This window comes from Mesorhizobium sp. WSM4842 (assembly GCF_055901575.1).
This window is the reverse complement of record NZ_CM148372.1, coordinates 796,028-853,698: the sequence shown is the minus strand read 5'-3', so window position 1 is coordinate 853,698 and position 57,671 is coordinate 796,028. Positions and strand designations below refer to the sequence as shown.

The following is a 57,671-nucleotide window of genomic DNA, read 5'->3' as shown; positions in this document are numbered from 1 at the left end:
CGCATCGTCACGTCAGACGAAGATGCGGACGGTCCTCCCGAGCGGCAGCGTCGCGGTGCTGCCGGCGCCACCTTCATGGATGGCCAGTTCGGCACCGAGAACGGTGGCGGACCGGGCACGATCTGGAAGATCGACGGCATCTCCGGCCAAGTGAGCAAATTCGCCGACATCGACACCAACAGCGGTCCCAGCATCGGCGACGTCACCTTCGACACCATCAACCGCCAGCTCTTCGCCAGCGACCTCGACACCGGTCTCATCCATCGCATCGATGCCAACGGCGCCCTGGTCGACATGTTCGACCACGGCATTGCCGGGCGTCCGGCGCACCAGTTGGCCCCGCTTGCCGACGATGGGACGGGGATGGACATCGAAGACGCTGCCTTCGACAGCGAAGACCCCGACAGCTGGGGCTACACGCAGGATGAGCGCCGCGTCTGGTCCGTCGCCTATCATGGCGGCCGACTCTATTATTCGGTTGGTGAAAAGGCCGAGATCTGGTCGGTGGGCGTTGCCCGCGACGGCAGATTTGCCGGCGACCCGCGCTGGGAGCTGACGGTCAAGGCCGACAAGGACCACGCCGTCACCGACATCGCTTTCGATATCAGCGGCTTCATGTACCTGGCCCAGCGCGGCCCGGTGGAAAGCCGCTACGACTACAGCCAGTTCGTCGATTCCGGCAAGGGAGAGGTCATCCGCTATTGGCGCGAAAACCCGGACGATCCGGCGACGGAATCAATCTGGGTGGAAATGCCGCAGGACTATCCGGTCGGTTTCCCGCAAGGCAACCGGCAGTCGGCCGGCGGCCTCGACCTGCAATATGGCTATGGCGCCGACGGCAATCTCGACGCGAGCGTCTGCACCGAAACGCTGGTCAAGACCGGCGACAAATTGCGCAACAATCCGGCGCTTGCCGAACAGCTCGCCGGCGGCGGGCCGCTCGCCTTGCACGGCGTGCAAATCACGCCGGCGGCATTGGTCAAGCCGGCCAACGTGCCCCCCTTCGGCTCGTGGTTCGTCGACTTCGACGGTTATTTCGAGGACCCCGAGGTTGAAGGTCATGTCGGCGACGTCGAGGTCTGGCACCCCTGCGAAGGCCGTGCCGGCTACTACGAGCAGATACCGGGCGGCGGTTACCTGCCACCTTTCTATCCGCCTGATTTTCCGCCGCCCGGCGGCGTGCCTCCTTGCCTCGACCTTGAGGATGTCAGGTATTTCTGCACGCCCTCCGGTCTCGAGGCCGAACTCTATCTCCGCGACCCTGCCGGCTTTGGCGGCGATTCGATCAAGGCTCTGTCCAGGACATCAGGCGTCGGCGTGACTTCACCCCTCTCGCATGCTCCCGGCGCGCGCCACACGATCGGCATCACCGGCCATTATCCTGGCGACACGATCGATGTCGGGCTCTGCTTCTACAGGCAGTCCGACCGCGAGAAGGGCGGCTACTTCCCTTGCTGCAAGATGACCGTGTCGCTCAGAACCCCAGCCGTCAGCTGCGAACGTTGAGGAGGGGAAGGTGAGCATTTCAGCATTTTCCCCGCTTGCGACGAGCATGAAACCGCTGTCACTCGCCAGGCGCAGCGCGCGCTGGCTGATGGCGGCCGGGATCGCGGTTGCCATGCTGGCCCCGGCGCAAGGCTTCGCCCAGGACCTTGTTCCGGCCCAGACCAGCCAGGTCGACCTCGACAAGCCCGCCGATCCCGGTCCGCTCGTAACCGCCAGTCCGGATTTCGGACTCGACCTGGACAATCCGCGCATCGTCAATCCGCGGCCCGGCCGGGTTGTGCCTTTCTTCACCAAGAAAGGCAGGCAACGAGGCTGCGACTTTGTCGTATATTCGCTGAGCTTTGGCCTGCGCGGCAACCCGCAAGCTTTTGCCAGCCCGAGCCTCGCGGCCGCGCTGGAAAAGGTCAAGATCGACTTCAAGGACCAGCTTCCGAATGGCCTGCGGATCGTCGGCGTGCATGTGTCCGGCGACGGCACGGATGCGTCCGGCGGACCGCTGCCCGGGGCCTCGATCAGCACGGCGGCAAATCCCAACGACACGGCTGATGTTTCCGATTTCCGGCTCTCCGCCTCCGATCTTGATGGCGTCGGCGCTCCGAACGAGCGCGTCATTACCTTGCAGATCACCGCCAGGATCGACCATGCGGCGTTTGCCTCGCCGGCGATCGTCGACAATCAGGGCATGATCAAGCTGACGGTCGGACCCGGCACCGGGACCATCATCCCGTCGCAGGATCCGGCCAAGCCGGACGACGGCAATTTCCTCACCGGCGAAAAAACCTCGATCAAGATCGACTTGACCAAATGCAACCCGCCGCCTCCACCTCCCGGCGACCGGGAATGCTTCAAGGTGGAACGCGGCACGGTCGATTGCGTACCCGGCGGCGGCGCCTTCATCTACCACATGCCGGTCGGCGCCGAGATGGGCGGCAAATGGGTGCAACTTTCGACGACGACACCCGGCATCACCGTCATCCCCGACACGCAATTGGTGCCGGCGGGCGGCGGTGTGCTCGACTGGAAGATCGTCGGTGCCTCACCTGGCGAGGTCATCCACCTCATCGTCACCGGAATCGAAACCTATGCCGGCCCGGAAGAGGGCTGGGGCCTGTGCTGCACGCAGACGATCGAAATCGTCATTCCGCGCGACCAGAGGTGTCCGCCCAAGGACAGGGAGCCGGATCTGAAAGTCGAAAAACGCGCCGACGTTCCGCGTTGCACGATGGGTGGCGACTGCGACTTCACCATCAGGGTCACCAATGTCGGCGACGGGCCGTATCACGGCAAGATCGTTATCGACGAAGTAACGCTGCCGGCCGGCTCCACTCTCGATTCAGGACCGAATGCGCCCTGGGCCTGTGCGCCGGCGGCCACCCCGATGATGTGCACCCATCCAGTGACCACGCTCAACCCGGGTGCCTCCGTCGACCTCAAGCTCGGCTTCAAGCCGGCCGGAGGTTGGAAGGGCCGCATCTTGCGCAACTGCGCCGCCTATAATTATGGGGCCAGCGGCAAGCCGCTGTTCGGCAGCCAGCAAAACGACCGCGGCTGCGCCTCGATCCCGATCTGCCGGCGTGGCGACCGTGACCGCGACTGCCGGCCGCCGGTGGAAAAGAATGTCGATCTGATACTGAAGAAGCGTGCCCGCACCCCGGTCTGCACGGCCGATGGCGTCTGCACCTTCGTGATCGACATCATCAACAACGGCATTGTCCTCTATGACGGGCCGCTGACGGTCACCGACACCTATCCGGGCGGCGCGCCGGCATCGTCGAGCTTCGGCCCAACCCCGCCCTGGACATGCGGACCGAACGGCCCCAGCCAGTTCCGTTGCGACAATACCGGCATCGTGCTCTCGCCGGGCGCCTCGACGCCGATTTTCGTCAAGGCGGTGATGCCGGCCGGCTATCGCCCGGACACCGTCGAGAACTGCGCCGAGGTGAAGGCCATCCCCGGCGAGAGCGACTTCAGCAACAACCGCGCCTGCGCGAAGCAACGCATCGGTGATGGCGGCAAGCCGGCCATGCGCATTACCAAGATGTGCAGCGGCTCGCTGGCCGGCGCTGCGGCCGTCACCTGCCGCATCACCGTCATCAGCACCGGCACCACTGCTCCCACCGGTCCGGTGCGGGTCAGCGATGCCGCCACGCTGGTGGTCGGAGGCGCCCCCGTCCCGATCCAGACTATCACCCCTGACGGCGTGGAATGGGCGTGCGGACCGGTTCCAGCCAATGCGCTGTCGTGCCAGATTCCCGGCGCCATTATGACGCCCGGAACCAGCCGCCATTTCGATGTGACGGTTGCCGGCAATGGCGTGTTCGAGAACTGCGCGCGCGGCTTCTACGGCCCGGCGCCAGGAGACGACATCGTCTATCCGATCGGCAGGGCCTGCGCCAAGGGTGGCGGCGCCTCGACCATCCGTGTCGAGAAGACCGGCGATGCCGAGTGCCGGATCGGCCAGCCCTGCTCTTTCGAGATCACCATCGCGAACGATGGCCAAAACGTCTTCTCCGGTCCGGTTCGCATCGGTGATGCGCTCGGCGTCGAAGGCCTCGGCCGGCTGGAAGGTGTTGCGATCACCTCGATCGACCCGCCCTTCGGCTGCGCGCCGGAACCGGCGACCTTGCCTGCGTCCTGCATCGCCAACCTGACGCTCGGCGCCGGGGAAAGCCACGTTCACCGTGTGACTGTGATCATTCCCGACGACGGCCGCCTGGCCGATGTGCAGGGCACCGTCAGCGGCCAGAACTGCGTCGGCGCGCTGTCGCCCGAAACGCCGGTGCGAGGTGCGGGCGAAGGGCTCTCCCGCGACCCGGCCAATGTGCAGGGCGATCGCGGCAAGGCCTATGCCTGCCATCCCTTCACCATCATGCGTGACGTGAAGAAGGAGAAGGAGTGCTCCGAGGGTTTCGTGATGAACGACGCCGGCCGGTGCGTCTGCCCGGAAGGCAGCACTTTCCGCAACGGCCAGTGCTCGTCGGGTGGCGGCTCGGTCATCATACCGAAGCCGAAGGAGCGCTGCGTGCTGCTCAAGGGCCAGACCCGGACCTCCGACGGGCGTTGTGTCTGCCCGCGCGGAACCGAGCTGGAGAACCGCAGGTGCGTGTCGACCGACGAGCCGCCGGCACGCCTGTGCAAGCTGTTGCTTGGCCAGATCCGTACCCAGGATGGTGATTGCATCTGCCCGAGAGGGACGGAACCAAGGGGCGACGCCTGCCGGCCGATCCGGAAAAAGCCGCCCCTAGTGGAACAGTGCAAGCTGCTGCGCGGCCAGATCCGCACCAAGAACGGCGCCTGTGTCTGCCCGCGCGGGACCGAGGTGATCAGAGGGGCATGCCGCAGGCCGCAGGTGGAGTGTGCGCCTGGCTCACGGCTGATCAACGGCCGGTGCCAGCCGATCGTCAAGCGGCGCTGTCCGGTCGGGACAGTCGGACAGTATCCGGACTGCGCTCGGATTCGCAGGGCGCCGACGCTGCAGATCAATCCGAACCTGTTGCTGAACCCGAACATCCTACAGCAGCCGAGGCGCAGGCCGCGGGCTCTCCAGTAGGGACCCGGCGCGCAACAGTCCGTCACATTGGACCGCAATACCAAGACCTCGCGGGAGCAATCCGGCGGGGTTTTTCGTTGGTCGGACGTGTTTCAGCCGCTGCGTGAACCTAATCGCTGCAGTCGGCGACAAACTCCCTGAAGGAACATTTCAGGGAGAGAGAAGATGTCTTCAACCAAGCATATTTTTCGCAACACGGCGGCGACCGTCGCCCTGATCGCAGCCGCGCTCGCCACCACACCGGCCTTCGCCAAGCAGGCGAACATCAAGTCAATGTCGTTCAACACCGAAAGCGCCAACACGACGATCCATGTCGGCTCCAGCGACAAGCAAAAATGGGACACGCTTAAGAGCGGCAACGTCCAGTTCTGGGGCCACATGAAGCTCAACACATGGTGGCCAGGTTATGTGCAGGATGTCGGCGTGGCGCTCGGCGTTTGTGGACCGGGCCAGTGCGGCGCGTTTCCGCCGATCTGGAGCACGTCACCTGTCAACCGCGACTACGATCATCAGGAAAATTTCTACTTCGATCCCTCCATAATACCGCTGTCGTCGGACACCGGTATCGCCGTCGTGCCTTACGGCGACCAGATCATTGCCAGGTGCAACCAGCACCTCCAGCCCGATGGGCCGACAAAGTCTTACTCGTTCACGCACAGCTTCCATGCGAGCTTCTCGGCACTGACCGACACGGCGCTCGATATGGACAATGCGGTCAGCGAGGCCCAGGGCGGCAGCTGGCCCCATCCGCTGTACGACTCGCACTATGCCGAGCACGGATCGTTCGACGTCCAGGTTGTCTGCGACCCCGTCATCAAGCCGCCGGTTCAGGACGTCGCCAATGATTTCGGCGAATTCGACGTGGGCAACGTCAAGCTGTTCCTGACCACCTACCAGTCGAACCAGGCCGGCTCGACGCTCGGTACGGTCTGCCCGTCGTTGAAGGTCACGAGCCGGGCGCAGGCTAACCAGGCCGGGCCTGTGTCGATGCGCATCTGGCGCCAGAAGAACGACGGGCCGATCACCTCCGAGGTGCAGCAGGCGTGGGCGTCATACGACGCTACCAAGAATGGCTATTTCGGCACCTACGAGAAATGGGAGGATGTCGGCGCCACCGCCTACTTCCAATACAAGACCGAGATCATCGGCATCGGTCCGTTCGAACCATTTGACGGCTGGAAGGACATCACCGTCCATTGCACCGGCGCGGGCGGGGGCGGCTTCACCGACGCACCTCAGGACAACCCCGAAAACCCGCCGGCGCATTCGGACTGGCAGGGAGAGGTCACTGTCTCGGACAGCGCTGGCTTCAAAAAACTCTGCCCACGCAAGGGTCAGGTGGCGTTCCAAGTTGAGCGCGATGCGCCGGGTGCGTTTCACTACCGCATCAGCTGCTCGAACGGCGCATTCTTCACCGGCACGACGGCCGCCTTCAACGATGGCGGTGTGTTCAAGGCGAGTGCCGCACACGAGCTCAGCATCGTCAGAACCCGCTCGATCCAGTGCACCCTGCAGGAGATCAAGCAGAACGGTTCGATCGCCACCGTCGACAACAGCAGCGAGGATTTTACCTGTATCAAGCGCAATTTTGATCCGAATGGCGATGGTCTGGCGGTCGATACGCGACCCAATCCCGGCAAACCGCAACTTCCGCCGGTCGTCATCGATGCCGGCCGCACATGCCTGCCGAGCCAGAGGCTGATCCGTGGCAAATGCGTCGACAGGCCGCTCGTGGCTGCCTGCCGCAGCACCGAAAAGCGTGTCAACGGCAAGTGCGTTGGGGTCAGCATCCACTGCCTGCCCGGTTACCATCAGGTCGGCCTGAAATGCGTGCGCAATGCAGTGATCGCCGACAGGTGCAAGCGCAACGAACAACGCATCGACGGGAGATGCGTGCGCAATACCCCCATCATTATCGACTGCAAGCGCGGCTATCATCTGGTCGGCAAGGCATGCGTTAACAACCCGCTGATCATCACCGCCTGCCGGGCAACCGAAAAACTGGTGCGTGGACACTGCGTGCCCAAGCAACCTGTGAAAAAGCCCAATCTGCAAAAAGTGAAGCAAGGCAGCGGCAGGGTCTTACTGCCACGACTGGCCAGGCCGCGGCATCCGGTGAACTGAAATCGCGACGCTTGAACAGGGAGAGAGGTGGCCGACGCTGCCTCTCTCCTTTGTGCAACAACCCATCTTTGTGCAACAGCCACCGGCGCCGGATTCCTGTCGACAAGCGGCGCTGAGACGATTAGAGCGACGTCAAAGTACGCGTCTCAAGGCTTTGAATCTTCGCTTCGTGCTTTCCGCAAATTGGATTCCGATTATCGGGCCGATGCGGTAGGCGAAGGCGGGCTCAAGAACGGGAAGCGAACATGGCTCACAAGATCCTGATCGCGCCATCTTTGCTGGCGTCGGATTTTTCGAAGCTCGGCGACGAGGTCGAGGCGGTAGCGGCGGCCGGCGCCGACTGGATCCATCTCGACGTCATGGACGGGCACTTCGTGCCCAACATCACCTTCGGTCCGCCGGTGATCAAGGCGATCCGCAACCGCACCAAGGCCTTCTTCGACTGCCATCTGATGATCGCGCCGGCCGATCCCTATCTGGAGGCCTTCGCCGAAGCCGGCTGCGACGGCATGACGGTGCATGCCGAGGCCGGGCCGCATCTCGACCGTTCGCTGCAGACGATCAGGGACCTCGGCAAGAAGGCCGGCGTGTCGCTCAACCCGGCGACGCCGGAAACGGCGATCGAATATGTGCTCGACCGGCTCGATCTGATCCTTATCATGACCGTCAATCCGGGTTTTGGCGGCCAGGCCTTCATTCCGGGGGTCGTCGACAAGGTGAAGCGGGTGAAAGCGCTGATCGGCAATCGGCCGATCCGGATCGAGATCGACGGCGGCATCTCGCCGCAAACAGCACCTTTGGTCACCGCCGCCGGCGCCAGCGTGCTGGTCGCCGGTGCATCCATCTTCAAGGGCGGCAGCGTCGAAGCCTATCGGGCGAACATCGAGGCGATCAGGACAGCGGCCGACCAGGCGGCCGGTTGACGCTGCCGGCGTCGTTACCAGAACGCGCCGTCTCTTCAGCCGGTCAGGAATTCGTTGGCCGACGCCGGTGCGCTTGTGCTCGTGACATGCGGCCCCATATGCTCTGTCTCACCCTCATGCCTCTCCGGACCCTCCCGCAGGCTCCTCTTCGACGGTCGGATTGATGAACCGCAGCCCTTTCTTCGCTGATTTGCTGAACACCATCGCCGATCGCGGCCGGATGATGCTGAACCTCGTGCGCGGTGACGAGCCGGTCTCGGCCGACAGCCTGGGGCGTCTGTGCGCCCGTCTGCTTTCCAGCCAGGGCGAGGCATCGGGTGTCGCCTATGCAAGGGAAATCCTGGAGCGCTGGCGCATCCTCGGCGCCGACGGAAGGCTGGCTTTCCTGCATGTGCTGCGCGATCGTTTCGGCACTGATCACGCCAGGCTTGCCGCCGCGGTGGATGCCTATCGCGCCGAGCCCGACGATCGCTCGGCACTTGCCCTGCACGACGCCGCCGAGCCGGCCAGGCAGGAGCTCCTGCGCCGCCTGAACCTGGCGCCCGGCGGCATCGAGACGCTGGTGCGCATGCGCGAGGATCTGCTTGCCCGGCTGCCCACATCGCCCGATCTCGCCATCGTCGATGCCGATTTCACGCACCTCCTGTCGTCGTGGTTCAACCGCGGCTTCCTGGTGCTGCGGCGGATCGACTGGTCGACACCGGCCAACATATTGGAAAAAATCATCCGCTATGAGGCGGTGCACGCCATCCACACCTGGGACGATCTGCGCCGCCGGATCGAACCCGACGACCGGCTCTGCTATGCGTTCTTTCATCCGCAGCTCGGCGACGAGCCGCTGATCTTCGTCGAGGTCGCGCTCACCCGGGCGATGCCGATGACGATCGCCGAGCTGCTTGCCGACGAGCGGCCGCTGGTGCAGCCACGGCAGGCCACGACAGCGGTGTTCTATTCCATCTCCAACTGCCAGGAGGGCTTACGCGGCATTTCCTTCGGCAATTTTCTGATCAAGCAGGTGGTCGAGGATCTGCGCCGCGACCTTCCCGGCTTGACCGATTTCGTCACGCTGTCCCCGGTGCCGGGCTTTGCCCGTTGGCTGGCTGAGCAGACTGAAACCATACCCTCCGCCGCCGAAGTGTTAGACCTCGTCGCCGACGAGGGCTGGCATGCGGACGCTGCCGCGCGCGACCGCGTAGGCCAGGCCCTGCTTCCTCTTGCGGCGCAGTATTTCCTCGAAGCCCGCACCGCCTCCGGCAAGGTGATCGACCCGGTCGCCCGGTTCCATCTCGGCAATGGCGCGCGGCTGGAGCGCATCGATCTTTTCGGCGACCTGTCGCTCCGCGCCTTGCGTCAGGCGCATGGCCTGATGGTCAATTATCGCTACAAGCTTGACGATATAGAGAAGAACCACGAGCTGTTCGCCGCCAGGAACGATGTGGCGGCCGCGCCCGCCGTGCGCCGCCTGCTGCCGAACCGGCGAGACCGGGCCGCGCCGCGGCTTCCGGCGCAAGCTCAGGGGATTGAGGACAAGAGGGACATATGAGCAACCCACCCGCTTCAGGCTGCGGGCCGAACAGCTGATACCTTAGGCGCTCCTTGCGACACCGGCCTCGAAAACCCTGTCGCCTTCTATCCAGACGCCCTTGACGTCCAATTCGTCCGACAGCGCAACGATATCGGCGGAGGTGCCGTTGGCGAACCGCCCGAGCCGGTGCGACTGGCCGATCGCCTGCGCCGGATAGAGCGAAGCCATGCGCAGCGCCTCCGAAAGCTCCAGTCCGACAACTCGGTGGACGAAGCGCACGGCGGAGATCATGTCGAGATCGGCGCCCGCCAGCGTCCCGTCGGCAAGCCGCAGGCTGCCGTCCTTGCGATAGATGGTGCGGCCGTTCAGCGTGAACGAGGTCATATCGGTGCCGATCGTCGCCATGGCGTCGGTGACCAGGAAAATTTTTGCCGGGCCCTGCTTGGCGCGCAGCGCGATGGCCATGGTGGCGGGATCGACATGGATGCCGTCAGCGATGATGCCGGCAAACAATGTGGCTGTATCGATGGCGGCACCCGCCAGACCCGGCTCACGATTGCCGATCTGGCTCATTGCGTTGAACAGATGGGTGACCATTGTTGCGCCGGCATCGGCGAACGCGCGCGCCTTGGCATAGCCGGTGTCGGAATGGCCGAGGCTGACCACGATGCCGGCCTCGACGAGCGCCGAAACGCGCACGGTGTCGACGGATTCCGGCGCGATCGTGGTCAGCAGCACTGGCAGGTTTTTCCGCGCCGCAATCAGCATCGCCTGGTCGGCATCTGACATTGGCCGGATCAGCGCCGGGTCATGCGCACCCTTCCGGGCGACCGATAGATGCGGGCCTTCGAGATGCAGACCCAAAAAGCCCGGCACCTTCTGCTGCGCGGCCTCCGCTCCGGCGGCGACCGCGGCGGCGGTGATCTCAGGCGTGTCGGTGATCAGCGTCGGCAACAGTGCCGTCGTGCCGAAAGGCGCATGCGCCCGGCAGATGGCTTCGATCGAGGCGACGTCGGGATGATCGTTGAGCATGACGCCACCGCCGCCATTGACCTGCAGGTCGATGAAGCCCGGCGCAAGCATGCCGCCGTCGATCTCGATACGCGCAACGCCGGATGGAACGGCGCCGGCGGCAACGATGGCCTCGACCAAACCGTCGCGGACGACTAGGGCGGCGTTATCGTGCCAGTCGTCGCCGTCGAAAATCCGGGCGCCAGTCAGGGCAAAACGGTCGCTCATATGGTTTCCGTCACCTTGCGAAGATGGGGCGGCGTGTCCGGATCGAGACCGCGATGACGGGCAAAGGCCTCGACGAAGCCATAGAAGGACACGATCAGCGCCAGTGGGTCGGTCAACGGATGGCCGGTGGCGACATGCGTCAGGTGCTGAGCGCTTTTCGCCTGGTCCGAAGTCACGAAGATGGCCGCACCCTTGGCCGCCAGGCTGTCGGCGGCCTCTGCGATCGATGGCTCGGAAGCATCGCGGGCGGCGAGCGCCAGCACCGGAAAATCGGGCCCGACCAGTGCCAGCGGGCCATGCATCACTTCGGCAGCACTATAGGCCTCGGCATGCATGGCGCAGGTTTCCTTGAACTTCAGCGCCGCTTCATTGGCGATCGCAGCGGACGGACCGCGACCGAGGATGAACAGCGATTTCGGCGTCTCCAACGCACCGGCCAGCGCCATCCAGTCGCAGGCGATCGCCTTGCGAAAATGCTCCGGCAAGCGGGCAAGTGCTGCCAGAAGCTTATCGTCGCCGGTGCTATGCGCCATCAAGGCGAGGCCGGCGACAGCCGAATTGACGAAGGTCTTGGTCGCCGCAACGCTGCGTTCCGGGCCGGCCAGGATGTCGATCGCATAATCGGAGGCGCGCGCCAGCGGCGAATCGGCAGTGTTGGTGATGGCGACGGTCAGGGCACCGCCGGCTCTCGCGGTTTGCGCCATGGCGACAATGTCCGGGCTCTTGCCCGATTGCGAGATCGCCAGGCAGGCTGAGCCGGCCAGCTTGAGCTTGGCGCCGTAGATCGAAGCGATCGACGGGCCGACCGACGCAACAGCAAGGCCGGCGGTCAGCTCGACGGCATATTTCATGAAGGTGGCGGCATGGTCGGACGAGCCGCGCGCCACGGTGACGACGAACTGCGGATCGCGCTCGCGGATGCCGCGCCCGGCCTCGGTCAGCACCGCTGCCGAGCCGTCGAGCAGGCGTGCGGTCGCCTCCGGGATCTCCTCGATCTCGCGCCGCATATGGGTAATTGTCGCGCTCATGGCCGGCCCTCTTCGCCCGGCCCGCTCAGCCGGAGTTCGGCGACGAAATCATAGGCGTCGCCCCTGTAGATCGAGCGGGTGAATTCGATCACCTTGCCGCTCGCCAGATAGGAAATACGCTCGATGTGCAGGGCGGCAATGCCAGGCGGCACTTCGAGCAGGCGCGCGTCGTCGTCGCCGAGATTGGCGGCGGAAATGCGCTGCACCGCCCGCACCGGCCGCAGCCCCGTCGTTTCCAGCGCCGCGTAGAGCGACGAACCGATCGCCGCCGGGTCGGGCAGCACGCTGGCCGAGAGGGCGGCGCGCTCGATCGCCAGCGGCGTGTCGTTGGCAATGCGCAGGCGCGCCACCCGCGCCACCAGTTCGTTCGACGACAGGCCGAGCACCATCATCTCGTCCGGCGAGGGCGCGTAGAGGCCGCGGTCGAGCCAGGCCGAACGCACAGCCATGCCGCGCCGCGCCATATCCTCAGTGAAGGATGTCAGCCGCGACAGCGACTGCTCGACGCGTTCCATCCGCGGCGCGACGAAGGTGCCGGAGCCGTGGCGTTGGACGAGGATGCCGCCCTTGACCAGATCCTGCACCGCCTTGCGCACGGTGACGCGCGAAATGTCGGCCTTGCTGGCAATATCGCGCTCGGAAGGCAGCGCATCGCCCGGCCCGATCAGGCCGCGATTGACCGCGTCCTCGATGCTCTTCCTAAGCTGCAGATAGAGCGGCGCGCCGCTCTGCGACGACTGTTTCAGCATGGCGAAGATCTGGTCGGCGGCTTCGCTCATCGCGTTGCCTCCGCCGCTTTGGCGAAGACACGAACTGCCATCTGCACCGCGCCGCCGAGCGCATCGTCGAGCGGCGGCTTCAGCAGCGCCCGGTAGCGCGCCGACAGGCGTGGTGCATAGAGCGGCGCCAGCCCGCCAAGCAGGCAGAGCGGATCGTCGTCGCCGAGATCGAGCACGCCAAGTGCTGCCTCGACGTCGGCGACCGCCTTGTCGAGGATCCAGTTGGCGACGGCGTCGCCCTTTTCGGCATGGTCGAACACCTTTGGCGCGAAGCCGCCGAAATCGCCGGGTTTTGCGTTGGTGGTGAACTCGACCAAATCCTCGGGATTGTCGCGGAAGATGGCGAGCATGGCCTGCGTCAGCGGCGACCCCTGGCGGATGCCGTCATAGGCAAGCAGCGTCTGTTCGAGCAGGTCGCGGCCGATGCGGGCGCCGCTGCCCTGGTCGCCGACCTGAAAACCCCATCCGCCGATGGCGCGCGACTTACCGTTTTTACGCGCCATGTAGGCGGTGCCGGTGCCGAGGATGGCCATGGCGCCGTCACCGAAGCCGATCGCGCCTTCCAGCGCGATTTCGGCGTCGGTCTCGACGCGGCTGATGCTGAACGGCAGGATCGCTTCGAGCTGCTGCCTGTAGGTGCCGACATTGGCGCCGGCGAGGCCGAGGATGGCCGGGGTCTGCGGGATCAGTTCGGGGTCTTGTCCGGCGGCGACAAAGGCCTGCCGCGCCGCGTCGACGATGTTGGCCCTGGCGCCGGTTAGATCGGTGCGGATGTTGGCGGCGCCGCTCTTGGCGCGGCCAATGACGGTGCCGTCCGCTGTTGCAAGGGCCGCCCTGCAGCTGGTGCCGCCGCCATCGATGCCAAGCACGAATTTCACACGATTTCTCCTCCGGGCGGATAATACCAATAAAATACCAATAGCCAAGGATTAATTTCCGTTTCAAAAAGATTAAGGCGTAGTTGATTGAAAAACCACCATATTTTGCCTGAACGGCGATTTCAGGGCAGGGAAGTCGCTAATGCGTGTGGACAAGTGGTATTTTTTTGGTATTGTTTTCTGGATTGGAGGGAAAGCGGATGGCCGAAACGCGCACCGAAGCGCTTCACCAGAATGCCGAGGGGCTGGACATCCAGGCTCCGGACGCAATCCTTTCCTCTTTGGCCAGCGCGCAGATCGAGGCCGCCAAGGCGGTGCGCGGCGCCATTCCCGCCATCGCCAAAGCAGCCGAAATCATCGCCAGCCGGCTGAACAGCGGCGGCAAGCTCGCTTACGCGGCAGCCGGCAGCTCGGGCCTGATGGCGCTGGCCGATGCGCTGGAACTGCCGGGTACCTTCGGCATTCAGCGCGACCGTATCGCCATCCTGATCGCCGGCGGCGACGATGCCTTCAAGACACTGGCCGGCGGGCCGGAGGACGACACCGAGGAAGCCTCAGCAGCGGTTGCCGCTGCCGGCGTCGGCGAGGGCGACTGCCTGATCGCGGTCTCGGCCAGCGGCTCGACGCCCTATGCCGTCACGGCGATCGAGGACGCCAGGCGCCGGGGTGCGGCGACCATCGCCATCGCCAACAACAAGGATGCGCCGCTGCTTCGGCTGGCCGATATCGCCATATTGCTCGAAACGCCGCCGGAGCTGATCGCCGGCTCGACGCGCATGGGCGCCGGGACCGCCCAGAAGATCGCGCTCAACATGCTGTCGACGCTGGCCGCCATCCATCTTGGCCATGTCCATGACGGCTATATGGTCAACCTCATGGCTGACAACATCAAGCTGCGCGACCGCGCAACACGCATCGTCGCCGTCATCAGCGGACGCGACAAGGAGGATGCGGCGCGCCTGCTCGAAAAGAGCGGCGGCGCCGTCAAGACCGCCATTCTCCTCGCCGCCGGCGCCGCCAATGCCGATGCGGCCGAGAAGATACTGGAAGGGACCGGCCAGAAGCTGCGCCCGGCCCTTTCCGCGATTGAGGGGAGCATGAGGCAGAAAGCCTCTGTTCTCAAAACCGAACCTGAAAAAGGTCAACAGGGAGACTGAGCATGACAACGAAACTACTGACGGCACTGCTTCTCGGCACCAGCATTCTCGGCTCCGCCGGAATGGCCTATGCCCAGGACGTAACGCTCAACATCGAAAGCTGGCGCGGCGACGACCTTGCCATCTGGAAGGACAAGCTGATCCCGGCTTTTGAAGCCAAGAACCCCGGCATCAAGGTGGTGTTCGCGCCGTCGGCACCGACCGAATATGACGCCGCACTCGGCGCCAAGCTCGCCGCCGGCTCCGCGGGCGACCTGATCACCTGCCGCCCGTTCGACAAGTCGCTGGAACTTTTCAAGAAGGGCAACCTCGCCGATCTGTCGGCGCTGCCGGGCATGGAGAATTTTTCCGACGTCGCCAAGGCCGCCTGGCAGACCGACGACGGCAAGGCGACCTTCTGCGTGCCGATGGCTTCGGTCATCCACGGCTTCATCTACAACAAGGACGCCTTCGACCAGCTCGGCATCAAGGTGCCGACCACCAATGAGGAGTTCTACGCCGCGCTCGACAAGATCAAGGCCGACGGCACCTACATCCCGATGGCGATGGGCACCAAGGACCTCTGGGAAGCCGCGACCATGGGCTACCAGAACATCGGCCCGAACTATTGGAAGGGCGAGGAAGGCCGCACCGCGCTGATCAAGGGCGAGCAAAAACTGACCGACCCGCAGTGGGTCGCGCCCTTTGCCGAACTCGCCAAATGGAAGCCCTATCTCGGCGACGGCTTTGAGGCACAGACCTATCCGGACAGCCAGAACCTGTTCACGCTTGGCCGCGCCGCCATCTACCCTGCCGGCTCGTGGGAGATCGCGCTGTTCAACACCCAAGCCCAGTTCAAGATGGGCGCCTTCCCGCCGCCGGTGCAGAAGGCCGGCGACACCTGCTACATCTCCGACCACACCGATATCGGCATGGGTCTGAATGCGGCGTCGAAGAATGCCGATGCAGCCAAGACCTTCCTGTCCTGGGTCGCCTCGCCGGACTTCGCCACTATCTACGCCAACGCGCTGCCGGGCTTCTTCAGCCTGAACAACACGCCGGTGAAGATGGAAGACCCGCTGGCCCAGGAATTCGTCTCCTGGCGCGACAAGTGCAAGTCGACGATCCGCTCGACCTACCAGATCCTGGGGCGCGGCACGCCGAACCTCGAGAACGAGACCTGGGTTGAATCGGCCAATGTCATCAACGGCACCGTCACGCCGGAAGCTGCCGCAAAGAAGCTGCAGGACGGCCTCGACAGCTGGTATAAGCCGGCGAAGTAAGAGCGCGGCGAACAGCTATCTCCCCCCTCGAGGGGGAGATGTCGCCGGAGGCGACAGAGGGGGTCGGTTGAGGGAGGCCGCGGCTTCGTCGTTGCCGGAAGGCGCGATCGAAAACACGATGGCGCACTGCTCGGCCGACCCCACCCGCCTCGCTTCGCGAGGCACCCTCCCCTCGAGGGGGAAGGGAGGCGCCGCGCCCTTTGGCGGCAATTGCAAGAACCTGATCGGCGGGGACCGAACGCATGGCCGCAGCACCGAAACGACCGTTCCGCTGGCACATCGGCGTCTTTCTGGCGCCGGCAGTGCTGGTCTATACGGCGATCATGATCCTGCCGCTGGCCGGCACGCTGCAGCTCTCCTTGTTCCGCAACATAGACCAGTCCCAAGTCTTCGTGGGACTGGCAAACTTCCGCACGCTGTTCGGCGATCCTAACTGGTCCGTGGGTTTCTGGAATGCGCTGAGGAACAATGTCTGGTTCTTCATCATTCATATGCTGGTGCAGAACCCGATCGGCGTCCTTTTGGCGGCGCTTCTCTCAAGCCCGCGGTTGAGATTCTCCGCCTTCTACCGCACAGCCATCTTCGTGCCGACGATCCTGTCCTTCGTCATCGTCGGCTTCGCCTGGAAGCTGATCCTGTCGCCGCTATGGGGCGTGGCGCCAAACCTTATGGATCTTGTCGGCCTGAAAAGTCTGTTCACACCGTGGCTGGGCAAGGAGCAATATGCGCTGACCACACTCAGCCTGATCTCGGTGTGGCAGTTCATCGGCATTCCGATGATGCTGATCTATGCGGCGCTGCTGTCGATCCCCGACGAGGTGATCGAAGCGGCCGAATGCGACGGCATCACCGGCATGTCGCAGTTCTGGAAGATCAAGCTGCCGCTGATCCTGCCGTCGATCGGCATCATCTCGATCCTGACCTTCGTCGGCAATTTCAACGCCTTCGACCTGATCTACACCGCGCAAGGCGCGCTGGCCGGGCCGAATTATTCGACCGATATCCTCGGCACCTTCCTTTACCGCGCCTTCTTCGGTTTCCAGCTGCAAATCGGCGATCCCAACATGGGCGCGGCGATCGCCACGATGATGTTCCTGATCATCCTTGGCGGCGTCTGCGTCTATCTCTTCCTCGTCCAGACGCGCCTGCGTCGCTACCAGTTCTGAGGCCCGAGATGAGCACGGCTACCCGCTCCCTGCCCCGCACCATCGGCGCCCATGCGGTGCTGTTGACCTACACGGTGATCGCGCTGTTTCCGGTGATCATCGTCATCATGAATTCGTTTAAATCCCGCGCGGGCATCTTCGGCGCGCCGCTGACGCCGCCAACCCCGAAAACCTTCGACCTGATCGGCTACACCACCGTCATCGGCCAGGGCGACTTCATCCACTATTTCCAGAACAGCCTTGTCGTCACCGTCGCCTCGCTGTTCTTCGTGCTGCTGTTCGGTGCGATGGCCGCCTTCGCGCTGTCGGAATACCGCTTTCGCGGCAATTCGCTGATGGGGCTTTATCTGGCGCTCGGCATCATGATCCCGATCCGCCTCGGCACCGTCGCCATCCTGCAGCTGATGGTGGCGAGCGGACTGGTCAACACGCTGACGGCGCTGATCCTGGTCTACACGGCGCAGGGCCTGCCGCTCGCCGTCTTCATCCTGTCGGAATTCATGAAACAGGTGTCGGACGATCTGAAGAATGCCGGGCGCATCGACGGTCTTTCCGAATACACGATCTTCTTCCGGCTGGTGCTGCCGCTGGTGCGGCCATCGATGGCGACGGTTGCCGTCTTCACCATGATCCCGATCTGGAACGATCTGTGGTTTCCGCTGATCCTGGCGCCGTCGGAGGAAACCAAGACGGTGACGCTCGGCGCCCAGTTGTTCCTCGGCCAGTTCGTCACCAACTGGAACGCGATTCTGGCCGCGCTGTCGCTGGCGATCATGCCAGTGCTGATCCTCTACGTCATCTTTTCGCGGCAACTGATCCGCGGCATCACCTCGGGAGCGGTCAAGTGAGCGCCGAAAAACCCCTTCGCGTCGTCGTCGCCGGTTTGGGCAATATGGGCCGCAGCCATGCGCTGGCCTATCACACCAACCCAGGCTTCCAGATCGCGGCGCTGGTCAACCGCTCGGATGTGCCGCTGCCGGCCGGGCTTTCCGGCTATGGCATCAGGCGCTCCTTCGACGATGCGCTGCGCGACGAAAAACCAGATATCGCCTGTATCGCCACCTATTCCGACAGCCATGCAGACTATGCGGTGAAGGCGTTCGAGGCCGGCTGCCATGTCTTCGTCGAAAAGCCGCTGGCGACGACGGTGGCGGATGCCAAACGCGTCGTCGCGGCAGCCAAGGCCAACGGCAAAAAACTGGTGGTCGGCTACATCCTGCGCCATCACCCGTCCTGGATCAGGCTGATCGCCGAGGCGCGAAAACTGGGCGGTCCGTACGTGTTCCGCATGAATCTCAATCAGCAATCCTCCGGCCATAGCTGGGAGACGCATAAGCAGTTGATGCAGACGACGTCGCCGATCGTCGATTGCGGTGTGCATTATCTCGACGTGATGCTGCAGATCACCGATGCCAGGCCGGTCGAGGTGCGCGGCATGGGGCTGAGGCTGACCGACGAGATTGCGCCCGCGATGTACAATTACGGTCATCTGCAGGTGCTGTTCGACGACGGTTCGGTCGGCTGGTATGAGGCCGGCTGGGGGCCGATGATCTCGGAGACGGCCTTCTTCGTGAAGGACGTGATTTCGCCCAATGGCTGCGTGTCGATCGTCATGAAAGAGGGTGTCAGATCAGACGACATCGACACCCACACCAAGACCTCGACCATCCGCCTGCACAGTGCGGCGACCGGCGCTGACGGCAAGTTCACCAAAGCGGATGAGATGCTGTCGATGGAAGGCGAACCCGGCCATCAGGATCTCTGCGATCTCGAACAGGCTTTTCTGCTCAAGGCGGTCCGCGAGGATATTGATCTCTCCCGCCACATGGACGACGCGGTGAAGTCGCTCGCCGTCTGCCTTGCCGCCGACGAGAGCGTGCGCAGCGGAAAGGCGGTGCGACTGTGACAAGGGAATTTTCGCCAGGGATTGCGCTCTACGGCGCCCCCCTCTGGCCTGCCGGCCATCTCCCCCTCGAGGGGGGAGATCAGATGTCGGTACTGCCCTCGCTAGTTATCAGCGCCGTAGAATGGCGCGAGGCCTCGAAACTGCCAATCTCCCCCCTTGCGGGGGAGATGCCAAGTGGTGGCAAAGAGGGCAGGCCAGAGGGGGGTGCATGTGCGCCCACATTCCAATCCGGAGGATCGAAGTGGGCGCACTGAACATCGAGAATGTGAAAAAAGCTTTTGGGCCGGTCGAGGTGCTGAAGGGCATCAACCTCGAAGTGACCGATGGCGAATTCGTCGTCTTTGTCGGCCCCTCCGGCTGCGGAAAATCGACGCTGCTCAGGGTCATCGCCGGGCTGGAGGATTCGACGTCGGGGCGCGTGGTGATCGACGGCGCGGACGTCTCCGCAACGCCGCCGGCCAAACGCGGCATCGCCATGGTGTTCCAGACCTATGCGCTCTACCCGCATCTGACGGTGAAGAACAATATGGGCCTCGGCCTCAAGCAGGCGGGCACGCCGGCGGCCGAGATCGACCGCCGCATCGGCATCGCCTCCTCGATGCTGTCGCTGGAGCCCTATCTCGCAAGGCGCCCGGCCGAGCTTTCCGGCGGCCAGCGCCAGCGCGTCGCCATCGGCCGCGCCGTGGTGCGTGAACCCAAGCTTTTTCTGTTCGACGAGCCGCTGTCCAATCTCGATGCCGCGCTGCGCGTCAACACCAGGCTGGAGATCGCCCAATTGCATCGCCGGCTGAAGGCGACGATGATCTACGTCACCCACGACCAGGTCGAGGCGATGACGCTGGCCGACAAGATCGTCGTGCTCAACGCGGGAAAGATCGAACAGATCGGTGGGCCGATGGAACTCTACAATTCGCCGGCGAATGAATTCGTCGCCGGCTTCATCGGCTCGCCGAAGATGAATTTCGTCGATGGCGCCAGGCTTGGCGAGACGGCCAAGACCGTCGGCGTCCGTCCCGAGCACCTGACCGTCGATGCGAAATCCGGCGCCTGGAAAGGCACGGTCGTCCATGCCGAGCATCTCGGCGCCGACACCAACCTCCATCTCGACTGCGAGAAGGCCGGGCTGATCACCGTGCGCATCTTCGGCGTCTACAATGCCGAACCCGGTGCCACGCTCTACGCGACGCCGGATCCGGCAAGGACTTATCGGTTTGGAGCGGATGGGAAGGTGCTGAAGTAGCTTCGCGGCAAAGCTTGGCGCTGCCCCTCATTGCCCTGCCGGGCATTTCTCCCCGTAAACGGGGAGAAAGAGCTGGCCCGGCCCGGCCTCGGCGCTCTTCCTGGCTAAACCGTTGGCGATTGGCGAAATCATTGGTGACGGCGTCCTTCTCCCCGTTCACGGGGAGAAGATGGCGGCAGCCAGATGAGGGGCGGCGCGACCCGTCCAGGATGACCTCTTATACGTCCGCCTTGAACGTCTGCTTCTGCATGCCCAGCCCTTCGATGCCGAGTTCGACGACGTCGCCGGGCTTCAGGAACACCGGCGGCTTCATGCCGAGCCCGACGCCGGGCGGTGTGCCGGTCGAAATGATGTCGCCAGGATGCAGCGACATGAACTGGCTGAGATAGGAAACCAAGTAGGCGACGCCATAGACCATGGTCTTGGTCGAGCCGTTCTGCATCGTCTTGCCGTTGACCTTCAGCCACATCGGGATGTTCTGCGGGTCCTTGACCTCGTCCTTGGTCACCAGCCACGGGCCGATCGGCCCGAAGGTGTCGCAGGACTTGCCCTTGGTCCACTGGCCCTGGCGCTCTGCCTGGAAGGCGCGCTCGGAAACGTCGTGCGCGACGCAATAGCCGGCGACATAGTCCAGCGCCTCGGCCTCGGTGACGTATTTGGCTTTTCTGCCGATGACCACGCCGAGCTCGACTTCCCAGTCGGTCTTGACCGAGCCGCGCGGGATCAGCACATCGTCATCAGGCCCGACGATGGCCGAACTCGCCTTCATGAAGATGATCGGCTCCGGCGGCACGACGGCGCCGGTCTCGGCGGCATGGTCGGAATAGTTCAGGCCGATGCAGATGAATTTGCCGGTGCCGGCGACGCAGGCGCCGATGCGCGGCTTGCCGGAAACCGCCGGCAACGATTGCGGATCGAGCTTCGACAATGTCTCAAGCGATGCCGGGTCGAGCGCCTTGCCGGCAATGTCGGTGACATGGGCGGAGAGGTCTCGGATTGTCCCATCCGCATCGAGCAGGCCGGGGCGTTCGCTCCCCGCCTCGCCATAGCGCAGCAGTTTCATAGAATTTTTCTCCCAGTTGCGACCAGAGGCCGTTTGCAAATTCGCTCCGCTGGGGCGAATGGCGTGGGTTTCGAGAACCGGAGCGGAGCGTACTTAAAGTGCCTAGGCAAGCGCAGACGCCGCGCCAGGCGCCCGGCGGAATAGGATTTTGACTCCTAGATCGACCAGCCGCCGTCGATATTATAAGCCTGTCCCGACGTATAGGTGGCGCCGGCCAGATAGACGGCGAGATCGGCGATTTCATCGGGCGTGCCGAGGCGGCCCATCGGCTGGCGGGCGATGAAGGCGGCGCGGGCAGCCTCGTAGTCGCCCTGCGCATGCATGCGGTCCTCCAGCGACGGGCTTTCGACCGTGCCCGGGCAGATGGCATTGCAGCGTATGCCCTTGCCGACATAGTCGGCGGCAACCGATTTGGTCAGGCCGATGACGGCCGCCTTGGTCAGTCCATAGACGAAGCGGTTCGGCACGCCCTTGGTCGAACCGGCCAGCGACGCCATGTTGATGATCGAGCCATCGCCGCGCTCCAGCATGCCGGGCAGCACGGCGCGGATGGTGCGGATCATCGAGCGGACGTTGAGATCATAGGCAAAATCGAGATCGGCATCCTTCATCTCGAGGATCGAGCCTGAATGGACAAAGCCGGCGCAGTTGAACAGCACATCGACGGCGCCGATCTCGGCGAAGGCGGTTTCAACCGCCTCGTCGTTCAGCACGTCGAGCTTGCGGGTCTTGATGCCAGCCGTCTTGCCGAGTTCGGCGAGCATCACCTCGTTGATGTCGGTGGCGTGGACGACAGCGCCCGCCCTGGCGAAAGCCAGCGCGCTCGCCCGGCCGATGCCCTGTGCCGCCGCCGTGACGACAACGATCTTGCCTGCCAGATCAGCCATGGTTTTCTCCTCTGTGGCCGCCCGGCTTTTACCGGCCCGCGGCCAAGGCGCAATGTGCCAGATAGGCACTATCATGCCGCCTGTATCGCTGTTCCGCTTAGGGGCAAATGTTTTTTCTCGGTAAAGAACATCTTTTCAGCCGTCAAGCCCGGAGATCTCTTGGGTATCCCTCACCCGGGCCTTGGCGCTGCCCCTCCAACATTGCAGTATGTGCGCCGAGGCTGCGGCCAGCGTGTTTCTCCCCGTCACTATACGGGGAGAAATGCCCGGCAGGGCAATGAGGGGCGGCGCCGACGTCGACAATCGACACACGCTCAGTCGCCGTACGGCACCCAGACGTTCTTGACCTCGACGGCACGGCGCAGGAAGGCATCGCCGGCGGCCTCGGTCGACGCCCAGTCGAGGCTGCGGCCGTTGCCGGTCCAGACGCGCTTGAGATTGCCGACGGAGTCGGCTTCTGCCTTGGCGCAGGTCTCGGCATCGGCGAACACCCAGAGCCCGTCGACATCGTCATGCTTGGCCAGCACGCCGGCGAGCTCGGCGGTGCGGCCGGTGACGATGTTGATGGCGCCGGCCGGAACGTCGGAATATTCGATGACCTGGTAGAGATCGGTGGCAAGCAGCGGATATTTTTCCGAAGGCACCGCGACCACGGTGTTGCCCATGGCCAGCGCCGGCGCCACCAGCGAGATCAGGCCAAGCAGGGGCGCATTGTCGGGCGCCACGATGCCGACGACGCCGACCGGCTCGTGCAGCGCCAGCGTGACGGCGCGGGCCGGCGGCTGGTGGACGCGGCCCTCGAACTTGTCGGCCAGGCCGGCATAGAGGAATAGCCGCTCGATCGACTGCTCGACCTCTTCGCGCGCCGCCTTGGCGGTGACGCCAGTAAGCTGGGTTAGACGCACGGCAAATTCGTCGGCACGGCCGGACAGGTTCTCGGCCAGATAGTAGAGCACCTGGCTGCGATTATAGGCGGTGGCCTCCGGCCAGCCTTTGCAGGCACGTGCGGCCGCAACGGCGTCGCGGATATCCTTGCGGCTGCCGAGACCGACCTCGCCGGCAAGCTTGCCCTTGGCGGTGGCGACGGCAAGCGAATAATTGCCGTCCGGCCGCACCTGCTTGCCGCCGATGAACAGTTTTGCCGTGCGATCGATGGCGTCGCCTTCGGCCTGCTCGACGGGTTGTGTCGAAGCCGGTGCCGGCTTGACGACCGGGCCGAGCGGCAGTTTCGCCGAGAGATATTCGAACATGCCCTCGCGCCCGCCTTCGCGGCCAAAACCGCTCTCGCGGTAGCCGCCGAAGCCGCAGGCGGCGTCGAACATGTTGGTGCCGTTGACCCAGACGACGCCGGCCTTCAATTGCGGCGCCACGTGCAGGGCGAGGTTGACGTTCTCGCTCCACACCGAAGCGGCCAGGCCGTAGCGCGTGTTGTTGGCGAGCTCGATCGCTTCTTCGGTGTTGCGGAAGGTCATGGTCGCCAGCACCGGCCCGAACACCTCCTCCTGCGCCAGGATGTTGGCCGGCGAAACGCCTGTCGCCAGCGTCGGCAGGTGATAATAGCCGGAAGCCGGCAGCGCCACATCAGGCTGCCAGCAGATGGCGCCCTGTTTGGCGCCTGCGGCGACCAGACCCCTGACGCGATCGAGCTGGGTCAGGTCGACCAGCGGGCCGATATCGGTGTTCTTGTCGAGCGGGCTGCCGACGCGCAGCCGGCTCATCCGTGTCTTGACCTTGGCGATAAAGGCTTCGGCGACGCCTTCCTGCACCAGCAGCCGCGAGCCGGCACAGCAGACCTGGCCCTGGTTGAACCAGATGCCGTCGACCAGACCCTCGACGGCGCTGTCGAGATCGGCGTCCTCGAAGACGACGAAGGCCGATTTGCCGCCAAGTTCCAGCGACAGTTTCTTGCCCGAGCCGGCGGTGGCTTTGCGGATGATCTTGCCGACCTCGGACGAACCGGTGAAGGCGATCTTCTGGACGCCGGAATGATTGACGATTGCCGCGCCCGCCTCCGGCCCGCCCTGGACGATGTTGACGACACCCTTCGGCACGCCTGATCGTTCGCAGATCTCGGCGAACAGGATGGCGGTGAGCGGCGTGAACTCGGCCGGCTTGAGCACTATCGCGCAGCCGGCGGCGAGCGCCGGCGCGATCTTCCAGGCCAGCATCAAAAGCGGGAAGTTCCACGGGATGATCTGGCCGACGACGCCGACGCCCTTCTGATCCGGAAAATCCTTGTAAAGCGCCTGCGCCCAGCCGGCATGGTGGATGAAATGGCGAATGGCCAGCGGCACGTCGATGTCGCGGCTTTCGCGGATCGGCTTGCCGTTGTCGATCGATTCCAACACCGCGAACAGCCGTTGGTGGCGCTGCATGGCGCGGCCGATGGCATAGAGCACTTTGGCCCGGCTGTAGCCGCTGCTGGCGCTCCATTTCGGCAGCGCTTTTGTCGCGGCCGAAACCGCCGCATCGATATCGGCAGCACCGGCATCCGAGACCTTGGCCAGCAGTTTTCCCGAAGATGGTTCGCTGGTGTCGAAGGTCTTGCCGCCTCCGGCTGCTTTCCAGTCGCCGCCGATGAACAGCGCTTTGGAGAAATCACGCGCCGCAAGCCAGGCATCGGCCTCGTTGCGGGCCTCCGGCGCCGGGCCGTATTCCATGGCGTGATAGCGTTCGAGGATGTTCATGGAGCGCCTCCTTTACCCTCCCCCTTGTGGGGAGGGTCGATCGGCAAAGCCGATCGGGGTGGGGGTAATTGGCTATTGGCTTTGTTCATTGCACGGGCTGACCTGATTCGTTTGACCCCCACCCCGCCGCTTCGCGGCGACCCTCCCCACAAGAGGGAGGGTGGGCGCTACGCCATCGCGTGGCGATGATTGGCCGAATAATGACCGGTCAGATGGTGTTCGAGCTGGCGCTCGATGTCGGTCAAAAGGCTCGACGCGCCGAAGCGGAACAGATCTGGCTCCAGCCACCGCCGGCCGAGCTCTTCCTTCATCAGCACCAGCCAGTCGAGCGAAGCCTTGGCGGTCGAAATGCCGCCGGCCGGCTTGAAGCCGATGAGGTAGCCGGTCTCCTCGAAATAGGCACGGATGGCGCGCACCATGGCGAGGCCGACCGGCAGCGTCGCATTGACGCTTTCCTTGCCGGTCGAGGTCTTGATGAAATCGGCGCCCGCCATCATCGCCACTATCGACGCCAGCATGACGTTGCGCAGCGTGGCGAGGTCGCCGGTGCCGAGGATGACCTTGAGATGCGCCTCGCCGCAGGCGGCGCGCATCGAGACGATCTCGTTATAGAGCTCCTGCCATTTCGCGGCGAAAACCAGGCCGCGCGGAATGACGACATCGATCTCGTCGGCGCCGTCGCTGACCGAGGCTTCGATCTCCTGCAGGCGCGTCGAAAGCGGGGTGAGGCCGTGCGGGAACGCGGTAGATACGGCGGCGACATGGATGCCGCTGCCGCGCAGCGCATCGACGGCAGTGGCGACGAAGGGGTGATAGACGCAGACCGCCGCCGGGCGGATCTTTTCACCCGTAATGCCGAGGCCTTCGACGATGTCGCGGCGGAACGGATTGACCGCCTTGGCGCAGAGCCGGCGGACGCGCTCGTCGGTGTCGTTCGAGTTCAGCGTGGTCAGGTCCATGCAGGCGACGGCGCGCAGCAGCCAGGCGGCCTGGTTGTCGGCCTTGATCGAGCGCCGCTTGGTCAGGCTGGCGACACGCCGTTCCAGCGCCGAGCGGTTGACGCTGCGCATCGATTCCATGAAGCCGAGATCCAGCTTCATGCCGGGATTGCGGGCAATGCCGTGCGCTTGCGGCGTCGGCGCATTGGCGGCGGTGCGCGCCGGCAGCGGCGTGATCTTGGAAGGTCCCAATCTGTCGGCACTAAGATCGGCTTCGCGGATTGTGCTGCTCATCTCCTGCCCTTTCGTTCGACGACTTATGCCGAAGATAGACCGTGAAGCAGCGCTTCACGAGTCCTTCAGGCGGTCATAGCGGAAAAAGCCTGCTGTGACATCAGCCGAAGAGCGCGGCGCTGGAGATTAGCCACAGGCCACCATGCCTTCGTCATCCCAGGGCGGAGCAGGAGCGAAGCGACGCGGAAGCGTAACGAGCACGGTTGCGCGTGCAAGCGCCATTCTGAGCCGTAGCATTCTTCGGCCTGGGTAACGGCATGGATCCTAGGGTCTGCGCCGCGTCGCTCCGCTCCTTGCTTGCCCTAGGATGACGAAGGCGTGGTGGGATTTGGCCAATCGCCAGCGTTGGAGATTTGGCTGCCGACCGGCCGGCAGCGAAGGTCCACAGCCCCTTTCAGCAGCGAATCTCAGTGGCATATCGCAGAGGTTGGAGATTGGCCGAAACACCCCTCCACTTCGTCATCCTAGGGCGGAGCAAGGAGCGAAGCGACGCGGCGCAGACCCTAGGATCCATGCCGTTACCCAGGCCGAAGAATGCAGCGGCTCAGAATGGCGCTTGTATCCGCAACGCTGCCAGCTACCCTTCAACCATGATCGGCTATGCCTAGATGACCGCGCGCCAGAAGCGCGGCACGATCTCCATCGCGTCACCAATGATCTTGGCACCGCCGCATGCCGGAGCATAAGTCCGGCGATGGCTCCGAAGTGGAGGGATGGTTCGGCTAAATTTCCATGGCCTGCGATTCGTCTCAGCCAACAAACGCGCGCTCGACGACGAAGCTTGCCGGATGATGCAGCGAGCCTTCCTCGAAGCCGAGGCTTTCGGCCAGTTCCTTGACATCCCTAAGCATGTGCATCGAGCCGCAGATCATGATGCGGTCGGTTTCGGGGTCGAGCTTGTCGATGCCGAGATCGGCATAGAATGTTCCCGAGCCGATCAGCGCGGTGATGCGGCCCATGCGCCCGGAGGTTTCGCGCGTCGTCGAATTGTAGAGCGTGACGCGGCCGCCGGTCAGCTCGCCGATCAGCGGGTCGTTCTCCAGCTCTGCAACCAGATCCTGGCCGTAGGTGAGTTCGGCATTGTCACGGCAGGTGTGGGTCAGGACGACCTGCTCGAACTTCTCGTAGGTATCGGGGTCGCGCAGCAGGCTGGCGAAGGGCGCGATGCCGGTGCCGGTCGAGATCATGAACAGGCGCTTGGCCGGGGTCAGCGCGTCGACCACCAGCGTGCCGGTCGACTTCTGCCGCATGATGACGGTGTCGCCGATCTCGATCTTCTGCAGCTGCGAGGTCAGCGGGCCGTCCGGCACCTTGATCGAGAAGAATTCCAGCTCGTCGTCCCAGGCAGGGCTGGCGATCGAATAGGCGCGGAACACCGGCTTCTCGGCGTTGGGCAGGCCGATCATGACGAACTCGCCGGAGCGGAAGCGCAGCGATTGCGGCCGGGTGATGCGGAACGAAAACAGCCGGTCGGTATAGTGCTTCACCGAGACGACGGTTTCGGCATAGACATTGGCCGGAATTGGGAACTGCAGCGGCCGGGCGCCGGCGGTGTTGAGTGCTGATATGGTGTTCATCAAACCTAACCTTCTGGCCAACCCGAGGGCGCCGACGCCAAACCTTCTCCTGCGCGCCCGAACCGATCAGGTTTCGGCGTGCCGTTTGCACACTGCCAAGCGGTAAGCTCTTGTGTCCGGAATTTATTAGTATACAAATGATATTTGCGTCAAGACGCCAGCGTGAAACACCTTTCCAAACTGAGACATATCTGTAGTCCTGACATTTCGGGTTTCGACAATGGAAGAGAATTTTTCGGCGCAGACGCTGGATTCCTCGGGCAGCGTCGTCGCCGGCATCGACGTCGGCGGAACCTTTACCGACCTGCTTCTGATCGACGGCCGTGACGGTGGCCGGGTGCATATCGCCAAAACCCCGACCACGGTCGATAACCAGGCCTTCGGCGTCGTTTCGGCGCTCGGTGCCACCGGCTTCCCCATCCGCGGCATCGACCTCATCGTGCACGGCACGACCACCACCACCAACGCAGTGCTCGAACGCCGGCTGGCCAAGACCGGCATGATCACCACGCGCGGCTTTCGCGATGTCATCGAGCTGGGCCGGCGAACGCGGCCGCAGGCCTATGGCATGACGGGCAGCTTCGTCCCGATCATTCCGCGCAATCTGCGGCTTGAAGTGTCGGAGCGCGTCGAAGCCTCGGGTGCGGTGCGGATTCCGCTCGACGAAGCCGAGATGCGCGCGGCGGTTTCACAATTGATCGAGGCCGGCTGCGAATCGCTCGTCATCCATTTCCTGCATTCCTACGCCAATCCGGCGCATGAGCGACGCGCCGCCGAGATCGCCGCCGAGCTTTGGCCGAACGGCTACATCACGACAGGCCATGCGCTGCTGTCGGAAGCACGCGAATTCGAGCGCGGCGTCACCGCTTCTGTGAACGCCTCGGTGCAGCCGATCCTCGAGCGCTATGTCGAGCGGCTGCGCAAGGAATTGGGGTCAAAAGGCTACGCCCGCGACTTCCTGATCATGAACGGCAATGGCGGCATGATTTCGGCCCGCTTTGTCACCCGTGAATCGGCCAAGACCGTGATGTCCGGCCCGGCCTCCGGTGTTATCGCCGCCGCCTATACGGGAAAACGCGCCGGCTTTGAAAACCTGGTCACCTACGACATGGGCGGCACCTCGACCGACGTGGCGCTGATCCGCAATGCCGAACCCGCAGTGTCGAACGAGATCGAGATCGAATATGCGATGCCGATCCATGTGCCGATGGTGGCGGTGCATACGGTCGGCGCCGGCGGCGGCTCGATCGCCCGCGTCGATGCGGCAGGTCTGATCCAGATCGGCCCGGAAAGCGCCGGCGCCAATCCCGGCCCGATCTGCTACGGGCGCGGCGGCAGCGAGCCGACCATTACCGATGCCAATCTGGTGCTCGGCCGGCTGGCGCCGAAAAAGCTGCTCGCGGTCGAAAACCCGGTCACCGTCGAGCACGTCACCGGCATCTTCGAGGACAGGATCGGCCGCCCCACCGGCCTGTCCGGCGTCGAGGCGGCGGGCGCCGTGCTGCGGCTCGGCAACATCAAGATGGCCGGCGCTATCCGCATGGTCTCGGTGTCGCGCGGCCACGACCCGCGCGATTTCGCGCTGTTCGCCTTTGGCGGCGCCGGGCCGCTGCATGCGACAGCCCTGGCGCGCGAACTCGGCCTGCCAAAAGTGCTGGTGCCGGCGCGGCCGGGCATCACCAATGCGCTCGGTTGCGTCGTCGCCGATCTCAGGCACGATTTCGTTAACACCGTCAACCAGCCGGTGGCGGGACTCGATGAAATCCAGCTTCACGGGATATTGGAACGGCACCGAAACGAAGGCGAAGAGCTGATCGGCAAGGAAGCGGTAAAGCCGGAGACGATCCGCGTCACCCATTCCGCCGACATGCAGTTCGTCGGCCAGACCCATATCATCAACGTGCCGCTGCCCTCGTCCGCAGTGACGCGCGCGGTATTGCAGCAACTGTTTGAAAAGGCCTATTTTGCCCGCTTCAAGGTCGAGCTGCCGGAAATCCGCGCCAATCTGGTCAACCTCAATACGTCGGTGACCGGCATGCGGCCGGCGATCGATCTTTCGCGATTGATCGACCCGGCTGGCCGCGCCAAAACACTTGATGAGGCGCGCCGCGAAATTCGGCCGGTCTGGTATGGCGGGCGCTGGCACGATACGCCGGTCTACAGCAGGGAAAAGCTGCCGCTCGACGCCCTCATCGAGGGGCCGGCGATCCTCGAACAGATGGACGCGACCACCGTGCTCGAGCCCGGCGACCGGGCGCGCTCGGACGCCGACGGCAACATCATCATCGACATCGGTGAGGCCTGAAATGGCAAAGCTCGACACGATCACGCTTTCGGTCATCCAGGCGGCGCTGCAGCAAGTCTGCGACGAGATGGACTTGACCTTCTCGCGCGCCGCCTTCTCGCCCGTCATCGCCGAGGCCAACGACCGCTCCGACGGCATCTATTCGGCGGTCGATGGTTCGCTGATCGCGCAAGGCAGCCAGGGCCTGCCGGTGTTCGTCGGCGTCATGCAGTATTCGACCAAAACGGTGATCGAAATGATCGCCGATGGACGCTGCCTGCCGCCCGAGCCAGGCGATATCTACATCGTCAACGACCCCTATCTCGGCGGCACCCATCTGATGGATGTGCGCTTCGCCATGCCGGTCTACCGGGACGAAAAGATTTTCTGCTGGCTGTCGAACACCGGCCACTGGCCCGACATTGGCGGCTCGGTACCGGGCGGTTTTTCCGCCTCGGCAACGGCGGTCGAGCAGGAAGGCCTGCGGCTGCCGCCGGTGAAATTGTTCAAGAAGGGCGTGCTCGACCCTGAGATCTACGCCATCATCTGCTCGAACATCAGGGTTGCCGACCAGCGCATCGGCGACATCCGCGCGCAGGCGGCGGCACTGCTGATCGGCCAGGACCGGCTTAAGGGAATCCTGGATCGTTACGGAGACGAAACAGTTGTCGAGGCGATCGCCGAACTGCGCCGCCGCGCCGCCGAGCAGATGCGCGCCAACATATCGGCCATTCCCGATGGCATCTACCGCTCCAAGGCCTTCGTCGATTCCGACGGGGTGGTGAACGAGCCGCTGACCATCGCGCTGGCGGTCGAGAAACAGGGCGACACGCTCAGCTTCGATTTTTCAGGCTCGTCAAAGCCGTGCGCCGGGCCGATGAACAGCGTGCTGGCGACGACCTTGTCCTCGGTCTACCTCGCCATGCGCCATATTTTCCCCGATGTGCCGATCAGCGCCGGCGCCTTCGAGCCGCTGATCGTCGAGCGGCCGGAAGGCACGTTCCTCGACGCCAAATATCCGCGCCCGGTATCGGGCTGTGCGGCCGAGGTTTCGCAGCGCATTGCCGAGGCGGTGTTCGCGGCCATGGTGCAGGCGCTGCCGGACAAGGTGACGGCGGCTCCCGCCGGTTCCAGCGGCAATTTCGCGCTCGGCGGCAACGACCCGGCCCGCGGCCGCGATTACGTCATGTACCAGATCTCCGGCGGCGGCTATGGCGGCAATGCCGGTCATGACGGCCTCACCAATGGCTGCTCGACCATCGGCATCTCCAAATCGCCGCCGGTCGAAATCATGGAGCAGGCTTTTCCGGTGCTCTATCGTCACTACGCCCTGCGCGAAGGCTCGGGCGGCGCCGGCAAGCATCGCGGCGGTTTTGGGCTCGCCTATGAGGTCGAGATCCTGCGCGGCGACGCCCGCGCCTCGTTCGTCATGGACCATGGCCGCTTCGGCCCGCAGGGCGCGCTCGGCGGCAAGGACGGCGCTGTCAACACGGTGACCGTGTTCCGCGACGGCAAGGAACATATGCCGCCGCACCTCTCCAAGGAACAGGACATCGCGCTGAAGGCCGGTGACCGCGTCCGCGTCGGCACGCCGGGCGGCGGCGGCTATGGCGATCCCCTGGCGCGCGACCCGAAACTGGTGCTGAGGGATGTCGCCTTGGGTTACTACACGCCCGAGGACGCTGGCGAAAAATTTGGTGTCTCCCTGTCGAAGGATGGGCTGGCGATCGACCGGGCGGCGACGGACGAGAAACGCGCCCACCGCTGAGATAGGACGAATTCTCGGCGAGGCCCCTCGCGCAACCAGACGCAACGCGGTCGCTTTCCCCGCTCTCACTTTTCCCGCTTGACTGACCCGCCGTACGGAATACGCTGATGGGGAAAATACCGGCTCCGACCGCCGGGCGGCAAAAATGCCTCGTATGCCTCGCCTTCCGCGGCGGCGGCTGCGGGGCATTGTTATTTTGGGGATTTGCTTGGGACGGCGTATCGAAATCGGCATCCTTTACTCGCGGTCGGGCAACTACCGCCTGCTGTCCGAATCCTGCCGTTCGGGTGCGATGACGGCCATCGCCGATGTCAACGCCGATCCCGCCATCCCGATCGAATTCGTTCCGGTGGAGCGCGACCCGCAGGGCAACATCGATGGCTACGCGACGGGCTGCGCCGACATTCTCGGCAACAGCGGTGCGCGCCACATCATTGGCTGCATCACGTCATGGAGCCGCAAGGAGGTCATTCCGATCCTCGAGCGCGCCGGTGGCACGCTCTGGTACGCCTGCCCCTATGAGGGCTTCGAAGCGAACGAGCATGTCGTCTACATGCACGCTTGCCCAAACCAGCATCTCGTCCCGCTGCTGGCCCATGTCGTGCCGCGCTTCGGCGCCGACGGCTTCCTGCTCGGCTCGAACTACATCTGGGGCTGGGAGACCAACCGTGTCGCCCGCGACCTGATCGCCGACGCCGGCGGCAAGGTTTTGGGCGAGCGCTATCTGCCGCTCGGCGAGGTCGATGTCTCCAGGCTGATCGCCGAGATCCAGGCCACCCGGCCGGAGTTCATCCTGAACAACCTGATCGGCTCCTCGTCCTATGCCTTCATCGCGGCCTATGCCGAACTTGCCGAACGCGACCCGCATTTCAGGCCGGAGCGCTGCCCGATCCTGTCCTGCAATCTGACCGAATGCGAGTTGCCGGCGCTCAACGAGGCGGGCAATGGCCACCTTTCCGTCGGGCCGTACTTTCACGATATCTCGGTAGCGGATCGCCAGGGCGATTCGGCGCCCTCCATCATGCCTGCCTCGTCCTTCGAGGCGGCGGCCTATGCCTCGGTGCGGACGCTTGCCGAGATCCTCGCCCGCAATCCCGGCGCACAATGGCCGGACCTTCCCCAGGCCTTTGCCGGAACCTCGTTTCGAACCCCGCTCGGCGACATATCCATCGATCCGCAAACCCAGCACGCCACCTTGCCGGTGCAGATCGGGCGCATCGAGGGGACCGCATTCAAGACCGTCACGCTGACCAAGGGAGTGGCGCCCGATCCCTATCTGTCCCGCTATGACCGGACCGAGACGTTCGGCCGCCCACGCCTGAGGGTGGTCTCGTGAGCAAGGTCCCGCGCATCCCGAACCTCGGCGGCGCCAGGGCCTTTGTCCTGCATCGTCCGCATCCGACGGTGCAGGCGATCACGCGGCAATTGTCGGCCATCGGCCTCGAGACGGTCGGCTGCTGGCCGGAACTGCCGGCCGAGGCGCTGGCAGCGGATTTCGTCTTCTTCGATGCCGACCTCGGCTTCGACGAACAATTCCCATGGGCGCCGGGCGAGGCGCCGATGCCGCTGGTCGCGCTGATCGGCTCCGAAGCGCCAGGCCGCATCGAGTGGGCGCTGTCGCACAAGGCCGACGCCCAGTTGCTGAAGCCGGTCGGCAATGCCGGCGTCTACAGCGCCCTTTTGATCGCACGGCAGAGTTTCGAGGCGCGCAAGCTTTTGGCAAGCGAGATATCGTCGCTTCGGCTGCGCGTCGCGGAGCGCCAGACCATCGTGCGCGCGGTCGAGGCCTTGTCGAAAGGCGCCGAGGACGGCCGCGCCTATGCGCAGTTGCGGTCGCTGGCGATGAGCTGGCAGATCAGTGTCGAGGAGGCCGCGCGCAGGATCGTGGCGATGACGGAAGAAGGCGGCGATGACCAGTCCCATCGCGCCTGACCTTCCGGCAACCGGGCGCATGCCAATCAAGCCACGCGCCGGCGTCTGGCGGCGCCTGGTCAAGCGTCCTCTGGCATTGATCGGCCTGGGGATCGTTGCCGTCGTCTTGGCTGGCGCCATCCTGGCGCCGTGGCTGACGGGCTACGATCCGAACGAGCAGATGTTCGACGGGCTGACGCTTGAAGGCGCGCCTTTGCCGCCGAATGCCAGCTTCTGGCTGGGCACGGACCTGCTCGGCCGCGATCTGCTGACCCGCATCCTTTTCGGCGCACGCACCTCGCTGATCATCGGCATTGTCGCCAACGGCGTGGCGCTTTTGATCGGCACGCTGGTCGGCGTCACCGCGGGCTATTTCCGCGGCTGGATCGGCGGCGCGCTGATGCGCTTCACCGATCTGATGATGGCCTTCCCGGCGCTGCTGCTCGCCATCTGCCTGGCGGCGGTGCTCCAGCCGAGCCTGTGGATCGTTGCCATGGTGATCGCACTGGTGAACTGGGTGCAGACCGCGCGGGTCGTCTACACCGAGACCAGCTCGCTCGCCGAGCGCGAGTTCATCGACGCCGAGCGTACGATCGGTGCCAGCGCGCCACGCATCCTGTTTCGCCATATCCTGCCGCATCTGCTGCCGACGATCATCGTCTGGGGCACGCTCGGCATCTCGACCACGGTGCTGCTCGAAGCAACGCTCAGCTATCTCGGCATCGGCGTGCAGCCGCCAACCGCATCCTGGGGCAACATCATTTTCGAGAACCAGACCTATTTCCAGGCAGCGCCCTGGCTGGTCTTCTTTCCGGGCGCGGCGATCCTGGCGCTGGCGCTGGCCTTCAACCTCATCGGCGATGCGCTGCGCGACATCCTCGATCCGACGCAAAGGGGCCAGGCATGATCGCCTATCTCGGCCGCCGCGTCATTCAATCGCTGCTCATCCTGCTGGGCGTCTCGCTGATCACCTTTGCGCTGCTCTACCTGCTGCCCGCCGACCCTGTCCGCCAGATCGCCGGCCGCAGCGCCACGCCCGAGACGGTCGAGAACATCCGCCGGCAGCTCGGCCTCGATCAGCCCTTCATCATCCAGTACTGGCACTATCTGACCAGCCTGCTCAGCGGCGATCTCGGACGCTCCTACATCCAGCGTTCCGAGGTCACTGAGCTCATCGTCTCGCGGCTGCCGGCAAGCCTGCTTTTGATGGTCGGCGCCATCCTTTGCGAGCTGGTGATCGGCCTGACGATGGGCCTGCTTGCCGCCGTCAGGCGCGGCACCGCCACCGACCAGACGCTGATGGTCGCGTCCTTTGTCGGCGTCTCGGCGCCGCAATTCGTCGTCGGCCTGCTGCTCCTTTATGTATTCGCCGTGCGGCTCGGCTGGTTTCCGATCGGCGGCTACGGCACCTGGCGCCATCTGGTGCTGCCCTCGCTGACCATGGGCATCCTCGGCGCCGGCTGGTACGCCCGCATGATGCGCTCGTCGATGATCGACGTGCTGCGCCAGGACTATATGCGGACCGCCCGAGCCAAGGGCCTTGCGCGCGGCGCCATCATCTTCCGCCACGCACTTCCCAACGCCATCCTGCCGGTCATCGCCATGATCGGCATCGACATCGGCATCTTCATGGGCGGCATCGTGGTGGTCGAAAGCGTGTTCGGCTGGCCCGGCATCGGCCAGCTTGCCTGGCAGGCCATCCAGCGCGTCGACATTCCGATCATCATGGGCGTCACCCTGGTTTCGGCCTTCGCCATCGTGCTCGGCAATCTCCTGGCCGACACCGTCGCACCGTTCATCGATCCGCGCATCAAGCTCAGATGAAAACCAAAAAAAGACACGATAAAACCAGAGAAAGGGAACATGAGATGAAGAAAATCTTGACCTCCACCGTTGCGGCATCGGCGCTCGCGCTGATGCTCGGCATGACAAGCGCCCGCGCCGAAGACGCCATCGATCCGAACGCCAAGCAGGGCGGCGCGATCACTATCACCTACAAGGACGACGTCGCCACGCTCGATCCGGCCATCGGCTATGACTGGCAGAACTGGTCGATGATCAAGAGCCTGTTCGACGGGCTGATGGACTACGAGCCGGGCACCACCAACCTGCGGCCCGACCTCGCCGAGAGCTACGAGATCGCGCCCGACGGCAAGACCTTCACCTTCAAGCTGCGCCAAGGGGTGAAGTTCCACAATGGCCGCGAGATGACTGCTGACGACGTGAAATATTCGCTTGATCGCGTCACCAATCCGAAGACGCAGAGCCCGGGCGCCGGCTTCTTCGGCTCGATCAAGGGCCATGAGGATGTCGCTGCAGGCAAGGCGGAAAGCCTGGCGGGCGTCACCGTCGTCGACCCCTACACGATCAAGTTCGAACTGACCCGGCCCGATGCCACCTTCCTGCATGTCATGGCCATCAACTTCTCGCATGTCGTGCCGAAGGAGGAGGTCGAGAAATACGGCGCGGACTTCGGCAAGCATCCGGTCGGCACCGGGGCTTTCAAGTTCGCCGAATGGACGCTCGGTCAGCGCGTCGTCTTCGAGCGCAACCCGGATTACTGGCATAAGGGCCTGCCCTATCTCGACAGGATCAGCTTCGAGATCGGCCAGGAGCCGATCGTCGCCCTGCTGCGGCTGCAGAAGGGCGAGATCGACATTCCCGGCGACGGCATTCCGCCGGCCAAGTTCCAGGAGGTGATGTCCGATCCCGAGCAGAAGGCCCGTGTCGTCGAGGGCGGCCAATTGCACACCGGCTACATCACCATGAACACCACCATGGCGCCCTTCGACAATGTGAAGGTGCGGCAAGCGGTCAACATGGCGATCAACAAGGACCGTATCGTCCAGCTGATCAACAACCGTGCGGTGCCGGCCAACCAGCCGCTGCCGCCGTCGATGCCCGGCTACGACAAGGAATTCAAGGGCTATCCCTATGACGTGGCCAAGGCCAAGGCTTTGCTTGCCGAGGCCGGTCATCCCGACGGTTTCGACACCCAGCTGTTCGCCATGAACACCGATCCCAATCCGCGCATCGCCCAGGCGATTCAGCAGGATTTGGCGGCCATCGGCATCAAGGCCAGCGTCCAGTCGCTCGCGCAGGCCAATGTCATCGCCGCCGGCGGCGACAAGGCCGGCGCGCCGATGATCTGGTCCGGCGGCATGGCCTGGATCGCCGATTTCCCCGATCCGTCGAATTTTTACGGACCGATCCTCGGCTGTGCCGGCGCGGTCCCTGGCGGCTGGAACTGGTCGTGGTACTGCAACAAGGATCTCGACGCCAAGGCGGCGGAGGCCGACTCGATCGTCGATCCGGCCAAATCAGGCGAACGTGCCAAGATGTGGAGCGAGATCTACCGCAAGATCATGGAAGACGCGCCCTGGGCGCCGGTCTTCAACGAGCAGCGCTTCACCATGAAATCCCCCCGGATGGGCGGCGCCGACAATCTCTATGTCGACCCCGTCCATATCCCGATCAACTACGACAATGTGTATGTGACCGATGTGCAATAACTGCGACTACACCATCCATGGGCGCCATCACCATTTCGGCTGGGACAATTCCTTTGTCCCGACTGAGCGGGTAGCGCCCGGTTCGACGATCGAGTTCCAGTGCCTCGATGCGTCGGGTGGCCAGCTTCAGGCCGACAGCACCGTTGCCGACGTCGCTTTGCTCGACTTCGCCAAGGTGAACCCCGTCACCGGGCCCATCTATGTCGACGGGGCTGAGCCGGGCGACGCGCTGAAGATCACAGTTGAGGCGTTCAAGCCGTCGGGCTTCGGTTGGACGGCGAACATTCCGGGGTTCGGGCTGCTCGCCGACGATTTTCCGGAGCCGGCGCTGAACATCTGGAAATACGACGCCGCCTCGCTCGAGCCGGCGCTGTTTGGCAGACAAGCCCGCGTGCCGCTGAAACCGTTTGCCGGCACCATCGGCAACGCGCCAGCCGAAATGGGCCTCCACTCGGTGGTGCCGCCAAGGCGTGTCGGTGGCAATCTCGACATCCGGGATCTCGCGGCCGGCACCACGCTCTATCTGCCGGTGGAGGTGGCGGGTGCGCTGTTTTCGGTCGGCGACACGCATGCCGCGCAGGGCGACGGCGAAGTGTGCGGCACGGCGATCGAAAGCCCGATGGATGTCGTGCTCAAGCTCGACCTGGTCAAGGATGCGCGGCTGAGGATGCCGCGCTTCACCACGCCCGGCCCGGTGACGCGCCATCTCGACGCCAAGGGCTATGAGGTGACGACCGGCATCGGACCGGACCTGATGACCGGCGCCAGGGAAGCGGTCTCGCAGATGATCGACCTGCTTGCCGGCCGCTACGCAATGGACCCGGTCGACGCCTACATGCTGGTTTCGGTCTGCGGCGATCTCCGGATCAGCGAGATCGTCGACATGCCGAACTGGGTGGTGTCGTTCTACTTCCCGCGCTGCGTCTTCGAATGAGCAAAGGCGCAGGCAATAAGCGGACCGGGGTTTTTGTCCCGGCCGTTTCGGTCACGGCCGGACCGGTGCTGGAGATCTCCGGCCTGACCGTCAGCGTGCGTGGCGAAGACGGCGAGCGGCCTGTTGTATCAGACCTATCGCTGACGCTTGCGCGCGGCGAGACGCTTTGCATTGCCGGTGAATCCGGCTCCGGCAAATCGATGATGGCGCTGGCGATCATGCAGTTGCTGCCGCAGCCGGCCGCCCGGATAGAATCCGGCAAGATCCGGCTTCGCGATATCGATCGAGGTGACATCGATCTGGCTGGGCTCGATGAGCGTCGGATGCGCCGCATTCGCGGCGACCGCATCGCGATGATCTTCCAGGAGCCGATGACATCGCTCAATCCGGTGCTGTCGATCGGCCGGCAGCTGGTCGAGTCCATCGAGGCCCATACCGGCCTGTCCCGCGCCGAGGCGCGCCGGCGCGCCATCGAGGCGCTGAAGGCTGTCCGCATCCCGGAGGCCGAAAGCCGGCTAAAACAGTTTCCGCACGAACTGTCCGGCGGCATGCGCCAGCGCGTGATGATCGCCATGGCGCTGGCGCTGAAACCGGATGTGCTGATCGCCGACGAGCCGACGACGGCGCTCGATGTCACCGTGCAAGGCGAGGTGCTGGAACTGCTGCGCGATCTGCAGCGCGAGCATGGCACCAGCGTCATCCTCATCACCCACGACATGGGCGTGGTCGCCGAAATGGCCGATCGCGTCGTCATCATGCGGCACGGCCGCATGGTCGAGGAGGGAACAGCCGCCGATATCTTTGCCCGCCCGCAAGCCGACTATACGCGTGAACTGCTCGCCGCCGTGCCGCGCATTGGTACCGGCGTCGGCCGCCAAAAATCCGCCGAGCAAAAATCCGTCGAAGCGGAAATGCCCGCAAGCGTGGCGGTGGTCAACGATCTGCATGTCCATTTCGACCTGCGCGGTGGCTTCTTCGGCCAAGTGAACCGCCGTGTCCACGCCGTCGAAGGCATCAGCTTTTCGATCGCGCCGCACGAGACGCTGGCGCTGGTCGGCGAATCCGGCTGCGGCAAGTCGACCACAGCCAAGGCGCTGGCCGGGCTTGTGCCCTACCACGGCGATATCGTGATCGGCGGGCGCAATCTGGCAGGCCTTGGCCGTGACCAGCGCAAGGCGGTTCGCCGCGACGTGCAGATGATTTTCCAGGATCCCTATGCCTCGCTTGACCCGCGCATGCGCGTCGGCGACCTCGTTGCCGAGCCGCTGTTGATCCATGGCATCGCCTCGAAGGAAGAGCGCAGCCAGCTTGTGGCGGCATTGTTCGAACGCGTCGGCTTGTCGGCCGACCAGATGGAGCTTTATCCGCACGAATTCTCGGGCGGCCAGCGCCAGCGCATCTGCATCGCCCGCGCGCTGGCGCTCAGGCCCAAGCTCATCATCGCCGACGAAAGCGTTTCGGCGCTTGACGTGTCGGTGCAGGCCCGCGTGCTCGACCTGCTGAAGGAACTGCAGCGCGAATTCGCCATCGCCTATCTGTTCATCTCGCACGACATGGCGGTGGTCGAGAACATTTCCGATCGTGTCGCCGTCATGTATCTCGGCCAGATCGTCGAAATGGGCACCCGCGATCAGGTCTTTTCAAACCCGCGCCACCCCTACACGAAGCGCTTGATCGAGGCCGTGCCGGTGCCCGATCCGGCAAGGCGCCGGCCGCGTTTTGCGCGTCTCGACCAGGAGATCCCGAGCCCGACTCGAAAAATCGGCGAAGAGCCGCCGAAACTGGCCCTGAAGGATCTTGGCAACGGTCACCTCGTTGCTGTTTCCTAGAGCATTTTGCAGCCAAACGTCTTCGTTTGGCGTCCGACAAAATGCGTTAAAACAAAGAGTTAATGCATGTCGCGCAAAAGTGTGCAGCGGTTTTGCGATAACGACATGCATAAAACAGCAACCTTAAAGCGCGTCGCATGAGGCCGGTCGAACGCGACGCGCTTTAGGGCGCCGTTTTGGTTCCACCAAAACGCAAAGCGCTCTAACGTCTGCGCCGTCCCCTCAAACCTGATCCGCGATCAGCCGGTATTGGTCGGGCCGGCGATATCTGGCGAAGTCGAAATTCACCTTGCGGCAGACGGCGATGAGGTCGAGATCGGCGCGATGGACGATCACCTCGTCGTCGAGCGATATCGCCTGCGCTGCGATTTCGCCGGTCGGGGCGATGATGCAGGAGCCGCCGATCAAGGCCTGGCCGTCCTCGACGCCGGCCTTGGCCGCTGCCGCGACCCAGACCGTATTCTGATAGGCGCCGGCCTGCATCGGCAGATGATTGTGGAACATGCGCAGATGCGCCAGCGCCGGCGCCTCATCGAGCAGCAGCGGCGTGTTGTAGCCGATAAGGACAATTTCCGCGCCGTTGAGGCAGAGCATGCGGTAGGTCTCCGGCCAGCGCCGGTCGTTGCAGATCGCCATGCCGACGCGCACGCCGCGATAGACGAAGACCGGAAAGCCGAGATTGCCGGGCTCGAAATAACGCCGCTCGAGATGGACGGTCGTGCCCGGTTCCGGCTCACTTGATCCCGGCACATGGATTTTGCGATAGCGCCCGACAAGCTTGCCGTCCTGCCCGACCAGATCCATCGTGTTGAAACGGCCCCCGTCGACGTGCGTCAGCTCGGCATAGCCGAGCGCGAAGCCTATCTTGAGCCGCGCCGCGGTGTCGTAAAGGCGCTGCGTCTGCGGGCCCGGCATGGCCAGCTCGAAGAACGCCTCGATCTCGGCCTGGTCGTCGATCCGCCAGCGCGGAAAGAAGGTTGTCAGCGCCAGTTCGGGAAACACCGCGATTTCAGCGCCGGCGGCCGCCGCTCTTTCCAGAAGCGCGACCAGCCGGTCCACCGTTTCGGCGCGTTGCGCGCTTTTCTGAATCGGGCCGGTCTGGCAGACCGCGATGGTCAGGTCTCGAGCCATGGCGTCGTCTCCCCAATAGATTGCAGTTCAGGCTGCGGCGGTCACCATGATCTCGACGCGATAGCCGTCGCCGGCGAGCCGGCCTCGACCGTTGCCCGGAAGCGTTCGATTGTCATGCGGTCATCCTTGCTCACGGTGCTTTTTCCTCCGGCGCGGATGTCGCCCCGATCCGGCCAGGCGCAAGATCGCCCGGCTCGATGCCTTGGCGCAACAGTTCATCCGGCAAGCGTCCGGTGCCGATCAGGTCGCGACATGCCCTGGCCAGCGCCGGCGATGTCTTGATGCCGTAGCCGCCCTGGCCCGCTAGCCAGAAAAAACCCTCGGCCTTGGCGTCGAAGCCGACCACCGGCGAACCATCGCTCACGAAACTGCGCAGTCCCGCCCATTGGTGTTCTATCCGGCGCACGTCGATCGTCGTCGCCCGCTGCAGGCGATCGACCCCAACGGCGACGTCGAAATCGTCGGGAAAGGCGTCCATCGGCTCGCTCGGGGTCGCATCCGCAGGCGAGACGAAAATCCGGCCGGCGTCCGGCTTGAAGTAGAATTCCTCGCCGACATCGTTGACCAGCGGCCAGCCGGCAATGGAGACGCCATCTGGTGCTGCGACATGGAAGGCGGTGCGTCGCTTCGGCACCAGGCCGATCGGCGCAATTTTGGCCAACGCAGCGACCCTGTCCGCCCAGGCGCCGGCTGCATTGACAAGGATCGGCGCGGCGAACAGTCCCTGGCTCGTCGTCTGCAGGATCCAGCGACCCTTGTGCCGCTCGATCGCGTCGACGCCCGCATTGGTGACGATCCGGCCGCCACGCTTGCGCGCATTGCGCAGGAAGCCCTGATGAAGCTCGTGGACGTCGATCTCGCGACAGCCTGGTTCGACGATCGCACCGGCGACATAATCGGCTCGCAGCACCGGCACGCGCTCCAACGCCTGTTCGGGGCTGACCCGGTGGATCGACGGCACGAGTTGCCTGGCCTTTTCGAGTTCCTCTTCAAGCCGGCCCAGCTGATCCTGGCGCGCGATGGTCAGCATGCCGCGCGGAAGCATCAGGGGATGATCGCAAAAGCCCTCGGGCGGCGTTTCGAGAAAAGACCGGCTGGCGATCGCCAGCCGTCGGATGACGGCGTTGCCGTAATTCTCCGTAAAGCTCGCGGCCGACCGGCCGGTGGAATGGTAGCCGCAATGGCTTTCGCGCTCGAGCAGGATGACCGACGAGACTGCCGCCAGTTCATAGGCCGCACTCGCTCCGGCAATGCCGCCGCCGATGATCGCGATATCGGCTTCTTGTATCGAGGCGCCGCTGGGAGACTTCATCGCTAGTTCCTCTGCACAGTGATTTTGACAGGTGGGCCGATCGGCAGCGATCATCGACAATTCCTCTCAGCCAATCTCAGTGGCAAATCGCAAACGTTGGAGATTGGCCGAAACACCCCTCCACTTCGTCATCCCAGGGCGGAGCAAGGAGCGAAGCGACGCGGCGCAGACCCTAGGATCCATGCCGTTACGCCAGCCGAAGAATGCAGCGGACCAGAACCGAACGCTACCACCCCGTTCCGCGAAAAAGCTCGAACCACTGCGGATTGGTCTTCTCAATCAGCTCGATCTTCCACTGGCGTGGCCAGCGCTTCAGCGACTTCTCGCGCTGGATGGCATCGCGAATGTCGAAATATTCTTCGTACCAGACCAGACGCTGCACACCGTAGCGGCTGGTGAAGCGCGAGCCCTGGCCGGATTTGTGCTCCGGCATGCGGCGGCCAAGATCGTTGGTGACACCGATGTAGATCGTGCCGCGCTTCTGGCTCGCGGTCATATAGGCATAGCCGGTCAGGGTGGAAGGGTAGCTGGCACCGTTGCGGATGCAAGCACCGTTCTGAGCCGTTGCATTCCTCGGCTGAGGTAACGGAATGGATCCCAGGGTCTGCGCCGCGTCGCTGCGCTCCTTGCTCCGCCCTGGGATGACGAGGTGGCTTATGGCTAATCGCAAACCCTCGAGATTGGCAGGAGGAGATCGGTCGGCGGCAACCATCACAGCCTCCTTCAGGCTCAGTCAAAGAACCAAATCCTCTGTGCAGAGGAAACTAGTAACCGCGTCTTGGATCGACAACGCCGAGCAGCTTTTCGCCGCGCCGATAGCGGCTGAGATTGTCTGCGAACATATCGAGGGCTTTCTCCTCCCAGCCTTCGTAGACCGACGAGCAATGCGGCGTGACGATCACGTTCTCATACCGCCAAAGTGGGTGATCCGCCGGCAGCGGCTCGGTCGAAAACACATCGAGCGCGGCGCCTTTGATGCGGCCGCCGTCGAGCGCCGACAGTAGCGCTGCCTCATCGACGACGCCGCCACGCGAAACGTCGATGAGCACCGCTGACGGCTTCATCGCGGCAAACGCCGCAGCGCCGATCAGCCCGCGCGTCGCCTCCAGCAGCGGCACGCAGCAGGCGATGAAGTCGGCCCGGCCGCAAAGCCCCGGCAATGCCTCGATGCCGTGAACCTCGTCGACATCGGCGGTTGGCCGGGGATGCGCACGCACGCCGAGCGTCGTCAGCCCCAGGGCCTTGGCGCGCCGGGCCAATGCTTGCCCGGTCCTGCCGAGGCCGAGCAGCAGCAAGGTCTTGCCCTGGATCGGCTCGACCGTGCCAGCGATCCATGTCCGCGCGCGCTGATGCCTGGCGAAATTTCGAAGACCCAGCGAGAAGGACAGCATCGCCCCCAGTGCGTACTCGGCCATCATGTCGGCCGCGACCCCGGCGGCGTTCGTCACCGTCACATTTTCGGGGTTCCAGCGACCCAGATGATCCGTCCCCGACCCGCCGACCGACACCCATTTCACCGTCGGGCTCTCCAGCAGAGCGGAGCGCGGAAAGCGCGCGGTGCCGTCGAAGCGCACCGAGTAGACGATCTCGGCTTTTGTCTGTTCGATCAAAGCGGCCAGACCGGCGTAGCTGTCACAAGGATAGACCGACAGCCCCGGATGCCTTTCGCGCAACAGCTTCATCGCCACCGCCGGCGCGTTGGTGTGGAGGATTACGGCAGGGCCGACTGTCATCGTCATGATGCAGGGCCGATGCGCGGCGCTGCTGCTGCCGCGATGCGCCGATGCACGCCATCCAGGCTTTCTGCGAAGGCGTCAAAGACATTCCGGGCCGTGAGCTCGCGCAAAACCTGTTTGTTGAGCCCGCCGCGCGTTGCATAATCTTCCGCCAGATCCATGAAGCCGGTATCCGGCGCTGTTTCCGGTGCGTTGGCCAGCGCTTTGAAAATGGTGACGATATAGTCGCGCGCTTGCGCGTCCGCGACGCCATGCTCTGTCAGCCAGCCATGGATTGTATCGAGATATTTGAAATAGCTGGCAAATGTCGCGGTAACGACGCTCAGCGCGTCGAACTCGCTCGGATCCTCGACCTCGATCACCTTCCCCAGCCGGCCGAACAATGCCGCCATGCGCCGATCGGGCGGACAGATGATTGTCGCGCCCTGCCTGTGAGCGATCATCGGCATGGGGAGTGCTTTTGTCACGTGCTCCACGGGAGCGATCAACGCGGCTATCTCCTCGCGCGACAGGGTGGCGATCAAGCTGACGACGTGATGGTCCCGACGAAACCGCAATTCTGCAAGCACGTCACGCGCAATCTGCGGCCGAACCGCGAGCATGATCGTATCGCAACTGTCGAGGACAGCCTGATTATCCGGTGCAACGCGTACATCGCGGTAGCGAAGCGCCAGGCCGGCAGCGATTTCTTGATTACGAGGCGACAGGAGCACCGATACGGAATTGTCCGCGGCGGATTTAAGTCCGGTGACAATCGCGGCTGTGAGCGCGCCTGTGCCGATGAAGCCGAGTTTCATTGGGTTACCTGTGCCGTTGGTTCTGGATCGTCGTCAGCCGACAAAATAGTACCAGCTCGGCAGGACTTTGGGATCAGAGCACGCGATCGGCATTCTTGCGACGCTCAGAGCCACCGCCGCACGCTTTGCTTGTAGTCGCGATACGCATCGCCGAAGCGCCGCTCGAGATAGGCCTCCTCGCGGGCGACGACGCCGTAGCGGATCAGGATTGCCAGCGGCAGCGTGAGGACAAGGATCCAAATATTCTGCGCCGCGACGCCGATGCCGCCATAGATGAGGAACATGCCGAGGTAGATCGGATTGCGCGTCCAGCCGTGGATGCCGGTCGTCACCAGCACGCGCGTCGGCTCATTGGTCGGCACGGGCGTCTCCGCGCGCAAGAAGTTGCGAATGCCCGCGGCGAAAAGCGCAAAACCGATCAGGATCAGCGAGCCGCCGATGATCCAGGTGACCTGGTCATTCCCCGGAATCGGGAACTGCAAGCGCAGCAGGCGATCCAGCACGAAGCCAATCAGAAAAGCGGCGAGAAAGAGCAGCGGCGGCCTCGCGATGACGCCTGCGGTTCCGCTGTCGGTTTGCCCAGCCATTTCCATCTCTGCTCCCGCAGATGCTGAGGGCTATGAAGCCCATAGCCTCTAGAGATGACAATCAAGGTGTCATTCTAGAAGTTGACAACAGCGGTGTCAATCGCAGAAGTTGGCACGGAAAAAGGGAAACAAAAAAATGGCGTCGGCACGACACGGGACTGACCGAGCGACGGGAGCCCCCATCGTCGACGGCAAGGCCGAGGCGATCACCGAGCTGATGCTCGAAGTGGCCCAGTGCTTCTTCAGGATACGGGCTCTCGGCCAGAAGACAGGGCTCATCACCAGTTGGGGCGGCGGTGCGTTCGGCTTCATGCGCAGCCTGGCGCTGCTTGGTCCGCTCACCGTGCCGCAGATTGCCCAGATGCGCCCGACCAGCCGTCAGCGCATGCAGCGGCTGGCGGATGAGCTTGCGGCCGAGGGGCTGGTCGAATTCATCGACAATCCAAAACACCGGCGCTCGAAGCTTGTGCAGCTGACGCGCAAAGGCGCCGCGCGCTATGGCGAGCTGAATGCCCAGCTCTTGGCGATCGCCTCGACCATGGGCGTCGCTCTCGACGAAGCGGATATCCGCAAGACCGCCGAGGTCGTGCGGCAGCTGAGCGACGATGTGAAAGTGCGGTCGGAGCGGCTGGGCTGACGCAATGGCTCCGGCGCCATTGAAGGGAATTCCTGCTTGGGCGACCCCCCGAACTCGTGCCGTTTCAGCCTGGATGCGCTTGGCCGTTTTCCACTTCCGTCCGGGTCCGCCGGCGAACGATTGCCAACCGGAACCTCTGCGGAGCTGAGGCGTTCGAACCGCAGAAGCTGAGAGCTGCGCCACCGCAAAAGAGTACTGCAATGGCTCAGAAGATAACGACAGGCACCAACGACCGGCCACGCAACGAAACCATCGGCCAATCCGGTGAAGGTCTGCCGGGCAGCACGCCGCTTGAAGTCGACGAGACCGCCGCCCGGGTGCGAAGCAAACTGCAGGGCAAACCCGAGCAACTTGGGGAAGCCAACGCCGACGCGGCAGGCATTGCTGGCGCCGGCGAGCATATGTGTCACCGCTGCGCGGGGACAGGCATGATCGACGGCCGCACCTGCCCCGAATGCGGCGGAACCGGAAAGGTGACGACGCCGGTAGGCTAAGGCGACCAGGAGAGCGATCACGCTTGGCGGCAAAGCGCCAAGGGGCCCATGGCAATTGCGCGGATCAGATCGCCGGCACCCACTTCCAGAACACGCCCTCCATCTGTTCGGGGTAGTGCTTGAACTCGCATTCGAAGCGCCATCCGTAAGTCTTGGCGGCCGCCAGCGCTGCCGGGCTGACCGGGTTCATGCCCGTTCCCGGCGCGAACCAGTCCTCCAGCAGGTCGTCGGGTATGTAGGCGCCGATCCTCAGAGGCAGCTTTTCGAGGACGACATCCATTTCCTCAGGTGCGGACAATGGCCTCTCCCTTCAAGAGCTATCAACGAACAAGTCATCTGAAACCGATTGGGTTCCAGACAATGGCAGAGTGGAAGGGAAACGTGATGGGCGACTGTCTCTCGATCTGCACATTTCAGGCCGCCCGCCGCCGCCGGTTGGTCGAACGCCGGCTAGCGTGTTCTCACAAGGTTGCAGATGGAGCTATGGGGCATACTTGACGACCGCTTGTGGGCGCCTTGCCGTCCGGCAGGACCGGGGCCGGAAGCAGACCGGCAACTTCTGGTGTCCGAAAAACGATAGCGGACATTCGGACGGCCGCGATGCGTGCGAACGGCGACCTTGTCGCTTATTGTCGTGAACGGTGTGGAGGTCTGCACAGCATGGCATGGGCTGACCGGCTTCGGGGGCGGCGTTGCAGCTCACTTCGGGAGAGGCTAAAGTCGAGACAGGCTGCATAATATGCCGAGGAGCACCTGATATGGCGGAGGGCGCGACGGTCCGCTGGCTGGTTCGTCTCACTCCAGTTGCGGGTCGCAAAGTCGACGATCTCCTGAAGGTTCCACTGAGCCTTGATGTCTGGGAACGGGAAGCTGACGCCGTCGTGGCGGTTGCCTCAGAGCAGACGATTGCCGAGCTCGAGCGCCGACGAATAGCTGGCGTCGAGCGCCTCCGCACGATCGCCGACCTGGAAAGTGGAGCACCCAGCTCCGATCACCTCGACGGGAAATCCGAGGGTCCTTGATCAGGCTCGCTTTATCGAAGGAAGGAGATGGTCGCATGAACCTGATCGCCAAGGTCACGTCTTCGGGACTGCAGAAGCCGCTTGGGGACGTTCTTCGAGTGCCGCTGGGCATCGACGTTTGGGAGGTCAAGCCGGATCACCTGATCCTTCGTGCAACCGAGGCTCAGCTGGACCGCCTGTCCAGCATGGGCTACCTCGTCGAGCAACTCGAGGATGTGGCGCGGCACCTGTCCACCTTCGCCAGCGCCGAGGCGGCGGAGCAGTATCATTCGGCAGCCAGCCTGGAGGAGGAGCTGCGGCAGCTTGCGGAAGCGAAGCCGGACATCGCCCAATTGATCGAGATCGGCCGAAGTATCGAGGGCCGGCCCATCCTTGCCTTGCGGATCGGGGACCGTCGCGGCGGTGTTCCCAAGGTTCTCTTCATGGGCTGCCACCACGCGCGCGAGTGGATCGCCGTGGAAGTGCCCTTCCTGCTCGCCAAGGAACTCGTCGAGCGGGCTGACGAGGCGCCGATCGCAGGTTGGCTTACGAGCGGAGAAGTCTGGGTCGCCCCGCTGGTCAACCCGGACGGCCATGAACACAGCCGGGCACAAGAGCGGCTTTGGCGCAAGAACCGCCGCAGGAACGACGACGGCTCGTTCGGCGTGGACCCGAACCGCAACTATGGCTACATGTGGGGCATTCTTGACGTGCCCACTTCCAGCCACGTGCCGAGCGACGAGACCTATGTCGGCCCGCGCGCTTTCTCCGAGCCGGAGACCCAGGCGGTCCGCGATCTCATAGGCTGCGAACGCTTCGCCGGCGTGATCACCTATCACAGCTACTCTCAGCTCATACTCTACCCCTGGGGCTACACGGAGAAGCCCATACCGGACGTTCAGCATCGGGAGCAGATGGTGGGGATGGCCCAGGAGATGCAAACCCTGATTAAGGGGGTGCATGGCAAGACCTATGTCCCGCAGCAGTCTTCCGAGCTCTACTCAACCGCGGGCGATACAACGGATTGGACCTACGGGACCTACGGCATACCGTCGTTCACGGTCGAACTCAGGCCGCGCACCTTCGAAGAAGGCGGGTTCATCCTGCCGCCAGACCAGATCCTGGCGACCTGGGAGGAGAACCGTCCGGCTGCATTCCGGTTCGTCGAACAGCTCCTGGCGGCGCCTGTGGCAGCATAGGAGGCGGAGGACGACCGGTCCCGGAATTCCGGAACGAGTTCGGAGGAACCGGTTGCGATCATCGAGCTAACCGAAGGAGAACGCGCGTTCCGCGTAAAACGCGCGCGATCAAGATGCTTGGGGTTCGGCCGGTGAGCCCATCTGGGCCGCATTTTCGGTTGCTGGCGAGAGACCGTCTGCCGCCCCTTGCACTGTTCGGCGGCGGCTTGATCGTCCCCGGGTGCTCGCCAGCGAGTTAAGCTTCAGGCCAAAGAAAGGCTCGGGGCACGACTCGCGCAAGGGAGCAAGGGTGGCCATCGCTATAAGCGATGGCTCGTTTGTCCGCACCCCGGTCATTCAGCGCTTTGCTCACGACCCTCTGCTTGCCACCCCTTCTACGACGTTCGCCACTGCTGAAGGCTAAGGCTGTTCAGGGTCAAGGGTTGCCTATCAGGGCCGGAGCGTCAGGGTCCTGATTGGGGTCGTAAGCTGAAATTCAAGCTGACACGATTTCGGACCAGCGCACAAAATGATGTGTACCGATCATGATACGTCACGTCGGCAAAGACCCTCACAAATCTGTCGACCTCGGCGCGCATCCGCTGCCTCGAGAGCCTTGCGGCGAAGCCTGACGATTGGTTGGCCGCCGACAAGGATGCCACGATCGCGCATCGGCGTCGGCTTATCCTGGCGGTACGGCCGTCACCTCGTCAGTGATCTTTGAATCAGATTTCGTCGCCCCGATAGCGCGGTCGCCGGTGAGAAGCGAAACGTGCTCGAAGACGACCGGTTTTGTCGGATAATCGCGGGAAACGGCAGCGAACAGGAGCTTGTCACGGGTTCGTTGCGTCTCCTTTTTGGCGAGGCGCCCGGCCTTGAGCCGCTGCACCACGATCTGGCTTTCGCCCACCCGAATATTGTCAGCCTGGAGCAGAACCCTCCGTGTGCCCACCAGGGCCTCGCGACTTAGATCAAGGTTTTCCCCCATCAACTCGCGCTGAGCCATGCGCAACATCTGCCGAGCCGCCGAACGGTAAACTGTGTTGTGCGGATGATCGACAGGGCCCTGCTCGGCCCACCTCAACTCGAATTGCTCGTCGAACTCGCTGGTGCGTGCCGCCGGCGCCGCCGCGTTCATCCATTTGAGCGTCGACCGGATGACCGAAAGGAAGCGCAGATAAGGCGCCCGGTCGGACCGTGATCGCAACCGCAACACATCCTCATAATAGAAGCGTCTCGGACATTTCTCGTAGCGTTCGATGGCCTCGACTGCGATGCCTTGGGATGAGTCGAACTCGCCAGAGAGTGGCGGATAGGCGGGCTAGTCTTCCGGATGAGTTCGTCCAGAGCGCTGATTGCCGCCTTGTCGACCAGGCTATCGAGAGGGTCCAAGTCGTTCATGGTCGTTGAGGCGCTGGCGACCATGCGCGGCTTGGGTTTGTCTTTGACCTTTGCACGCTGCTTGGTGGTCTGGCTGGCGACCGAACCACTGAAGTCGATCTCGAGGTATTCCGACATCCGGGTCGGCGTCTCGGTGAGTATCAGCTTCACCAGGTGAGTCCTGACCTCGCCGGCGATTTCGTCGACGTCGGTTGGACTGAACCCGCGGCAGTTCAACGCCACGATCTTGCCGGCGCGGGTCATGACCTCGCGCACCAGGCGACCAGTCAGCTCGCGCCGCTTGCCGCCGTTGCGGGCGAAGTAGACGAGCGTCTGGGTTTTCCATCTCGAGGGCGCCTCAAGCAGCATGGCGCCCGACCTGTCAGACTGGAGGACCTCGGCGATTTCCTCTTCGACGTCGGCAAATCGCGTGTACGGACGGCCGTCTCTCTCCCGTACCGAGGTTAGTGGCACGGGGCGAAGCATGAGTGCATCTGGTGTCGACGAGTCAATCATATCCCCCTCAAGCCGGCATTATGCTGAGTCGGAAAAAGCGCAGGAAGGATTTTTTTGAAGAATTCGCGAAAATCTTTCGGCTAGCAATCAAACAGCGCCCGGCCCGGCTTGGACGGTCACTCAGCCTAGGATTGTCGCGACGAGGCTATCGCGGACGGCGGATGAGCGGGATATGAGCAAAGCCGTTATGGCGCTGTTCGTTGTTTGTTCGCTGAAGGTCGCATAAGATTGCAGAGAGGAATGCGTTCGGAACGGATCTAGCCGTAACGGACCTTTCCATTCGGCCAACCTCAATGACTGAAAACGGGCGAGTTGCAGACGTTCGGCATCAGCCGCCCGAACCCAGATAGCGGAGTGATATTGAGCAACACCCCATCTCGGCCTGTGATCGTCGCAATGCCGGCCGGGAGTAAGGGCGGCGCGCTAACGGTTCTAGGGATCTATCTCGCGGGATTGCCACGTATGTTTTGATCGGCCGCCGTGGGTCTCAGTGGTGCCGGATCGATAGCAATGTTCGGCCGACTACCCTTCAGGTCGCCCTCACGCCAATTCGACATGCCACCGAAAGAAACTATTGGTACGTGTTGGCTCGTGGTTCGATGTTGGCAATCACCTTGAAAGGGTGGGCTTCCTGCCGCGCTTCATCGAGCAGCTTCCCGAGCAACTCCCGCTCCACTTCCGTCACCCGCTCATCGACTTCGAACCGGACGGCTTGCTGGTCGCGCACTATTCCAACACCATGGACGCCGCACTTGCCGAGGTACTTGGCACTCAGCTTTGATTTGGCATCTTCAAGCGATTGCGGCAACATCCGCTCCGTCGACTAACTCGATCTCAAGTTCAGACAGCACATCACTTATTTGGTTTGCGACCCCATAATTTCCAGATGGAGGACCGGCAAAATACAATCCAACACCCCGCTTCTGGCCCAATTCGACCACTAATGAGCCACTGTCGCCGCCAAGCCCGAATGCCGGCGCGCCAGAGACGGATTCAATACGAATTTGATTCTGGAACAATCCTACAATGCTTGCATCACTGTGATCCATCCCAATCAAGGCGTCGTAGGCGATGTCGGTAACGATGCCTTCAGTATAGCCCGTCGTCCGCCCATGCTTGCAAACGCTCATCCCAACAGCTGTAACCGCTGTTCCATTGATGCTTCCGATTGTACATATCTCGGGCCGCCATTGGATATCGGGCGCAAACTTCGCGATCGCCCCGTCCACTCTGTTCGGCGCGCCTGACAGGTCGATGGGAGTAAATCGCACTAAGTCAGCCACATAGGCCTGGCTATCGCCCCCATCCGCTGGGCCAGGCTGATAAATATCGTCGCCCGGATAGCCTTTGTTCACGTTGGCTAAGACGTGATTGTTGCTAAGAATATAAACTTGCTGTGCACTATCGCCTTGTCGACGCGAGCGACAAAAGTAACCGAGTGTCCCTGCAGTGATATCACGGTGGGCCACGCTTATGCCTGCAACGAGAGGCCTCTGTTTCCCTTTCCGTGAGTCAGAACACGTCGGAGCAGCCGACGCTGAAGCAGCCTGTCCCGCTGCCGTTTTGGGTCTGCGCGCCAATGCAAATGCAGGAGCGGATTCAATAATGTCGGTGGGGATACCATCAATTGTTTCGGGAATCCGATCCCTGGGGGACAACAGGCTCGGCGCGATTTTCTGAACAACGTGAACACGCACAACCATATCGTCTGTCGTAGCCTGCCCGTTCACAAACTTGTGCCCTATACCGACTGCGTGGACATTGAGGCGCGCTCCGGCCACCGCCTCATCCACACTCATCGTTTGAACACGTGCAACAACCTTACTCCGAAAACCCAGCGGAAGATAACGTGCGCTTAAAGACTGTTTAGCCTCGAGTACGTCCATCTAAGCTATCCTTATTCGGGCACGGCTTTGTTTAGAACTGACAACGCGCCGGCGGCGCGGCGGTTTCAGGCTTCGCCCTAAATGGTATCGACCATAGGAAATCTGTCTGAACGTAGAAGGGCTTGCTGTCTTTCTCGAATTTCTTCCCGCGCCAGAGGATGCGTACGCTTCGACAGCCCGGCAACGCGGCGTCGAGGCTACGCAATTCTTCCTCCATTTCCGCCTTGAGCGCGGCGGTGAAGGCGCGGGCATCCATCGACAGACCCAGATCGGCGTAATATTCGGCCCGGCGACGATCGAAATCCTTCGGCAAGTCATCGTCCGGATTGCGGTGACGATCGGCGCCAACCACCCAGATCTCCTTGGCTCGGATGCGCTCGCGCAACGCCTGCAGGACGCAAAGCTCGTAATCGATCAGGTTGATCCGTCTGCCGCCCGCAATCATGAAACCCCGCCATTTAGCCGGAACCACGCCGTCAACTGGAACGCCGTCCCCGATGCTGAGCAACCGGCGGCCCTCGCGTCGCGCCCGACGAATCCATGCCAACGCATTCAAAACGGGCCGCTGCGCCGCATTGTTCGAACGGACCCACCTCGGCGAGAGAAGCGACGGAGGACATCTGAGCCATCCCGGGGACGCATTCGCTCCAGTAATTGTATCCCGTACCGCTCGTGTTTGCAGCGTCGCGCGCGGTTGGCAAAGCAACGCGCGATCCGAGCCGAATTACCGCAATGTTGCTGGCTGGAGCCGTCTATGGATCAAAATTCTGATGTGCCGACCTTTGTTTCCCTGTGGCGTCTGCGAGGCGCTCGATCCGCGGCAACTGGTGGGATTCCCCAGGACATCCTCGAAGGCGCGCCGTCGCTGCGGACGTTCAAGCGAAGGGCGAGACTCCGAACAGCCAGCCGTGCAGCCAGAGCCCGAACAATGCGAAAGCCACCAAGCCGATGCCCACAGCAATCAGGTCGCTACGCGGTCGCACGACCGCGGGTGCCGGATCGCCGCGTGGAATGACGGCAATGAGATCGACAATCGCGTAAACCAGAAATGCTCCGAAGACTAGGAGCGAGGCAAGGTCGCCATTGGCCAGGAGGTGGCCGATGGCCCAAAGGATGATGCCCACCAGCATCGGGTGCTTCAGCCGATGCTTGATTGAACCCGTGGGCAAGTAAGCGGCTGCCAGAAAGACGAATGCGGCGAGCACCAACACCGACGCGACATGGCGGCCCCAAGAGGGCGGCTCGTAGATCTCAGGCGCATTGGGCCGATAAAGACTCCAGCCCCAGACGATCAGCACGAAGCCGATGATCGATAGGAGCGAATAAAGTCCCTTCCAGCGCCGCTCGTTTGTGGCGATTTGCGCATCACGAAAGCCGCCGGCGGCGATCCGAACAGAATGGATTCCGAAGAAGATCACGAGGCCGAAAACCAGTACTAGCATAACACCTCCGAGGTTCGGACGCGTCGGCGGGAAGGAAGGCTTGCTTACGCTCTCGCGCGAGTTGCCGGCTGCATATGCGCAAAACGGATCCTGCGAACGAGATGGTCAGAGTAATATATCAGGGACCCGCAATCTTGGAATGGGCTAAGCTGCCGATTGGCACGGCACCGCACGTTTGACACCTGCCAGTCGCCGCCTTCGCGCGGCGCCACTCGGCCGTCGGTCTTCAAAGTCTCGCTCTTGGCGTTGATTCGGCTGTGCGCCACCTTTCGGGTCCTTCGCCCAATACGGGATCAGACCCCACCGCCAGGGCAGTGACAGACACCGCTATGACAATCGTTCTGGCTGGTGGCGAAAGCGTGTGTAAGTCTTGTCCTCCAAGTGACCGTCGATCTCGGCTACAGTCCCTCGACGGTCTTCCTACACTTGGGCCGGCTGCGAGGAGTTGGACGACGTCGCAGGGATGGCTTCGCCGAACTGCTGGACCACGGCTCGATCGAGATCACATTCGCATCACAATGGCGACGAGGCCATCCTCCAGGCCAAACGTGATCCTTCTTCAACGGCCTGCTAGGGCCTTCCGCCCACTGTTCCCGAGCCAAGGCGTCATAAGGGAGCCATTCTTGCAATCGGCCTTAGCAATGGGACGCAGTTCGCGTGACGTGCTATGCTTTGAGGCGGGAGATACGGCGGTCGCCGAAGCGCCCGCACGCCTCCCTGTCTATGGGAGGATAATATGGCTTACTATGTGCTGCTCACCAACTTCACGGATCAGGGGGCTAAGACAGTCAAGGACACCGTAAAGCGCGCTGAAGCATTCAAGGAGATGGCGGCCAAAAGCGGGGTCAAAGTGCATTCGCTTTACTGGACGCTCGGTCAGCACGACGTGGTCGCGATTACCGAAGCCGACGATGATATTGCCGCGACCGCGCTCAGCTTATCAATAGCTTCGCTCGGCAACGTCCGAACGCAGACCCTAAGGGCGTTCGACGCCAACGATATGGCAAAGGTCATTGCCAAGATGGGCTGAAAAAAGAAGCGACAATAAAGATCGCGCCGACCGTTGGCGCAGGCAAACGGCCGACGCGACCGCGCCGATCCACAGTTCCGGGTTTCAGGCACGTGACCTGTGGGCGCGGGCTTCGGAAGAGATGGTTTACGTGGTTTGTGACTCAGTGCTTCCGGGAGGCTTCCCTGGAATGTCTGAGCCGGCGGCGACCGTGTCCTCGACGTCGGCGATCTCACCGTCTTGGCCGTGGCGCCGGGTAGGCGATGCAGCGAGAGCGTTCATCGTTCTTCATCGTTCAATGGAGGGGTGAGGAGGACCGGGCCGGACCAAGGAGAATCATATGTTCAGCCATGTAAAATTCGCCCATCTGCCAGTGCGCGACCAGGATCGCGCGATCGCATTCTATCGCGACAAGGTAGGGCTTAAGGTCGCGACGGATGCTCCCTATCGGGACGGTCTCCGCTGGATCGAGCTGGCCGTCGGGGAGTCGCCCACCCATCTGCTTTTCACAGAGCGGCCCGACGACACGCCCGGCGAGACGCCGAGTGCAATTCTAATTACACCCGATGTCGGGGCGGCCTATGAACGGCTGACAGAGCGCGGCGTGGAGTTCACCCAACCGCCGTCGCCGGCACCTTGGGAGCCAGGCGCCACCTACGCCCTTTTCCGCGACAGCGAGAACAACCTAATCATGCTCGGATCGCATTGATCGGGCGAGCTGGAGGAGCACTCCAGGCAGCCATCCGCGAAAATTTCGTCGGCAATTAATGCCAAAAGTGAGAATCTTCGTGCTCTCGGATTGAGTTTCATAGCGCCCACCATCGGTCAGAGCGCTCGGTATCCTCGACAAGCTGCTAGAAATTTCGCAGAAGCTATCGATCTCGCTTTCGCGGTTGTGGAAATGGGGTGAGACGCGCACGAGCCCGTTGCGCGCCTCGACGCGAACGCTGCGCATTCGAAGCAGCGCCGCCAGCGCCTCGGCATCCGATGACCTGAAGGAGATGATACCCGGCGGCCTCACGCTGCGACGTCACGATGTCGGTGCCGATCCTGATCAGATTTCCGGCCAAGCGCGCACGCAGCATTGCGAGACGACGGAAGATGTTCTCCCAGCCGAGCGCCTCAAGGTCCAGCAATGAGGCTTCGAGAGCGCATCCAAGATGTGGCCCGTGATCACGCTCAGGCTAGCGACCGAAAATGCAGACGCAGCTATTTTCCAAGGCGGGTGTAGACGGCACGTGTCGCCAGGACCTCGGACTTGCCGGGCGGTGTGAAATAGAGGTCGATGGTGTGGTGGTCGTTGTCGTCGATGCGTATTTCGGTGCGCATCGGAACCCGCTTGCCGACCGCCGCCTCGCCCGCAACTCCCTGATCGGTGAATTCGCCCTTCATGTCGATCGGCCGCTGATTGCCCGAGCCTCGTTCGCCGACATAGGTCATCATCGTCGAGTTGGTGGCGTCGATGGTGACCCATTCATAGCGGCGGTCCATGTTGCTGTAGCCGAGCCAGCCGCGGCGCCAGTAGGGCCCACCCTCGATCGTGCCTTCCGTGGTGTCCTCGATGTAGCGGCCGCCGGCCACCCATTCGCGTCGGCAGAAGACGTCGTCGGAAACTAGCGGCGCGTCGTTGGGACTGCGGCCGAGCGAGCCGTGGATTTCGAAATGCACACGCCACAGGCCGACAAGCGGCTCGAGGGCGGCGTGGCCCGGGCCGGGAAGGCCCCGCTTGAACCAATCAGGCATTTCCTGGGCCGCGGTCGCGGGGGCGGCCGATCCGCCACTCTCCTGCGCTGAGGCCGCAGCCAATGGGATGACGAAGAGAATGGCGGCGAGAAGCGTCCGGCTTAAAGGAATGCTCATGGTCTGCCTCCGACTCGCCCCACTGTTAAAGGCCGTCATTCTAGCGCAACTTGGCAGCTCAAACTTGTCCGTCGAGGCCAACACGCCAGCGCGTCCCCCCATGGGCGGCGAGGAGACGTGGTAGCGGGCCGCACAGCGTTACAGGTGGTCAACGAATTTCCCAGCTATCAAAAGGTCGGTTCGGAATGCGTTCGAGCCAACGAGATGGCGCGAGCACGACGTCCTCCTTACTGGCAACGCAGGATGGCAGCAACATTTGTGACCCCGAACCGGACATCAAGATCGGCCCGCTTTTGGCCCCTCAGAGTTGGACCTTGCGCTCGGCCAAATTGGCCTGTTCGGCGTCGGCCTATGCGATGCGCTGGTCTGTGCCGTCCTTGGCCTGCTTCAACGCGTGAGCCGCCCGCCCACGGGTCGGCAATCTGGCTAAGCAGCCTTAAGCGGGAATTCCCTCTATCACTTTGACCGGCGTCTGGGTCGGCAGCATTTGTGTCAACCTAAAACCCGCCACCTCATAGAGACTCCGGAACTCGGCTTCGGAGCGCTGGCGGCCGCCGGTACAGACGAGCATGTTGACGTCGTTGGCGGCGGCGCCGCGACTTTCATCCGACTGGTCGATGCGCGGCGGGTAAACGCCCTCGAGGATCAGCAGTTTGGCCTCCGCGCCCATCGCACGACGGCGTCACCTGGACTCCGGGCCATGGTTCCGGCTGCTGCCACATCTGCCTGGTGGACCGG

At 63.4% G+C, this 57,671-nt stretch carries 50 protein-coding genes (1 of these 50 cut by a window edge); 26 read left to right on the top strand and 24 right to left on the bottom strand.

From position 1 onward, the window contains the following. The 5 genes from AC0NIE_RS03945 to AC0NIE_RS03925 form a co-directional block, all read left to right on the top strand. A protein-coding gene (locus tag AC0NIE_RS03945) for a hypothetical protein (RefSeq protein WP_473485660.1) crosses the window boundary here: on the top strand, positions 1–1,506 show its 3' portion. It extends 438 nt beyond the left edge of the window; only the last 1,506 of its 1,944 coding nucleotides appear in the window; the start codon falls outside the window, past its left edge; it ends in the stop codon at positions 1,504–1,506. 46 nt (positions 1,507–1,552) lie between these two features. Continuing rightward, positions 1,553–5,056 (top strand): DUF7929 domain-containing protein, encoded by a 3,504-nt coding sequence (locus tag AC0NIE_RS03940; protein WP_473485815.1) that lies wholly within the window; start codon positions 1,553–1,555, stop codon positions 5,054–5,056. Positions 5,057–5,221: 165 nt separating this feature from the next. Beyond that, on the top strand, positions 5,222–7,180 hold the full coding sequence (locus AC0NIE_RS03935; protein ID WP_473485659.1) for an EB domain-containing protein: 1,959 nt from the start codon (positions 5,222–5,224) through the stop codon (positions 7,178–7,180). Positions 7,181–7,425: 245 nt separating this feature from the next. Then, positions 7,426–8,103 carry a ribulose-phosphate 3-epimerase gene (gene rpe / locus AC0NIE_RS03930; RefSeq protein ID WP_473485658.1) on the top strand — a complete coding sequence of 226 codons (678 nt, stop codon included), beginning with the start codon at positions 7,426–7,428 and terminating at the stop codon, positions 8,101–8,103. A 163-nt stretch (positions 8,104–8,266) separates the two neighbouring features. Continuing rightward, positions 8,267–9,646, top strand: coding sequence for a malonyl-CoA decarboxylase (locus AC0NIE_RS03925; RefSeq protein WP_473485657.1), 1,380 nt, complete (start codon positions 8,267–8,269; stop codon positions 9,644–9,646). Between the two features lie 42 nt (positions 9,647–9,688). Here the strand turns inward: AC0NIE_RS03925 and nagA are convergent, their stop codons facing one another. Genes nagA through AC0NIE_RS03905 form a run of 4 tightly spaced genes read right to left on the bottom strand, consistent with a single transcriptional unit; the run spans position 9,689 to position 13,552 of the window. Continuing rightward, a complete protein-coding gene (nagA, locus tag AC0NIE_RS03920; RefSeq protein WP_473485656.1) occupies positions 9,689–10,867 on the bottom strand; it encodes an N-acetylglucosamine-6-phosphate deacetylase in 1,179 nt (392 codons plus the stop codon). Further along, on the bottom strand, positions 10,864–11,895 hold the full coding sequence (locus AC0NIE_RS03915) for an SIS domain-containing protein (protein ID WP_473485655.1): 1,032 nt from the start codon (positions 11,893–11,895) through the stop codon (positions 10,864–10,866). Before AC0NIE_RS03915 ends, nagA begins: the two co-directional genes overlap by 4 nt. Beyond that, on the bottom strand, positions 11,892–12,674 hold the full coding sequence (locus tag AC0NIE_RS03910) for a GntR family transcriptional regulator (RefSeq protein WP_473485654.1): 783 nt from the start codon (positions 12,672–12,674) through the stop codon (positions 11,892–11,894). Before AC0NIE_RS03910 ends, AC0NIE_RS03915 begins: the two co-directional genes overlap by 4 nt. Then, entirely contained in the window at positions 12,671–13,552 is an 882-nt protein-coding gene (locus AC0NIE_RS03905; protein ID WP_473485653.1) for a glucosamine kinase nucleotide-binding domain-containing protein, read from the bottom strand. The genes AC0NIE_RS03910 and AC0NIE_RS03905 overlap by 4 nt, the downstream gene beginning before the upstream one ends. Before the next feature lie 200 nt (positions 13,553–13,752). Between AC0NIE_RS03905 and AC0NIE_RS03900 the strand changes: the two genes are divergently transcribed. From AC0NIE_RS03900 to AC0NIE_RS03875, 6 genes are all read left to right on the top strand, one after another. After that, positions 13,753–14,709, top strand: a complete 957-nt coding sequence (locus AC0NIE_RS03900; RefSeq protein ID WP_473485652.1) for an N-acetylmuramic acid 6-phosphate etherase — start codon at positions 13,753–13,755, stop codon at positions 14,707–14,709. 2 nt (positions 14,710–14,711) lie between these two features. Continuing rightward, positions 14,712–15,971 carry an ABC transporter substrate-binding protein gene (locus AC0NIE_RS03895; RefSeq protein WP_292183470.1) on the top strand — a complete coding sequence of 420 codons (1,260 nt, stop codon included), beginning with the start codon at positions 14,712–14,714 and terminating at the stop codon, positions 15,969–15,971. A gap of 242 nt (positions 15,972–16,213) precedes the next feature. Next, positions 16,214–17,137, top strand: a complete 924-nt coding sequence (locus AC0NIE_RS03890) for a carbohydrate ABC transporter permease (protein ID WP_473485651.1) — start codon at positions 16,214–16,216, stop codon at positions 17,135–17,137. A gap of 8 nt (positions 17,138–17,145) precedes the next feature. Then, on the top strand, positions 17,146–17,985 hold the full coding sequence (locus tag AC0NIE_RS03885; protein ID WP_254017701.1) for a carbohydrate ABC transporter permease: 840 nt from the start codon (positions 17,146–17,148) through the stop codon (positions 17,983–17,985). Then, complete coding sequence (locus AC0NIE_RS03880) at positions 17,982–19,043, top strand: Gfo/Idh/MocA family protein (RefSeq protein WP_473485650.1); 1,062 nt, start codon at positions 17,982–17,984, stop codon at positions 19,041–19,043. Before AC0NIE_RS03885 ends, AC0NIE_RS03880 begins: the two co-directional genes overlap by 4 nt. A 241-nt stretch (positions 19,044–19,284) precedes the next feature. Next, entirely contained in the window at positions 19,285–20,283 is a 999-nt protein-coding gene (locus AC0NIE_RS03875; RefSeq protein ID WP_473485649.1) for an ABC transporter ATP-binding protein, read from the top strand. A gap of 217 nt (positions 20,284–20,500) precedes the next feature. Here the strand turns inward: AC0NIE_RS03875 and AC0NIE_RS03870 are convergent, their stop codons facing one another. The 5 genes from AC0NIE_RS03870 to AC0NIE_RS03850 form a co-directional block, all read right to left on the bottom strand. Then, positions 20,501–21,346 (bottom strand): fumarylacetoacetate hydrolase family protein, encoded by an 846-nt coding sequence (locus tag AC0NIE_RS03870; RefSeq protein WP_473485648.1) that lies wholly within the window; start codon positions 21,344–21,346, stop codon positions 20,501–20,503. A 155-nt stretch (positions 21,347–21,501) separates the two neighbouring features. Then, complete coding sequence (locus AC0NIE_RS03865) at positions 21,502–22,233, bottom strand: SDR family oxidoreductase (RefSeq protein ID WP_473485647.1); 732 nt, start codon at positions 22,231–22,233, stop codon at positions 21,502–21,504. Positions 22,234–22,547: 314 nt separating this feature from the next. Beyond that, the gene (locus tag AC0NIE_RS03860) at positions 22,548–24,920 is read right to left on the bottom strand and encodes an aldehyde dehydrogenase family protein (RefSeq protein WP_473485646.1); all 2,373 of its coding nucleotides are present in this window, start codon (positions 24,918–24,920) and stop codon (positions 22,548–22,550) included. Positions 24,921–25,087: 167 nt separating this feature from the next. Beyond that, positions 25,088–26,152: a deoxyribose-phosphate aldolase gene (gene deoC / locus AC0NIE_RS03855; protein WP_473485645.1), complete on the bottom strand. Its 1,065-nt coding sequence runs from the start codon at positions 26,150–26,152 to the stop codon at positions 25,088–25,090. A 749-nt stretch (positions 26,153–26,901) separates the two neighbouring features. Continuing rightward, a complete protein-coding gene (locus tag AC0NIE_RS03850) occupies positions 26,902–27,729 on the bottom strand; it encodes a ferredoxin--NADP reductase (RefSeq protein ID WP_473485644.1) in 828 nt (275 codons plus the stop codon). Positions 27,730–27,949: 220 nt separating this feature from the next. Between AC0NIE_RS03850 and AC0NIE_RS03845 the strand changes: the two genes are divergently transcribed. The 9 genes from AC0NIE_RS03845 to AC0NIE_RS03805 all read left to right on the top strand — a co-directional run bounded on the left by AC0NIE_RS03845 (position 27,950) and on the right by AC0NIE_RS03805 (position 39,967). Further along, a complete protein-coding gene (locus AC0NIE_RS03845) occupies positions 27,950–30,034 on the top strand; it encodes a hydantoinase/oxoprolinase family protein (protein ID WP_473485643.1) in 2,085 nt (694 codons plus the stop codon). Between the two features lies 1 nt (position 30,035). Then, complete coding sequence (locus AC0NIE_RS03840; protein ID WP_473485642.1) at positions 30,036–31,781, top strand: hydantoinase B/oxoprolinase family protein; 1,746 nt, start codon at positions 30,036–30,038, stop codon at positions 31,779–31,781. Between the two features lie 208 nt (positions 31,782–31,989). Next, positions 31,990–33,117, top strand: coding sequence for a transporter substrate-binding protein (locus AC0NIE_RS03835; RefSeq protein ID WP_473485641.1), 1,128 nt, complete (start codon positions 31,990–31,992; stop codon positions 33,115–33,117). Beyond that, positions 33,114–33,713, top strand: coding sequence for an ANTAR domain-containing response regulator (locus tag AC0NIE_RS03830; protein ID WP_065009964.1), 600 nt, complete (start codon positions 33,114–33,116; stop codon positions 33,711–33,713). Before AC0NIE_RS03835 ends, AC0NIE_RS03830 begins: the two co-directional genes overlap by 4 nt. Beyond that, a complete protein-coding gene (locus tag AC0NIE_RS03825) occupies positions 33,691–34,599 on the top strand; it encodes an ABC transporter permease (protein WP_473485640.1) in 909 nt (302 codons plus the stop codon). Before AC0NIE_RS03830 ends, AC0NIE_RS03825 begins: the two co-directional genes overlap by 23 nt. Further along, on the top strand, positions 34,596–35,516 hold the full coding sequence (locus AC0NIE_RS03820) for an ABC transporter permease (protein WP_473485639.1): 921 nt from the start codon (positions 34,596–34,598) through the stop codon (positions 35,514–35,516). Before AC0NIE_RS03825 ends, AC0NIE_RS03820 begins: the two co-directional genes overlap by 4 nt. 44 nt (positions 35,517–35,560) lie before the next feature. Further along, complete coding sequence (locus AC0NIE_RS03815; RefSeq protein WP_473485638.1) at positions 35,561–37,204, top strand: ABC transporter substrate-binding protein; 1,644 nt, start codon at positions 35,561–35,563, stop codon at positions 37,202–37,204. After that, entirely contained in the window at positions 37,194–38,138 is a 945-nt protein-coding gene (locus tag AC0NIE_RS03810) for an acetamidase/formamidase family protein (protein WP_473485637.1), read from the top strand. Before AC0NIE_RS03815 ends, AC0NIE_RS03810 begins: the two co-directional genes overlap by 11 nt. Next, entirely contained in the window at positions 38,135–39,967 is a 1,833-nt protein-coding gene (locus AC0NIE_RS03805; RefSeq protein ID WP_473485636.1) for an ABC transporter ATP-binding protein, read from the top strand. Before AC0NIE_RS03810 ends, AC0NIE_RS03805 begins: the two co-directional genes overlap by 4 nt. Before the next feature lie 222 nt (positions 39,968–40,189). On the opposite strand, the gene AC0NIE_RS03800 is transcribed toward AC0NIE_RS03805, so the two are convergent. From AC0NIE_RS03800 to AC0NIE_RS03775, 6 genes are all read right to left on the bottom strand, one after another. Further along, positions 40,190–41,098, bottom strand: a complete 909-nt coding sequence (locus AC0NIE_RS03800) for a nitrilase-related carbon-nitrogen hydrolase (RefSeq protein ID WP_473485635.1) — start codon at positions 41,096–41,098, stop codon at positions 40,190–40,192. A 130-nt stretch (positions 41,099–41,228) separates the two neighbouring features. After that, on the bottom strand, positions 41,229–42,410 hold the full coding sequence (locus tag AC0NIE_RS03795) for an NAD(P)/FAD-dependent oxidoreductase (RefSeq protein WP_473485634.1): 1,182 nt from the start codon (positions 42,408–42,410) through the stop codon (positions 41,229–41,231). 226 nt (positions 42,411–42,636) lie between these two features. Then, the gene (locus AC0NIE_RS03790; protein WP_292488799.1) at positions 42,637–42,924 is read right to left on the bottom strand and encodes a GIY-YIG nuclease family protein; all 288 of its coding nucleotides are present in this window, start codon (positions 42,922–42,924) and stop codon (positions 42,637–42,639) included. 250 nt (positions 42,925–43,174) lie between these two features. Beyond that, positions 43,175–44,149: a D-2-hydroxyacid dehydrogenase gene (locus tag AC0NIE_RS03785; protein ID WP_473485633.1), complete on the bottom strand. Its 975-nt coding sequence runs from the start codon at positions 44,147–44,149 to the stop codon at positions 43,175–43,177. Further along, positions 44,146–44,943 carry a pyrroline-5-carboxylate reductase gene (locus tag AC0NIE_RS03780; RefSeq protein ID WP_473485632.1) on the bottom strand — a complete coding sequence of 266 codons (798 nt, stop codon included), beginning with the start codon at positions 44,941–44,943 and terminating at the stop codon, positions 44,146–44,148. The genes AC0NIE_RS03785 and AC0NIE_RS03780 overlap by 4 nt, the downstream gene beginning before the upstream one ends. Positions 44,944–45,047: 104 nt before the next feature. Next, positions 45,048–45,530: a methyltransferase family protein gene (locus tag AC0NIE_RS03775; protein ID WP_473485631.1), complete on the bottom strand. Its 483-nt coding sequence runs from the start codon at positions 45,528–45,530 to the stop codon at positions 45,048–45,050. Positions 45,531–45,666: 136 nt separating this feature from the next. On the opposite strand from AC0NIE_RS03775, the gene AC0NIE_RS03770 reads away from it, so the two are divergent. Together AC0NIE_RS03770 and AC0NIE_RS03765 are read left to right on the top strand one after the other, a co-directional pair. Next, positions 45,667–46,167, top strand: a complete 501-nt coding sequence (locus AC0NIE_RS03770) for a MarR family winged helix-turn-helix transcriptional regulator (RefSeq protein WP_473485630.1) — start codon at positions 45,667–45,669, stop codon at positions 46,165–46,167. 200 nt (positions 46,168–46,367) lie between these two features. Further along, a complete protein-coding gene (locus AC0NIE_RS03765) occupies positions 46,368–46,661 on the top strand; it encodes a hypothetical protein (RefSeq protein ID WP_473485629.1) in 294 nt (97 codons plus the stop codon). A gap of 64 nt (positions 46,662–46,725) precedes the next feature. Here AC0NIE_RS03765 and AC0NIE_RS03760 read toward each other — a convergent pair whose 3' ends face one another. Continuing rightward, complete coding sequence (locus AC0NIE_RS03760) at positions 46,726–46,959, bottom strand: hypothetical protein (protein ID WP_473485628.1); 234 nt, start codon at positions 46,957–46,959, stop codon at positions 46,726–46,728. 460 nt (positions 46,960–47,419) lie between these two features. On the opposite strand from AC0NIE_RS03760, the gene AC0NIE_RS03755 reads away from it, so the two are divergent. Then, entirely contained in the window at positions 47,420–47,683 is a 264-nt protein-coding gene (locus tag AC0NIE_RS03755) for a hypothetical protein (RefSeq protein WP_473485627.1), read from the top strand. Between the two features lie 35 nt (positions 47,684–47,718). Further along, on the top strand, positions 47,719–48,861 hold the full coding sequence (locus AC0NIE_RS03750) for a M14 family metallopeptidase (protein WP_473485626.1): 1,143 nt from the start codon (positions 47,719–47,721) through the stop codon (positions 48,859–48,861). 661 nt (positions 48,862–49,522) lie between these two features. On the opposite strand, the gene AC0NIE_RS03745 is transcribed toward AC0NIE_RS03750, so the two are convergent. The 6 genes from AC0NIE_RS03745 to AC0NIE_RS03720 all read right to left on the bottom strand — a co-directional run bounded on the left by AC0NIE_RS03745 (position 49,523) and on the right by AC0NIE_RS03720 (position 54,064). Continuing rightward, on the bottom strand, positions 49,523–49,978 hold the full coding sequence (locus AC0NIE_RS03745) for a hypothetical protein (protein ID WP_473485625.1): 456 nt from the start codon (positions 49,976–49,978) through the stop codon (positions 49,523–49,525). Beyond that, on the bottom strand, positions 49,975–50,589 hold the full coding sequence (locus AC0NIE_RS03740) for a hypothetical protein (RefSeq protein WP_474045963.1): 615 nt from the start codon (positions 50,587–50,589) through the stop codon (positions 49,975–49,977). The genes AC0NIE_RS03745 and AC0NIE_RS03740 overlap by 4 nt, the downstream gene beginning before the upstream one ends. Positions 50,590–51,307: 718 nt before the next feature. Then, entirely contained in the window at positions 51,308–51,544 is a 237-nt protein-coding gene (locus AC0NIE_RS03735; protein ID WP_473529296.1) for a hypothetical protein, read from the bottom strand. Continuing rightward, positions 51,528–52,622: a chymotrypsin family serine protease gene (locus AC0NIE_RS03730; protein ID WP_133254689.1), complete on the bottom strand. Its 1,095-nt coding sequence runs from the start codon at positions 52,620–52,622 to the stop codon at positions 51,528–51,530. Before AC0NIE_RS03730 ends, AC0NIE_RS03735 begins: the two co-directional genes overlap by 17 nt. A gap of 31 nt (positions 52,623–52,653) precedes the next feature. Further along, on the bottom strand, positions 52,654–53,067 hold the full coding sequence (locus AC0NIE_RS03725; protein ID WP_123146086.1) for a hypothetical protein: 414 nt from the start codon (positions 53,065–53,067) through the stop codon (positions 52,654–52,656). Between the two features lie 430 nt (positions 53,068–53,497). Beyond that, positions 53,498–54,064 carry an NnrU family protein gene (locus tag AC0NIE_RS03720; RefSeq protein WP_474045960.1) on the bottom strand — a complete coding sequence of 189 codons (567 nt, stop codon included), beginning with the start codon at positions 54,062–54,064 and terminating at the stop codon, positions 53,498–53,500. A 736-nt stretch (positions 54,065–54,800) separates the two neighbouring features. Between AC0NIE_RS03720 and AC0NIE_RS03715 the strand changes: the two genes are divergently transcribed. Both AC0NIE_RS03715 and AC0NIE_RS03710 read left to right on the top strand, forming a co-directional pair. Then, a complete protein-coding gene (locus tag AC0NIE_RS03715; protein WP_123146088.1) occupies positions 54,801–55,094 on the top strand; it encodes a GYD domain-containing protein in 294 nt (97 codons plus the stop codon). Positions 55,095–55,413: 319 nt separating this feature from the next. Continuing rightward, a complete protein-coding gene (locus tag AC0NIE_RS03710; RefSeq protein WP_292313434.1) occupies positions 55,414–55,782 on the top strand; it encodes a VOC family protein in 369 nt (122 codons plus the stop codon). Positions 55,783–56,282: 500 nt separating this feature from the next. Here AC0NIE_RS03710 and AC0NIE_RS03705 read toward each other — a convergent pair whose 3' ends face one another. Then, positions 56,283–56,933, bottom strand: coding sequence for a DUF1579 family protein (locus tag AC0NIE_RS03705; protein ID WP_473489402.1), 651 nt, complete (start codon positions 56,931–56,933; stop codon positions 56,283–56,285). A gap of 436 nt (positions 56,934–57,369) precedes the next feature. After that, entirely contained in the window at positions 57,370–57,603 is a 234-nt protein-coding gene (locus AC0NIE_RS03700; RefSeq protein WP_473489403.1) for a methyltransferase, read from the bottom strand. Positions 57,604–57,671 lie beyond the last annotated feature (68 nt).

What these genes read in the sequence shown, in the direction of transcription:
- AC0NIE_RS03940 (WP_473485815.1), top strand. Translation starts at nt 1,553, where the DNA reads ATGAAACCGCTGTCACTCGCCAGGCGCAGCGCGCGCTGGCTGATGGCG.
- AC0NIE_RS03935 (WP_473485659.1), top strand. Translation starts at nt 5,222, where the DNA reads ATGTCTTCAACCAAGCATATTTTTCGCAACACGGCGGCGACCGTCGCC.
- rpe (WP_473485658.1), top strand. Translation starts at nt 7,426, where the DNA reads ATGGCTCACAAGATCCTGATCGCGCCATCTTTGCTGGCGTCGGATTTT.
- AC0NIE_RS03925 (WP_473485657.1), top strand. Translation starts at nt 8,267, where the DNA reads ATGAACCGCAGCCCTTTCTTCGCTGATTTGCTGAACACCATCGCCGAT.
- nagA (WP_473485656.1), bottom strand. Translation starts at nt 10,867, where the DNA reads ATGAGCGACCGTTTTGCCCTGACTGGCGCCCGGATTTTCGACGGCGAC.
- AC0NIE_RS03915 (WP_473485655.1), bottom strand. Translation starts at nt 11,895, where the DNA reads ATGAGCGCGACAATTACCCATATGCGGCGCGAGATCGAGGAGATCCCG.
- AC0NIE_RS03910 (WP_473485654.1), bottom strand. Translation starts at nt 12,674, where the DNA reads ATGAGCGAAGCCGCCGACCAGATCTTCGCCATGCTGAAACAGTCGTCG.
- AC0NIE_RS03900 (WP_473485652.1), top strand. Translation starts at nt 13,753, where the DNA reads ATGGCCGAAACGCGCACCGAAGCGCTTCACCAGAATGCCGAGGGGCTG.
- AC0NIE_RS03895 (WP_292183470.1), top strand. Translation starts at nt 14,712, where the DNA reads ATGACAACGAAACTACTGACGGCACTGCTTCTCGGCACCAGCATTCTC.
- AC0NIE_RS03890 (WP_473485651.1), top strand. Translation starts at nt 16,214, where the DNA reads ATGGCCGCAGCACCGAAACGACCGTTCCGCTGGCACATCGGCGTCTTT.
- AC0NIE_RS03885 (WP_254017701.1), top strand. Translation starts at nt 17,146, where the DNA reads ATGAGCACGGCTACCCGCTCCCTGCCCCGCACCATCGGCGCCCATGCG.
- AC0NIE_RS03870 (WP_473485648.1), bottom strand. Translation starts at nt 21,346, where the DNA reads ATGAAACTGCTGCGCTATGGCGAGGCGGGGAGCGAACGCCCCGGCCTG.
- AC0NIE_RS03865 (WP_473485647.1), bottom strand. Translation starts at nt 22,233, where the DNA reads ATGGCTGATCTGGCAGGCAAGATCGTTGTCGTCACGGCGGCGGCACAG.
- AC0NIE_RS03860 (WP_473485646.1), bottom strand. Translation starts at nt 24,920, where the DNA reads ATGAACATCCTCGAACGCTATCACGCCATGGAATACGGCCCGGCGCCG.
- deoC (WP_473485645.1), bottom strand. Translation starts at nt 26,152, where the DNA reads ATGAGCAGCACAATCCGCGAAGCCGATCTTAGTGCCGACAGATTGGGA.
- AC0NIE_RS03850 (WP_473485644.1), bottom strand. Translation starts at nt 27,729, where the DNA reads ATGAACACCATATCAGCACTCAACACCGCCGGCGCCCGGCCGCTGCAG.
- AC0NIE_RS03845 (WP_473485643.1), top strand. Translation starts at nt 27,950, where the DNA reads ATGGAAGAGAATTTTTCGGCGCAGACGCTGGATTCCTCGGGCAGCGTC.
- AC0NIE_RS03840 (WP_473485642.1), top strand. Translation starts at nt 30,036, where the DNA reads ATGGCAAAGCTCGACACGATCACGCTTTCGGTCATCCAGGCGGCGCTG.
- AC0NIE_RS03825 (WP_473485640.1), top strand. Translation starts at nt 33,691, where the DNA reads ATGACCAGTCCCATCGCGCCTGACCTTCCGGCAACCGGGCGCATGCCA.
- AC0NIE_RS03820 (WP_473485639.1), top strand. Translation starts at nt 34,596, where the DNA reads ATGATCGCCTATCTCGGCCGCCGCGTCATTCAATCGCTGCTCATCCTG.
- AC0NIE_RS03815 (WP_473485638.1), top strand. Translation starts at nt 35,561, where the DNA reads ATGAAGAAAATCTTGACCTCCACCGTTGCGGCATCGGCGCTCGCGCTG.
- AC0NIE_RS03810 (WP_473485637.1), top strand. Translation starts at nt 37,194, where the DNA reads ATGTGCAATAACTGCGACTACACCATCCATGGGCGCCATCACCATTTC.
- AC0NIE_RS03805 (WP_473485636.1), top strand. Translation starts at nt 38,135, where the DNA reads ATGAGCAAAGGCGCAGGCAATAAGCGGACCGGGGTTTTTGTCCCGGCC.
- AC0NIE_RS03800 (WP_473485635.1), bottom strand. Translation starts at nt 41,098, where the DNA reads ATGGCTCGAGACCTGACCATCGCGGTCTGCCAGACCGGCCCGATTCAG.
- AC0NIE_RS03795 (WP_473485634.1), bottom strand. Translation starts at nt 42,410, where the DNA reads ATGAAGTCTCCCAGCGGCGCCTCGATACAAGAAGCCGATATCGCGATC.
- AC0NIE_RS03785 (WP_473485633.1), bottom strand. Translation starts at nt 44,149, where the DNA reads ATGACGATGACAGTCGGCCCTGCCGTAATCCTCCACACCAACGCGCCG.
- AC0NIE_RS03780 (WP_473485632.1), bottom strand. Translation starts at nt 44,943, where the DNA reads ATGAAACTCGGCTTCATCGGCACAGGCGCGCTCACAGCCGCGATTGTC.
- AC0NIE_RS03775 (WP_473485631.1), bottom strand. Translation starts at nt 45,530, where the DNA reads ATGGCTGGGCAAACCGACAGCGGAACCGCAGGCGTCATCGCGAGGCCG.
- AC0NIE_RS03770 (WP_473485630.1), top strand. Translation starts at nt 45,667, where the DNA reads ATGGCGTCGGCACGACACGGGACTGACCGAGCGACGGGAGCCCCCATC.
- AC0NIE_RS03765 (WP_473485629.1), top strand. Translation starts at nt 46,368, where the DNA reads ATGGCTCAGAAGATAACGACAGGCACCAACGACCGGCCACGCAACGAA.
- AC0NIE_RS03755 (WP_473485627.1), top strand. Translation starts at nt 47,420, where the DNA reads ATGGCGGAGGGCGCGACGGTCCGCTGGCTGGTTCGTCTCACTCCAGTT.
- AC0NIE_RS03750 (WP_473485626.1), top strand. Translation starts at nt 47,719, where the DNA reads ATGAACCTGATCGCCAAGGTCACGTCTTCGGGACTGCAGAAGCCGCTT.
- AC0NIE_RS03745 (WP_473485625.1), bottom strand. Translation starts at nt 49,978, where the DNA reads ATGAACGCGGCGGCGCCGGCGGCACGCACCAGCGAGTTCGACGAGCAA.
- AC0NIE_RS03740 (WP_474045963.1), bottom strand. Translation starts at nt 50,589, where the DNA reads ATGCTGCTTGAGGCGCCCTCGAGATGGAAAACCCAGACGCTCGTCTAC.
- AC0NIE_RS03730 (WP_133254689.1), bottom strand. Translation starts at nt 52,622, where the DNA reads ATGGACGTACTCGAGGCTAAACAGTCTTTAAGCGCACGTTATCTTCCG.
- AC0NIE_RS03725 (WP_123146086.1), bottom strand. Translation starts at nt 53,067, where the DNA reads ATGATTGCGGGCGGCAGACGGATCAACCTGATCGATTACGAGCTTTGC.
- AC0NIE_RS03720 (WP_474045960.1), bottom strand. Translation starts at nt 54,064, where the DNA reads ATGCTAGTACTGGTTTTCGGCCTCGTGATCTTCTTCGGAATCCATTCT.
- AC0NIE_RS03715 (WP_123146088.1), top strand. Translation starts at nt 54,801, where the DNA reads ATGGCTTACTATGTGCTGCTCACCAACTTCACGGATCAGGGGGCTAAG.
- AC0NIE_RS03710 (WP_292313434.1), top strand. Translation starts at nt 55,414, where the DNA reads ATGTTCAGCCATGTAAAATTCGCCCATCTGCCAGTGCGCGACCAGGAT.
- AC0NIE_RS03705 (WP_473489402.1), bottom strand. Translation starts at nt 56,933, where the DNA reads ATGAGCATTCCTTTAAGCCGGACGCTTCTCGCCGCCATTCTCTTCGTC.
- AC0NIE_RS03700 (WP_473489403.1), bottom strand. Translation starts at nt 57,603, where the DNA reads ATGGGCGCGGAGGCCAAACTGCTGATCCTCGAGGGCGTTTACCCGCCG.